This is a genomic window from Gluconobacter japonicus (assembly GCF_015244665.1).
Taxonomy (GTDB): domain Bacteria; phylum Pseudomonadota; class Alphaproteobacteria; order Acetobacterales; family Acetobacteraceae; genus Gluconobacter; species Gluconobacter japonicus.
Genome location: NZ_JABCQN010000003.1, coordinates 151,865 through 208,631 on the forward strand (window position 1 = coordinate 151,865; position 56,767 = coordinate 208,631).

Here is a 56,767-nt window from a genome sequence, read left to right on the forward strand (position 1 = left end):
CCAGGCTGAGGGGCTGGCCCTGCCAGTCCGTGATGCTACCGCCCGCACCCTCGATAACGGGCACCAGAGCGCCCCAGTCCCAAGGGTTCATCGTGCATTCCGCAATGACGTCAATCTGTCCGAGCGCCAGCAATCCGTAGGCGTAGCAGTCCCCGCCCCAAGATGTGCGGCGGACGTGCTTCTGGAGATTGGTAAAGCGCGGCGTATGGGCAGGGGTCATGATTTCCGGAGAGGTGCAGGACAGTTCGGCCTCTTTCAATTCCGGGCAGAGGCGTGTCCCGATTTCTCCAGGAAGGCGATCTGAGACGAAGCGGGTCTCCTGTCCTGCAACACCAATCCAGCGTTCTCCGGTCAGTGGCTGATCAATCAGACCCAGCACCGGACGGCCTTTATGGAAGAGCGAAATCAGGGTGCCGAAGGTGGGCCGCCCCGTCAGGAAGGCGCGGGTTCCGTCAATCGGGTCCAGAACCCAGAGCCAGTCGCCTTTATGCCCACTCATGCCGCTTTCTTCGCCAAGGATGGCATGGTCTGGAAGAGCCTCTTCCAGAATGGTTCGCATGACCTTTTCCGCAGCACGATCGGCCACGGTGACGGGGCTGTCATCGGACTTCGCATCGGCCTGTAAAGATGTCCGGAAATGGGGGATGACAGTCCTGCGGGCAGCATCAGCACAGGCTTCGGCGACGGCGAGCGCAGTGTTCAGAACTGTTTCAGTCATATTTTCCTTCAATTTCTTTCAGTAATACTCACAGAAAACCCAGAGTGAGATTGACGCCCGATCAGGTGGGCGGCATCAGAAGGGCCATGCGTCCGATCATCGTCATTCCCTCCAGACTTGCCTCGACCCGACTTCCACGCAAGCCCCTTGCAGATATTGGCGGTCTTCCCATGATTGTCCGTGTTGCGAAACGGGCTCTTGAAGCAAAAATTGGGAAAGTAGTGGTCGCCGCTGGGAATCAGGAGATTCTCGATGCCGTCAGTGAACTGGAAGGCGTTCAGGGTGTCCTGACCGACTCGTCCCTGGCCAGCGGTTCGGACCGTGTCCACGCCGCGCTTCAGCAGGTGGACCCCGATGGCGAGCATGATGTTGTCATCAATCTTCAGGGCGATTTGCCTCTCATTGAGCCTGCCAGCCTCACGGCTGTTCTTGAGCCTCTCAAACAGGGCGATTTCGATATCGGGACATTGGCCGCGCCTGTACAGAGCGAATGGGAGCGGAATGCCGAGCAGGTGGTGAAAATCGCCTGTGATTTTGGGACCGCTTCTGTCGCACGGGCTCTCTATTTTTCACGTCTGCCGATCCCATGGGGCGCTGGTCTGCACTGGCACCATGTTGGAGTTTACGCGTGGCGACGGCAGGCGCTTGAACGCTTTGTGTCTTTGCCTCCATCGGCGCTTGAGCGCCGGGAAAGCCTTGAGCAGCTTCGGGCGCTGGAAGCCGGGATGACCATTGGATGCGCACGTATTGAACATGCGCCACAGGGCGTTGATACGCCACAAGATCTGGAACGAGTGAAGGAGTTGGTCTGATGCCGGTCATTGCTTTTCAGGGGCAGCCTGGCGCCTATTCAGACCTCGCGTGCCGTCAGGCCTGTCCGGGCTGGATCACGCTCCCATGCGCAAGTTTCGCAGCTGCGATTGAGGCTGTTCATGATGGACGCGCAGACGAAGCTCTGCTGGCTTGTGAGAACTCGCTCGCCGGGCGTGTGCCGGACATTCATTCCCTGCTGCCCGAGGCTGGCCTGCACATTGTAGGAGAGCATTTCCAGCGCGTTGAGCACTGCCTTCTTGCTGTTCCGGGGACTGAAATCTCAGATATCCGCCGCTTGCATACGCATCCCGTGGCACTTGGGCAGGTTCGCAAGCTCATTCGTGAGCTGAATCTGGAAGCCGTCCCGGAGTTTGACACCGCTGGAGCTGCCGAACTGGTGGCCAAATGGGGTCGCAAAGAGGATGCAGCAATTGCGTCCTCCCTTGCCGGTGAACTCAACGGCCTGACCGTTCTAAGGCGGAATGTGGAAGATGCGGCGCATAACACCACGCGATTTTACCGAGTGGCGCCTGTACCGAATTTTCCAGATGTGAGTCGGAACGATACGCTGACCACGCTTCTGATGCGGGTCGGAAATACGGCAGGTGCGCTTTACGCGGCATTGGGTGGATTTTCGCGGCATGGTATAAACATGACCCGAATTGAGAGCTACATGCTGAACGGCTCTTTCACGGCGACGCAGTTCCTGATGGATGTCGAAGGACATCCGGAGCAGCCTGCGCTTGCAGCCGCTTTGAAAGAACTGGAGCAGGCCAGCGACAATTTGAAGATTCTGGGTGCATACCCACGCAGTCTTGCTCGTTCCGGCACATGACGCTGACGGATCGGAAGAGCAGGATGGAACGCATGATGAGCAGAGGCGAGACGATGGTGGAGACGGGCATGTACAAGGGGTCGCTGACGGCTCTGGTTACCCCGATGGATACGGATGGACGTATCGATTTCGGTGTGGCGACAAAGCTCATCGAGCGCCAGATCAAAGCCGGTACCAGTGGTCTTGTTCCCGCAGGGACCACCGGTGAAAGCCCGACTTTGTCTCATGAAGAGCATGGTCAGATCATCGCGCACTGCGTCGAGACATCCAATGGGCGCGTGCCTGTTATGGCGGGTGCGGGTTCAAACAGCACCTCCGAAGCTGTGCAGATGGCAAAGCATGCTCACTCGGTGGGCGCGAATAGCCTGCTGGTTGTCGTGCCCTATTACAATAAGCCGACGCAGGAAGGGCTTTACCGCCATTTCATGACGATTGCGGATGCAACGCCACTGCCGATGTACCTGTATTGCATTCCCGGTCGTTCCGTCGTGGATCTGACGCCAGAAACACTTGGCCGTCTGGGCGAGCATCAGAATATCGTGGGTGTGAAGGACGCTACGGCCAACATGGCACGGCCGATTGCTGTGCGTCGGAACGTGAAGAAGCCGCTTAACCAGTTGTCTGGTGACGACAATACGGTTGTTTCGTTCCTTGCTGCTGGTGGTGATGGCTGCATCGGCGTGACGTCCAATGTTGTGCCGGATCTGTGTGCACAGATGCATGCGGCCTGGAATGAAGGGCGCGTGCAGGACGCGATCGCCCTTCAGGATCGGCTGTCTCCGTTGCATGACGCCATGTTTATGGAAAGCAACCCGGGGCCAGTGAAATACGCTATGTCCAGACTGGGACTGTGCACAGCCACGCTGCGTTTGCCGCTGGTTGAGCCTCAGGATGCAACGCGCAAGGCAATCGACGCAGCCCTGCGTTCTCTCGATCTATTGGACTGATATTTCTAAATGGCCGGAAAAAAAGAGAAGAGCGGCATGATCTCTCATGGGATCGTCGCTCAGAACCGTAAAGGCCGGTTCGATTATACGATTCTTGAAACGACGGAAGCGGGTATCGTTCTGAAAGGTCCTGAGGTGAAAAGCCTCAGATTAGGTCGTTCAACGATCACGGAAGCCTATGCTGCTGAACGTGACGGCGAGATCTGGCTCTTCAATGCCTATATTCCTGAGTATCAGGGCGGTGTTCTGTCTCGTTTCGAGCCAAGAGCGCCTCGTAAGCTTCTGATGCACAAAAAGCAGATTGCCCATTACCTGTCTGCTGTAACGCGGGCGGGCGCTTCTCTCGTGCCTTTGGATATTCACTTCAACGACCGTGGAGTCGCGAAAGTAACGATCGGATTAGGGCAGGGCCGCAAGAAAGAGGACAAGCGTCACGCGATTGCAGAGCGCGACTGGCAGCGTGACAAGGCGCGCCTGATCCGCAGCAAGGGCAGGGATTATTAAATCTTCGGTAGCGCCAGTTTTTTTGAAACACTAACCAAATTACTTTTTTGTCTCGCTAAACAGCATATTAGACAGAAACAAAAAAAACCGCTGTGGACTTGGTCCACAGCGGTTTTTCTATTCGTTCAGCAAAGCGCTGAAGGGAGATCAGTCAGCGCTGATGACAGCAGCTTCCGGACCCTTCTGACCCTGAACAACCTTGACGTTAATCGTCTGGCCTTCGTCGAGGGTTGCAAGCTGGGAACGCTCAAGAGCGGAAGCGTGGACGAAAATGTCCTTGCCACCGGAGTCAGGTGTGATGAAGCCGAAGCCCTTCGTGGAGTTGTACCACTTCACGGTGCCGCGGATGTCCTGTGCGTCGGACAGGTCAGGAGCCGGACGGCCCGGACGAGCGGACGGACCACCAAAGCGCGGCTGCTGCGGAGCGCCGAACTGAGCGCGCGGACGCGGTGCTTCAGCCGTGCTTTCGTCAACGGAAAGAACTTCCGCAACCTGGCGACCCTTCGGGCCCTGACCGATGCGAACAACAACGGTTGCGCCCGGGTTGACGCTGCTTACACCAGCGTTGCCAAGAGCGTTGGCGTGCAGGAACACATCCCCGGAGCCGTCAGCGAGTTCCACGAAGCCGAAGCCCTTCTCCGTGTTGAACCACTTAACGCGTGAGCTGATTTCTGGGCCGGATGCTGTGACGAAGCTGCTGCCAGCGCCGCCACGGCGAGGGGCGCCGAAGCCACCACCACCGCCGCCACCGAAGCCACCACGGTCACCATAGGACGGCTGGGACGAATAGTCCCCGTCAAACCCGCCGCGGCGAGGTGAGTTAAAGCTGCGGTCGGTTCTGTTGTTTCTCAACGGTCTAATCCCGAGACTGGGGCGCCACGAAGGGGGTCAATTCCCTGCCGTGACGTATTTCAAAAAAGGTGAGTTCAGCGCCAGCGCCTTCCTCTAAGAGAATCACTAGCATGGTTTTTTGCCCTCCTGCCACAACGAAAGTGAGAGAAGCGCCCAACTCGCGCGGATTTTAAGATTGTCACGCCTGCTGGAAGGCTTTGCTTCACAGCCCGGAGATGACATACAGACGCATTATAAATGCCCCAGATCCTGATCGTTCGCGAGAACAGAGGTGCCTATGCAGACCCGACTGACTCTTTCCCTCGGGGCCACAGCCCTGCTTGCACTGGCCTCTTCGTCCGCCATGGCGACCCCTCTTCAGGATCCCTACGGGACCTGGACGATCCAAGGTGAAAACGATGCAGTTTCAACGCTCAAGGGAACGTCGGATCAGTATTACACCTCGGGTCTGCGTATCAACTGGACATCGGGCACGGACAATCTGCCGCTTCCGTTTGCGAATCTGAATCACTTCCTGATGGGTAATGGTCAGCAGCGCATCAGTATCGGGCTTCAGCAGTTGATCATGACGCCCCGTGAAACCCAGATGGCTCAGCCACCGCAGGGAGACCGTCCATACGCCGGTCTTCTGTTGGGAACTGTTAATCTCATTAACGATACGGATCTGTCCCGTACGGTTATGGGAATCCAGTTTGGTGTCATGGGCCCGGCAGGTTTGGGACGCCAGGTTCAGAACGGTTTCCACAATCTGATCAGTGATACGCCGAACAAAGGCTGGAGCCACCAGTTGGCCAACCAGCCGATCATGCAGATTCAGGCAGGACGTATCTGGCGTTTGCCGATCGTGAATCTCTATGGCGTCGGGATGGATGTTCTTCCTGCCGTATCTGGCGCAGCAGGTGACTATCGTACGTATGCTGATGCGGCCGCGACTTTCCGTATCGGTCAGGGTCTGAACAGTGATTTTGGAAACTCGACAATTGGCCCAGGAACGGATGGAACGGATGCCTTCCGTGCAACCCGTCCTTTGGCGTGGTATTTCTACGCTGGTGTCGAAGGTCAGGCTGTAGGGTACGACTCCAGCCTTCAGGGCAGCACAGTGCGTGCGAATGCTCCGCATGTCGACAAAGTCTGGGATGTGGGTGAAATTCATGCCGGTGTGGCTGTGATGTGGCACGGCGTTCGACTGTCCTACAGCCAGAACTGGCAGACGGCTCAATTCAAGACTCAGAAGGCAGGACTGTTCAATTACGGATCACTGAAACTGTCCGTGAAATTCTGATCTGATTTGGATCATTTTGAAGCCCCGGTTCTCCGGGGTTTTTTTATGCGGGGCGAGAGAGAGGCTGTGTCTGGTCTAGAACGGGTGAGCCTAGCAGGTATCCCTGTACTTCCTCGCAGCCGTAGGCGTCCAGAAACGCCATCTGATATTCGGTTTCCACGCCTTTTGCGCAGGTTGTGATGTTCAGGGCGCGAGCCAGAGCCAGAACAGAAGACATCACATCATTGGCGCGATCATTTTCACCCAGCCCCTTGATGAAGCCTCTGTCGAGCTTGATCTGATCAAGTGGATAAAATCGTAGGCGCTCCAGAGAAGAATGGCCTGAGCCAAAGTCATCCAGAGCAAGTCTTACACCGAGTGCACGAACACGCGCTAATTCGCGGAATGTAATGTCTTCTGGCCCAAAAAAACGAGATTCAGACATTTCTATCTGAAGACGGTTAGGGGCAAGACCAGTCTCCTGCAGGATTTCTGCAATGAGTTTCGAAAGCCTTTCGCTTGCCAGCCAGACGGGAGAAATATTGACGCAGACCCGGTAAGGCTTTTCCCACTGTGCCGCTGCCTTGCACGCATGTCGAAGACTCCAGGTATCCAAAACCTCTACCATTCCGGCTTCTTCAGCGCATCGAATGAAAAGTTCAGGCGAAACCTCACCATGACTGGGTCTGTTCCATCTGAGTAGAGCCTCATGGGCAATCACTCTCTGGGACGCTGTATCGACGATCGGCATCCATTTCAGGAACAGGGCATTTTTCTCGGCGGCTTGGGCGAGGTCCTGCTCAAGACTGGAGGATTGAAGATGAAGTTCTGTTTTTTCTGTTGAGGCGCGTCTTTCATGTCCGCCACCAGTTCTCTGTGCTTCGACCAATGCTGCCTTGGCACCTGTCAGCAGAGCTTCAACAGATTTTCCATCTTCGGGAAACATGCCCCAGCCGACGGAAAGAGAAAAAGGAAGGGACATTTCTGCAAGACAGATGGGTTTGTTTGATATGTGCAGGATCGATGTCATAAGAGACCGCGTCGTCACTGCTGTGTGACCCGGTGGTGTGAGAACGACGAAATTACCTCCGCCCATGCTGCCGAAAAAACTGCCTTGAGGGAGAAGATTAGCAACGCGGTTGATAATCTCTTCAAGCATGTGATCCGCGGTATCCCAGCCATATCTTTCGTTGATGAAAGACAGGTGATCGAGATTGAACCAGATCAGTCCAAAGTTTGCGCGCTTCGTAAGATCTTTTGTTTGGTCAATATGGGATTGAATGGCTTCGAGGGTTTGTAGTCGATTAGGCATGGCGAAAGGGGAGTTTTCGACAGGGCTACGTATCAGTTCGGCCATGTCCTCGAGTACAGCGTCGCTGGAAGAATGAAATTTGGTTTCATCATTTGCGAATATCAAAAGAGCTATCTGTCGCGGAGACGCAGGATTGCCGATGGCTACGCCGTGGATACTGTGGCCGCCCTCGGTTTTGAATTTCACGACTGAAGAAGAATGAAATAGGTCAGAAAATGGGAAATTTTGAACCTGATCCGAAAAAGATGGACCAATACGGGAAATCTCTACAGGCAAAGCTGTAGTAGTGGAAAAATTGTAGACGGCTGCCGATGATACTCCGGTAATAGCGAGAGCCACTCTGAGAATGGGTTGATAACTGGCAGGCATGTTTCCAGTTGAAAGAGAGGCCGCATGCCGATCTGTACCAGTTAACGTCATACTTTAATGCCCAGTATTCTGAAGCCGTTGTAACCATCTGAAGTAGAAAAAGTTCCTTCTTCAGACGCTTGGATTACACACTTATCTTTAACGATCTTCTAACCAGAGATCAAAAGTCGGTCTGGTTCGTTGCGATCAAAAAGAAACAGAAGGGTCCGAAGCGCCGCTCCTCGAGATCCTTCAAGGTGAGGGTTTCGGCCGAGTTCTCGTTCGGAGTCCTGCTGCATGGCGGTTACCAGAAGAGACAGGCGTGCACCTTGAGCCAGACGAAAGCCGGGAAGGCCAGATTGGCGATTTCCTGCAAGGTCTCCACCGCCGCGAATCCGGTAATCTTCGTCAGCAATCATAAATCCATCGTTTGTGTCGCGTAAAAGGGTGAGGCGTTTGACGGCAGTTGGCGTAGCCATGCCATCATGAAGCAGCAAGCAGAACGATTTTTTTGCCCCCCTTCCGACGCGTCCGCGCAATTGATGAAGCTGAGCCAACCCAAATCGTTCGGCCTGTTCGATCACCATGACGGAGGCATTCGGGATGTCCACACCCACTTCGATTACAGTGGTTGCAACCAGAATGCGGGTTTCTCCCAGGCGGAAAGCTTCAAGAGCGGCCTGGCGGATTGCGATATCCTGTTTGCCATGCGCTAGCCCGACGATACCGGGAAAGCGTTCGCTCAACATGGCCCATCGCTCTTCGGCGGCAGCGGCGGATTGGGTTTCGCTATTCTCAATCAACGGGCAGACCCAGAAAACCTGTACATTATCTGCAATCGCACGGGAGATGGCAGCGAGAATTTCCGGCATTGCTTCCATACTGTGCAGCGTTGTGCGGATTGGCTGACGTCCTGCTGGTTTTGAATCCAGACGACTGACGCTCATTTCGCCCCATTCCATCAACTGGAGTGTTCGGGGAATAGGCGTAGCCGTCATGACCAGAATGTCTGTGGCCTCGCCCTTGGCGCTGAGGTTCATCCGCTGTTCAACGCCAAACCGATGCTGCTCGTCGATGACTGCCAGCCCGAGATCCGCGAAAGTGACGCCGTCCTGAAAAAGGGCATGTGTCCCGATAACGATTTTGGCCGTTCCATCGGCGATTGCGGCCAGCGTTTCCCGGCGTGCTGCACCCTTGATGGTCCCGCTCAGATACACGCATTCGGTCGGACAAAGGCGGGAAAGGGTCTCGAAATGCTGGCGGGCCAAAATTTCCGTTGGAGCCATAAGTGCAGCCTGAGCGCCGGATTCCACAGCTTGAAGCATGGCATTCATGGCGACGAATGTCTTACCCGCTCCCACATCGCCTTGAAGAAGGCGCATCATGGGCGTGGGCGACGCCATGTCTTTCAGGATTTCCGCGATGGCGCGTGATTGTGCCTCCGTGGGGGGGTAACCAAAGCGACGGCTGAGTTCGGCGCGGAGTGTGCCATCTCCCGGCATGCTTCGGCCCGACCGGCTGCGGGCTTTGAGGCGTGCGAGGCCAAAACAGAGCTGGTCAGCTAGAAGTTCGTCGGCTGCAAGGCGGGTCAAAGCTCTCTCACGCAGAGGCGCCCATTCCACATCAGCAGGACTGTTTTCCGGCGCCTGTATGAGCCTGAGGGCTTGTGAAAAGGACAGCCAACGTCGTTTGCGAACAAGAGCCGGATCCTGCCATTCGGGAAAATCTGGCAGGAGGGCCAGAGCAGCCTTCATGGCCTTGCGTACCGTGTAGGGAAACAGGCCAGCCGTCAGGGGCCAGACGGGCTCAAGTCGGGGAAAACTGTCCCGCTTACTCCAGCTTGTAACGTGATCTGGCTGCGGCATGGTCAGTTCGCCCTGAAAGCGGCTGGTTTTGCCGGACACAAGGAGTTCCGCACCTACAGTCGGGGCTGGCATATTCTTCTGCTGGAAGAAAACCAGATCCAGCCGTCCCGTATCGTCTTCCGTGCGGATGACGGAGGGCTGTCCGGGGCGTGCAGCTTTGCGCATCGAAACGACACGGACACGCGTTGTCAGGATTTCTCCGGGCGCGAGATTGTGTCCGGCGGCAACTGTGCGCAGAATGCGCCGATCAACGATCCGCTCGGGAAGAGTGAACAGCAGGTCCAGGACGCGCCGTCCGCCTGCGATCTTTTCCAGCAGACTGGCATGTCGCGGCCCGATACCGGGCAGGGACGTCAGGGGTGCGAAGAGCGGGGCAAGAAGATCTGGAGACGGCTGTTCGGACTGCATTGCAACGGGCGCTCCCCGGCTCCTCTTGATGTGTCAGGCTATGAAACGGCAGGTATAGGGCAAGAGCAGGATGGAACAAAACGAAACCATGACCCGTGAAATGCCACTCGCATCCTTTGGTCCAACCGTCTGGGGTGTGCCTGATGGAAGCGTAGCCCTCCTGCTGCGCCAGCGATTGTCCGAACATGATGGAGCGCTTTTACATGTTGCCCGGGACGACGCCGCCGTGGCCTCCCTTGCGGACATGCTGGCCTATCTGATGCCCGAAGTCGAAGTCCTGCGCCTGCCGGCTTGGGACTGTCTGCCTTATGACCGCGTCTCTCCAAATTCCGTCATCGTGGCCGAACGGGTCGGAACGCTCTGTCGCCTGCTGGAGCCGACCAAGGCGCGCCGGATTGTTCTGACGACAGTTCACAGCCTTCTGCAGCGCGTCCCCCCGCGTTCAGCCTTCAAAGGGCAGTCCATCAGCGTAGCCACCGGCGAAATGCTGGACCAGTCCATGCTGATCGAAGTTCTGGTCGCCAATGGTTACACCCGGACGGATACCGTCATGGAAGCTGGCGAATTCGCAACGCGTGGCGGAATTTTCGATCTGTTTCCGTCTGGTGCGCCGGACCCGATCCGCCTCGATCTGTTTGGCGATGAAGTCGAGAATATCCGTGCGTTTGACGTCGGCACGCAGCGTTCAACTGAAAAGCTGGCCCGGTTCGAACTGCGTCCCGTTTCTGAATTCTCGCTGGGCCCGGACAGCATTAGTCGCTTCCGGACAGGCTGGCGCGATACATTCGGCCCGGGGGCTGCGTCGGATACGATCTACGAGAACGTCTCGGACGGTCGCCGCTATCCGGGCTTGGAGCATTATCTGCCACTGTTCCATGATGGCGATGGCCATCAGATGGAAACGCTTTTGGATTATCTTCCTGATGCAGCCGTCAGTTTTGACAGCCACGCTCCAGATATTTTGAAAGCCCGGCTGGATATGATTGCGGACCATTATGAGGCCCGTCGTGTCCCCGTTCGGGAAGGGGAGATGCCCTATCGCGCGCTTCCCCCGCATCGCCTGTATCTGGATCGGCATGGCTGGGACGCGATGCTCTCCCGTACGCCATCTGTGCTGCTCAACGCTTTTGCAAAACCAGACCTTGGGGACGGCATTGATGCGGGCAATCGTCCAGGCCCGCTTTTCGCACGAGCCAAGGATGGGTCGCGTGATGGCGTGTTCGAGGCGTTCGGCAAGCAGGTAGAAGACTGGGCGCAGTCTGGCCGACGGACCTATGTGACTGCCTGGAGCCGCGGTTCGCGCGAGCGGATTGCCCATCTGCTTCAGGAACATGGCCTGACCACGGAAAGCCATGATGACTGGCCATCTGCTGCGGGCATGTCACGCGGCACGGTTGGACTGCTGGTGCTCGGGCTGGAGCGCGGCTTTGTTTCGGATCGGCTGTGCTTCGTCTCTGAACAGGATCTTCTGGGTGAGCGGGTTTCCCGGCCGCCCCGCCGCAAGAAGCGTGGCGAGCAGTTTATTTCCCAGGTTGGGGAAATCGCGGAAGGCGATCTGGTTGTTCATCAGGACTACGGCATCGGGCGCTATGTGGGCTTGCAGACCATTCGCGAAGGTCGGGTGGCGCATGATTACCTCTCCATTTTCTATGATGGAGAGCAGCGGCTTCTTCTCCCGGTTGAGAATATTGAGCTTCTGAGCCGATTCGGCTCTGAGCAGGCCAGTGTTCAGCTTGATAAATTGGGCGGTACGGCGTGGCAGGCCCGCAAGGCCAAGATGAAGTCGCGCATCCGCGTTATGGCGGGTGAACTGATCCGAACCGCTGCCGCCCGTGCGATGCGCGAAGCACCGACGCTGGCACCTGCTGAAGGTCTGTGGGACGAATTTTGTGCGCGCTTTGCATTTGTGGAGACTGAAGATCAGTCCCGCGCCATTGCGGATGTTCTGGAAGATATGAGTTCCGGACGTCCGATGGATCGTCTGATTTGTGGCGACGTCGGGTTCGGAAAGACGGAAGTGGCACTGCGGGCAGCCTTCGTGGCCGCTTTGTCTGGCATGCAGGTGGCTGTTGTCGTCCCGACGACTTTGCTGGCGCGTCAGCATTATCGGGGGTTCGTCGCCCGCTTTGAAGGCCTGCCCGTCCGGATTGCCCAGTTGTCGCGTATGGTGACGCCCAAGGAAGCAACGAAGGTGCGCGAAGAGATGGCTGATGGCCGTCTTGATATTGTCATTGGAACGCATGCGTTGCTCGCCAAGACAGTGTCCTTCAATCGCCTAGGCCTTCTCATTATCGATGAAGAACAGCATTTCGGTGTGGCTCACAAGGAGAAGCTCAAGGCTCTGCGTGAAGACGTGCACGTACTGACGCTCTCCGCCACGCCATTGCCGCGCACGCTTCAGCTATCCCTGTCCGGCGTGCGTGAAATGAGCCTGATCGCCACGCCCCCGACGGATCGTCTGGCTGTCCGCACGTTCATTACGCCGTTTGATAGCGTGATGATCCGTGAGGCCATTCAGCGCGAGCGTTTTCGGGGTGGTCAGGTCTTCTGCGTCCTGCCGCGTCTGGCGGATCTGGACCGGATGGCGGATCGTCTGGCCGAGATCGTACCGGACGCCAAGGTTGTTCAGGCCCATGGCCGTCTGACGCCTACGGAACTCGAACGGGTCATGACCGAGTTTGCGGATGGGAAGTACGATATCCTGCTCTCCACCAATATCGTGGAAAGCGGGTTGGATATGCCCAGCGTAAACACGATCATCATCCACCGGGCGGATATGTTCGGGCTAGGGCAGCTTTACCAGCTTCGTGGGCGTGTGGGTCGTGGCAAGCAGCGTGGTTATGCGTATCTGACCTGGCCGCAGACGAACCCGCTTTCGGCGGCTTCCGAGAAGCGTCTGGAAATTATGCAGACGCTGGATTCTCTGGGAGCAGGGTTCACGCTGGCCTCTCATGACTTGGATCTGCGTGGTGCTGGCAATCTGCTGGGCGATGAGCAGTCCGGTCACATCAAGGAAGTCGGTATCGAGCTGTATCAGCAGATGCTGGAAGACGCGGTTCTGGATCTCCGCCGCGAGCGGGGTCGCAAGGCAGAAGAGGATGAGAGCTGGACGCCCAATATCATTCTGGGCCTGCCAGTTCTTATTCCTGAAACCTATGTCCCCGATCTGCCCGTTCGTCTGGGGCTTTATCGCCGCATTGCATCTCTGAATGGGGACGCGGAAGTCGAAGCCATGCGCGCTGAACTTGTGGACCGTTTCGGATCCTTGCCGCCAGAAGTCGGCAATCTGCTGGACGTGGTGCTCATCAAGCGGCTGTGCCGTGAAGCGGGTGTGGAGCGTCTGGAAGCCGGGCCGAAGGGCATGGTGCTTCAGTTCCGCAAGAACCGGTTCCGCAATCCCGCCGGGCTGATCGACTGGGCGACACGAAAGAAGGACTCGGGTGTAAAGATTCGCCCGGACCACAAGCTGGCCGTGATCCGGGAAATGACGAACGCCACCCGGATTGGTTTTGCAAAGAAGGTGACGACCGTTCTGTGTAAACTGGTGCGGAAGGTGGAAGACGCGGACTGAGCGCGTCTTCCGGTTCTTTTTAAGGAACGGCGATTGGAAGCGGGATACGATTGACCGTCACAACGCCACCCTGAAGAGCAATGTCCCAACTGGTGGTGTCGCCATTCTGGCGGCCCATCAGGCGGGCGATCGTCAGGGCAGTGACGACCTTGGTTGGTGCCGTCTGGTGAATTTTTTCGATCAGGTCAGCAATGTTTGTGATGCTGACATGCGTGTCGGCAGTTGATGTCGCTGCGGAAGATCCGATCTGGATGGTTCCGGTTCCATCGACCGTGCTGCTGCCGGAGACAGCGTGCAGGGCGTTGATGGTGATCTGCTGTGACGCACCGGAAAGTCCGTGGATGGTTAGATCAGCCGAGAGTGCGGACGGAATAAGCGGCTGTTTCGAATCGTGGATGCCAGTTCCATTGACCTTCATGCGAAGATCAGGATTGGTCTCAACGGCATTGATGGTCGCGTGCTGAATCGTCATCGTATGGCCGGGGCGAGACAGCTTCACGTTACTCCAGGACGCTTCCGGTGTACCCTCATGGATATTATGAACCGTGATGGTTGCGTCCTGACCCTGACACGCCGGGCTTAGGCCGCCGCGGAAGGCGCTGAGGGCTGCATAGGCCGCAGTCGCGTTGAACTGTTCGAGTTTCGATTCTTCAACGGCACTTTTCGGGTCTTTCAGACTGATAGGGCCAATATCCAGTCCAATGCCGGTGCCTGTCAGGGTTGCATGCATTCCTGAGGCAGAGAATCCATGTGATGCAGCTTGGTGGCCGCTAAGCGAATACGTGAAGCAGGACGCGGGAATATTGGGCAGTGTGTCTGCGAAAGCGGAGGATGCGAAGGCTGGAAGAGCCGTCGCGATGGCCGTCAGAAGAAAGGTGCGGAAAGACATCATGCCCTCGGTGCTGGTGGTGTCCGATCTCTTGGACAACGTGTTGCTTCAAGACCGTTAAGACTCTCTTAGGATTATGGAGAGACAATGGTTCCCCAATATCCTTTCTTGCGGGTGAGTGTGCATGTCTTCGTCCATTTCCGCCATGCCAGCGGTGCCGCAGTATCTCTCCATCGTCAAAGATGAGCAGACGGCCGTCACCAAATGGGAGAAGACAAGCACCGACTCCCAACAGGCTTTGACCGCCTTCAAGAGCGAAGCCTCTTCAATCACAACACCGGATCAGCTTCTGAAGAACTACAAGGCGCTGAAGGTCGTTCTTGGCGCCTACAACATGTCGTCCAATATTGATCAGACGGCTGTTCTGAAACAACTCATGACACAGGATCCGACGTCCTCCACTTCTCTGGCTCAGAAAAGTGGCAATGCGTCTTGGAAAGCGTTTGCCACAGCATTTTCGGACTGGTCTACATCCCCTCTGGCTTCCGCCGATACAGTGGCAACCATTACGGAGAAGTACCTGACAAATGGATATGAAAGCAGCGTTCAGGAAGAAACGCCGGGTCTGGGCGATGCACTCTATTTCACCCGGACCGTCACGTCTGACACGAAGCTTACAAATATCATGTCGGATTCAAAGCTGCTGAAGGTTGCAGAGAAAGTCGCTGGGTTTGATTCTACCCAATTCGGTGCGCTCGATTATGATCAGCAGGTGCGATTGCTGGGCGACAAGCTGGATCTAACGCGGCTTAGCACTCCAAAAGGTGTTCAGCGCTTTGCAGAGCAGTATTTGGCGCTTCTGCAGATTAACCCGGACAAGACGACTACTCCCTCCAGTATGTTGACACTCTACGGTAGCAGTGGGTCTTCTGATGGCGTTCTGTCCCTGTTTACGGGCGGCAGCTCTTCAACGTCATCAAACCTTTATTCAGCGCTTTTCTGAGCCTGCTGCGTGACATCGCAGCGGGAGGTCTGTATCGCGGCTAGGGACATCTCGTAGCGAAAAGGATCTCTTCATGGCGGGACTGGACCCTGAAGACTGGAGCGGCATCCGTGCGATGGGGCACCAGATGCTTGACGCCCTGTTTGACCGTATGGAGCAGGTCGGGGAAGGGCCAGTCTGGCAGCCTATGCCACAGGACGCTCGTGACGCTCTGAAAACCGGTTTCCCCGAGCAGGGGCAGTCTCTCGAAGAGCTTCACAGTCGCTTTACGGATCTTGTTGTTCCCTATGGCAATGGAAATACCCATCCGGGTTTCATGGGGTGGGTGCACGGGGCAGGCACGCCCGTAGGGATGCTGGCGGAAATGCTGGCGGGTGGCATGAACGCTAATTGTGGTGGTCGCAGTCATGCTGCCAATGAAGTCGAGCGCGAAGTTATTCGTTGGGCTCTCTCCATGGTGGGTATGCCGGAAGGCGGCTCCGGTTGTCTTGTGACCGGATCCTCCATGGCTAACTTCATCAGTATCATAACAGCCAGTCGCGCGCAGGATATTTCCTTACGCTCCAAAGGCACGGGGGGCCGTAAAATGGTCGGCTATGCTGCCACAACCGCGCATGGTTGCCTTCCGAGGGCGTTCGATCTAGCGGGTTTTGGCAGCAATGCTCTCAGGCGGGTCCCGGTTCTGGCAGATCACAGGATGGATCTGGTCGCATTGAAGCGCATGATCAGGGAAGATCGTGAAGCGGGCTATACCCCGTTCATGGTCGCTGGAACGGCCGGAACCGTGGATTGTGGTGCGATTGATGATCTTGCCGGGATCGAAGCGATTGCCCGTGAGAACGGGCTCTGGTTCCACGTTGATGCAGCGTTTGGGGCTCTGGCCTGTCTGTCGTCCCGGTTTGAGAATGCGCTCTCTGGTATTGAGAAAGCGGATAGTCTGGCTTTTGATTTCCACAAATGGGCACAGGTTCCGTATGACGCGGGATGCGTTCTCGTACGTGATCGAAAAGCGCATGCGGCCGCGTTCGCTCAGTCCCTTGATTATCTGACCCGTGAACCCCGTGGCCTTGCGAGCGGTGCGCCATGGTTTTGTGATTTTGGGCCTGATCTGTCTCGCGGATTTCGTGCGCTCAAGGTCTGGATGACGCTGGGCCATTACGGCTCCCATCGTATGGGGGAAATGGTTGAAGCGTGCTGCGACGTGGCGGCGAACCTGGCACATCGTGTCCAGACGACACCGGGTTTGGTTCTTCTGGCGCCAGTGACGCTGAACATCGTCTGTTTCGGAATTGAGGACCTGTCAGATCAGGACGTGTCCGAACTGGTGCAGGATTTGCATGAAAGCGGTGTGGCAGCTCCGTCTACGACGCGCATTAACGGTCGGCTGGCGGTGAGGGCGGCGATCGTCAATCACCGCACCACGACCGCCGATACCGACCGTATGCTGGATGCTGTTATCGCGCTCGTCGCTGCCCGACGGGCGTGAATAGCTCGCTCAGCTGAGCCATCATGGTTCCGCCCAGGTCTTCGGCGGAGCTGATGGTCACGCTGTGTCGATAGTACCGTGTTACGTCATGGCCGATGCCGATGGCCAGAAGCTCTGTGTTGCGATCGCTCTCGATGCGCTTGATGACCTCACGAAGGTGGTTCTCAAGATAGTTGTGCGGATTGGCAGAGAAGGTGCTGTCATCCACCGGCGCACCATCTGAAATTACCATCAGAATATGACGGTGTTCCGGGCGCCGTTTCAGGCGTTTCCAGGCCCAGAGCAGTGATTCCCCGTCAATGTTTTCCTTGAGCAGACCATCCCGGAGCATCAGACCCAGATTTTTCCTAGCCCGACGCCATGGGGTATCCGCGTCCTTGTAAATGATATGCCGCAGATCATTCAGGCGGCCTGGCTCAGGTGGGCGCCCGTTTTTGACCCATTGTTCCCGGCTTTGACCACCTTTCCATTGACGGGTGGTAAAGCCCAAAACCTCCACTTTGACGCCACAGCGTTCCAGCGTGCGTGCCAGAATGTCGCCGCAGATGGCCGCTGTACCAATCGGGCGACCACGCATGGAGCCCGAATTGTCGATCAGGAGTGTCACGACCGTATCGCGGAACTCCATTTCGGTTTCATACTTGTAGGATAGCGGCATCGTAGGATTGGTCACGACGCGGGAGAGGCGTCCGGCGTCGATGATGCCTTCTTCCTGCTCAAACTCCCAGCGGCGCTGCTGCTGCGCCATGAGGCGGCGTTGCAGACGGTGTGCCAGACGCGACACGAGCCCCTGAAGCTGGACAAGCTGCTGATCGAGCTGCTGCCGAAGGCGATCCAGTTCATCCGGATCGCACAGATCAGCCGCCCCGACTTCCTCATCAAACTTCGTCGTGTAGGCTTTGTAGGACGACGCTATGCCCGTACCCGTGCCATCGCCCGTCTGATCGGAAGGGCCGGCGGCTTCTTCCGAACCTGTTTCAGGGGAATCGAGCGCGTCGGAAGACATTTCCGTCTCACCTGTGACGCCGCTTTCGCCGCTCTCGGGTTGATACCCGTCTTCCTGATCCGGCTCTTCGCCTGCGGGCGTCTGTTCGTCTTCCTGTGGGACGGCTGCATCGTCTTCAGACTGCTGCTCGTCTTCTGAAAAATCATCAGACGGAGCCTGCTGCTCAATCTCTTCCGGCAGTTCGGTCAGTTGGCACGCACCAAGAAGATGCGTGATCGCTTTGGCGAACGCTGTTTGGTCGCCCTGTGTTTCGGCCATTTCAGCCAGAGCATTCCGCGCAGATGGCGAAAGGGAGGAGCGCCATGCGTCCAGAGCCGGGCCTGCCTGTGAGGGCGCATGTTCGCCGGACATGGCTTCGCGGGCCAGAAAGCCAAGTGCCATGGCGGCGGGCATGTCGTCCTTGGTCGCCATACGATTGCAACCGGCCTCGGCGCATTGCTGGATGACGCGTTGATCCAGATTGGCCCGGACACCTGCCATATGCCGGGAGCCGTAGACTTCACAGCGGGCCTGCTCAAGCGCGGTATAGGCTTCCTGAGCCTGTGGCTCGGAGAAGTGTGCGTCCAGTCCATCTTTGTGGTGACGCAGTTTCAGGGCCGCGGCATCGGCTGCCCCACGGACTTTCTGGATCTCGCGGTCGTGCATACTGCGCGACATGTAAGGCAGCTGAATCGAGTCTGGTGCCGGAGGGGCTGGCAGTCGGTTGCCCACGACCACGCCCTGAAAGTCCACGTTCTGGTCGGGCGTACCGCCGAGAGCGCGAAGGGTCGCGATGGTGGCGCGGCGGAAGCCCTCCTGACGGTTCTCGTCAGGAGGGGAGTTCTTGGGCGCGGACAAGGCTTTTTACTCCACCGGGGAGGCGTTGAAGCAGCGCTGATAGTACTCGGCCACAATCCCGCGCTCTGCTTCGTCACACTTGTTCAGGAAAGTGAGGCGGAAGGCGAAAGCCACGTCATTGAATATCTGAACGTTTTCTGCCCACGCGATGACGGAGCGGGGAGACATGACTGTAGAAATGTCTCCAGCCATGAAGCCTGCCCGTGTCAGGTTGGCGAGAGCCACCATCCGCTCGACCATCTTTGTCCGGTCCTTGTCGTCCGCGCCAATTTTCAGCTTGGACGTGACAATGGCGACTTCCTGCTCCAGCGGCAGATAGTTCAAAGTGGCGACGATGTTCCAGCGGTCCATCTGACCCTGATTGATCTGCTGGGTGCCGTGATACAGACCGGTCGTATCCCCAAGACCAACCGTGTTGGCCGTGGAGAACAAACGGAACGCCGGGTTCGGGCGGATCACGCGGTTCTGGTCGAGCAGGGTCAGGTGACCTTCTGCTTCCAGAACACGCTGGATCACGAACATCACGTCCGGACGTCCGGCGTCGTACTCGTCAAAGATCAGTGCACAAGGATGCTGAAGGCACCATGGCAGCAGACCTTCACGGAATTCCGTCACCTGCTTGCCGTCCCGCAGGACGATGGCGTCCTTGCCGATCAGGTCAATACGCGACACATGGCTGTCGAGGTTGATACGGACGCAGGGCCAGTTCAGGCGCGCAGCAATCTGCTCGATGTGGGACGACTTGCCGGTACCATGGAAGCCCTGAACCATAACGCGGCGGTTGTATGCGAAGCCTGCAAGAATGGCGCGGGTCGTGTCTTCATCGAACTTGTAGGACTCGTCGATATCGGGGACGTGCTCGGTCCGCACCGAATAGGCGGGCACCTGAATATCCGTTTTGATACAGAAGACCTCACGCGAGGATACCATGAGGTCAGGCGCACCGAGAACGCTGGTTGGCACTGTTGAACTTTCAGCAGTGGTGACGGTTTCCGGGGCGTCGATCGTCGCGAAATCACTCATGGGTCTGACGGACTTTCATTGAATTCAGGAATGTTCTGAAAAGATGGGCCTTTAGGCCGTATTCTTCCAGAGAGAAAATCAGGAAACGAACTCTGATTCGCGGCTGAAATGCGTTTTCAGAACCGAATAGGCGGCTCCGATGGCTTTGAAACGCTCTTCAGCTTTCTGGTCACCGATATTCGCATCCGGATGATGACGACGTGCCAAGGCGCGATAGCGGGTTTTTACGTCATCCAGCGATACAGGCCAGGAGAGGTCCAGTGTCGCCAGCGGCTGGCGGAGTGGCTCTGGTGGCCCACTGGCTGTGGCGCGCTGTCTGGCACTTTCTTTGGCCCGTTCGGCACGATTCCGACGGCTGGCGCCGAGAATATCCAGCGGGTCGAGAATATCCTCTTCGTTGAACTCAGCCTTGTTGGCCGTGCCGGTACCGAGTTTCCATGAAGGGCGCTGCCAGGACGTATCTGCGCGCAGATGGGCCTCGATCTGGCCGGGTGTCATGCCACGGTAGAAATCCCAGCGGGAATTATATTCGCGCACATGATCAAGGCAGAACCAGAAGTAGGATCGCAGGGCATCCCGCCCACGGGGTGCACGATAGCCGGCACGTTCCGTGCAGCCCGGATGGTCGCAGGTCTGGTCCGGTGCCTCTGGATCGGGGTCAAAGGCCCGATGTCTGGTAGATTTACGCTGCATGGTGTCTGATATGGGCAATGTGAGCCGCCTGATGCAAGCGGACAAACCAAGTCGGATTTAATTGACCATGACACAGCCCCTTACAAGACGGGACAGAATTGCCGAAATTCTCACGCGGGAACTGGCGCCCAGTGCTCTGGAAATTCATGACGACAGTGCCCGTCACGCTCATCATGCCGGGGCAAAAGCTTTGGGAAATCCAGGAGAAACGCATTTCAATATCGCTATCACCAGTGCGAAGTTCGACGGTCTGAACCGGATTGCCCGGCATCGTCTGGTGAACGGATTGCTCGCCGGGGAGTTTGAAACGGGACTACACGCCCTGTCTCTTGTTCTCCACGGAGAAACCACTCCATGAAGCGTGCTCTTCTGACTCTTCTGACTCTTCTGTTTCTGTCTGGCTGCGCCACGAGCGGCTATGGCCATCTTCCTGCTGATCAACAGGCAGATGTACATCGCATTGAAACCTACATGAACGGTGTGACCGGGATGCGGGCGTCATTCAACCAGATTGGTCCGGATGAGGGGCATAGTTCTGGACGATTCGTTTACATGCCTGGGCATCTGCGCCTCGACTATGTAACTCCACACATCATGGAGCTTGTCGCGGGTGACGGTCATCTTGTGCTGGATGACATGGACAGTGGGGCCGTGACGCATCTGTCTCTGAAGCGGAATCCGCTGGGCCTGCTTCTGCATCATCCGATCCGCTTTGATCGGGATATTCAGGTCACGGATGTGAGGCGAGGGCAGGGATCGCTTCAGATTTCCGTGGCTGAGGCAAACAACCCGTCTCAGGGGCTTCTGACGCTTCAGTTCTCTGACATGGACGGTAAGTTGTCCCTGATGGGTCTTCAGGGCGTGGATGCCCGTCAGAACCGTTTCAGCGTGTCATTGAACAGCGTGGAGGAGGGTGTGGCGTTCACACCCACGGTTTTCACTCCTCCTGGGGGATAGATCCGAAATGCGCTGGCCATGCTGCGGCCAGCGCCTCGTCCAGATCCTGCATGGTCAGGGCTGGATTGAAGCGGCGAAGACTCGTGACGCCAAATTCCCGGATGCCGCAGGGAACAATTCCATCGAAATCGTCCAGAGCCGGGTCAAGATTAATCGAGACACCGTGCCAACTGACCCAGCGGCTGACGCGGATGCCAAGCGCAGCAATTTTTGCCTCCTGACCGCTCACAGGATCAACGGTCCAGACGCCTATGCGCCCGTCACGGGTGAAAGCCCTCACGCCGAGACGTGCCAGCGTCTCGATGATCCATTGTTCCAGCCCTTTGACGAACGCTCTTAAGTCACGTGGCGGGATGGTACCGTTTTGCTGGCCAAGATTTAGCATGACATAGGCCAGTCTCTGGCCGGGCCCATGATAGGTCCATTGTCCCCCGCGCCCTGCGCTATAGGTTGGATATCCATGAGGGTTGTAGAGATCTTGCGGCCGGGCAGATGTTCCGGCGGTAAAGATCGGTGGGTGTTCTACGAGCCAGACAAGAGGGCAGGCAGTCTCTTCATGGATCTGACGGGAACGGGTCGCCATGAAATCCAGGGCTTCAGGATAAGGTGTCAGCCCGTCTGATTTTTTCCACAAAATTTCTGCACAAATATCGTTTCTGGTCATTGCTCTCGCTTCAGGCTTCGGCTATATCGCCCCTCACCGGACGGTCTTGCACTACACAAGACGGTTTGTCACGGGGCGGCCGTGGCGGAATGGTAGACGCGCAAGCTTGAGGTGCTTGTGGGGGCAACCCCGTGGAAGTTCGAGTCTTCTCGGCCGCACCATTTCCCTTTTGAGGGGAATGGAAAAATTCTCGAAAAAATCACAAAAACAAAACTCCCCCTGAATGCCAGAGTTAAGGCATCCAGTGTGGTGTTTTGCGTCTGTGCCATTTTATTGCCAGACGGCTAATCCACCGTTATGCCTTTCTATGTTTTCATCAGAGCGTTGTGAGCTTCGGCTCGGCGATCGGATGATTGTTCTGGCTGATGTGTGAGGTTTCGTGATCAAGCCCCTGAAGAAAGCAGTCCTTCCCGTTGCAGGACTTGGAACTCGGTTCCTTCCGGCGACCAAGGCTATGCCAAAGGAAATGCTTCCTGTCGTCGACAAGCCGCTGATCCAGTACGCCATCGACGAAGCGCGTGAAGCTGGCATCGAAGAATTCTGCCTCGTCACCGGGCGCGGTAAGGACAGCCTGATTGATTATTTCGATATCGCTTACGAGCTTGAAGCTACGCTGAAAGAGCGTGGCAAGAAGAGCGCGCTTGAAGCCCTACAGCCCAGCAGTGTGCAGGCTGGCTCACTTGTGGCTGTCCGTCAGCAGGAGCCACTGGGCCTCGGTCATGCCATCTGGTGTGCCCGGTCCTTTATCGGTAACGATCCATTCGCTATCCTTCTCCCGGATGACATCGTAAAGAGCGGCCGCAGCTGTGTTGCCCAGCTTGTCGATGCCTACAATCAGACAGGCGGCAACGTCGTTGCCGTAACGGAAGTGCCGCGCGAGCATACCAACCGTTACGGTATTCTGGATGTTGGTGCGGACGACGGCCGCCTCGTGGAAGTAAAGGGTCTGGTTGAGAAGCCAAATCCTGAAGATGCGCCGTCCAATCTGTCGATCATTGGTCGTTATGTGCTGACGGCTGATGTGATGAAGCACCTTTCCAAGCTGGAGCGTGGCGCTGGTAACGAAGTGCAGCTGACGGATGCCATGGCCAAGATGATCGGGCATGTCCCGTTCCATGGTCTGCGTTATGAAGGCACGCGTTATGACTGTGGTGACAAGGCCGGCTTCCTGGAAGCACAGATTGCCTTCTCGATTGATCGCCCTGATCTGGGTGATGCGGTGAAGGCATTCCTCAAGAAGTATGTCGACGCTGTTTGATGTCTTTCAGACATGATTTTGATCCAACCAGTCTCCGCGAATATGATATTCGCGGGATTGTTGGAAAAACGCTTCACCCTGAAGACGCTTTTGCGATTGGTCGTACTTTTGCGAGCATGGTCATCCGGCAGGGTGGGCGCAGCGTTGTCGTTGGTTTTGACGGAAGGTTGTCTTCTCCTGCTCTTGAAGATGCCCTTGTCAAAGGCGCCGTAGAATCTGGTGCGGACGTTATCCGCATCGGCTGCGGCCCGACGCCCATGCTCTATTTTGCGTCCGTTGCCCTGAAGGCTGACGGCGCAATTATGGTTACGGGAAGCCATAACCCGCCGGATTATAACGGCTTCAAGATGATGAGTGCTGGTAAGCCGTTTTACGGAGACCAGATTCGTGAACTGGGGCATCTGGCTGCAGTAGGAAATGTTGTTCCCGCGACTGAGGGAACGTCGCGCAGTGAAGACATTTCCTGTGCTTATATTGCCCGCCTCCTTCAGGATTACGATGGGTCACGCCCGCTCAAGGTCGTGTGGGATAATGGTAACTCTGCTGCGGGCGACGTGCTGTGTCGGCTGGTTGAAAAATTGCCAGGTGAACATACGGTCTTGTTTCCTGAAATTGACGGCCATTTCCCGAATCATCACCCCGATCCTACCGTTCCCAAAAATCTTCAGGATCTGATTCTTAAGGTTAAGGACACAGGTGCGGATCTTGGCATCGCCTTTGATGGTGACGCAGATCGGATCGGTGTGGTTGACAATCAGGGGCAAATTCTCTGGGGGGACCAGATTTTGGTGCTTCTGGCCCGTGATGTGCTTCGGGAGTATCCCGGCGCGACAATTATTGCGGATGTGAAGGCCAGCAAGGTTTTCTTTGATGAAGTCGAGAAAGCAGGTGGTCAGCCGCTGATGTGGAAGACCGGCCATTCTTTGGTAAAAACCAAAATGGCTGAGACAAAGGCCCCTTTGGCGGGCGAAATGTCGGGGCATATCTTCTTTGCCGATAAATGGTATGGCTTCGATGATGCGCTCTATGCGGCGGTACGGTTTATAGGGATTGTCTCTCGACTGGGGCAGCCGCTTTCACAGGTTAGACGTGCATTGCCAGAAACAGTCAGCACGCCTGAGCTGCGTTTTGATTGTGCCGATACGCGAAAATTTGACGTGATAGCTGAAGTTGCAAAGCGCCTTCGGCGTGAAGGTGCTGACGTCTCTGAAATCGATGGTGTGCGCGTTAATACAGAGGACGGATGGTGGCTCTTGCGCGCGTCCAATACCCAGGCGGTTCTGGTGGCTCGGGCAGAAGCCCTGACCTCAGCAGGACTTGACCGTCTGAAGCAGGCTCTGGCGATTCAGCTTGAAAATTCAGGTCTTATGGCACCAGATTTTTCTGGTGAAAACGCTGGGCACTGAGGGTCTTTTCATGGCATGGACAACGAGATGTCCATGCCATTTCAGTCTTTTCTAGAGCCCGGCCAGATCGTGCAGCACCCTGACTATCCGGAGTGGGGTTGGGGACAGGTTCAGTCTGCAATTGCGGAGCGTGTGACCGTTAATTTTCAGAATGAAGGCAAGGTTCTGATTGACGCTTCACGGGTGACGCTAAAGCTGGTGCAGTCCTGATTGCGAAGCATACTGCCGCCGTTTTTCTCTCGCTGTTGCCGGACACTTCTTGATTTGGCGCTTCCGCCAGTCTGTTCCGGGTGTGGGGCCGATGTCATGACAGATGGAGCATTCTGCTCTGACTGTTTCTCTTCCGCCCGGCGCATTATCTCCCCCTGCTGTGACCGGTGTGGGACACCACTGGTCAATGAGACTTATGGGGGGGCCAGAAAAATCTGCGTTTCCTGTCAACTGAAGCCTCCCGTCTGGCGTCAGGGGCGCGCGGCCTTTGTTTATGATGATTGGTCGCGGCGGATGATCCTTCCTCTGAAATATTCTGACAGAACGGAAAATGCAGCCGTCCTTTCCCGGGAAATGGGAAGGGCCGGAATAGCCTTGCTGGATCAGGCAACAGTATTGGTGCCTGTGCCGATGTACCGGGGGAAATTGTGGAGGCGTCGTTACAATCAGGCCGCGCTTCTTGCTCATGGACTGGCGCGTCGCAGCAAAGTTCCTGCTTTACTGGATGGGCTTGAGCGTAAGCGGGCAACCAGAGCGCTTGCTCGGCTTTCTCCAAAAGAACGTTATGCTGAAATTGCAGATACGATTGTTGTTCGGCCAGGGCGTGAAAAACGAATTGCGGGGCAGGCCGTTCTATTGGTGGATGATGTGCTGACAACCGGAGCGACGGCATCGGTCTGCGCGGATGCACTCTTGAAGGCGGGAGCATTATCGGTGGATATTCTCGTTGCAGCCCGGACCGGCAAGGGCGATGAACGGGATGTTCCGTATCCCGAGGAGTAAAAAACCATATGTCAAAAATCGAAATTTTCACGCAGCCGGGATGCCCATACTGTGTTCATGCTGTCGATCTTCTCAGATCGAAGGGTGTAGCTTTCCAAGAGATTAATGCGCCGCATGGAACGCGGGAGCGGGAGGAGGCTATTGCGCGGTCGGGACGCCGGACTGTTCCGCAGGTCTTCGTGAACGGAACGCCTCTCGGCGGGTGCGATGATATTGTGGCGTTGGATCGAGCAGGGCGGCTTGATTCCCTGCTTGGCGGTGTCTGAGTGCGGTGGGGATTGATCCTGTCGGGTCTGCTGGCGTGTCTGTCTCCTTCAATGGGGCGGGCCGCGGCAACCGCTGATGTCTCTTCGGCTGCCGGTCCTTCTGAACTGGGTCTTTGGTTGTCCGGCGGGAAGGATGGTGTCTTCTCGATCGAACGCTGTGGAAGCAACGGGAATGCCTTGTGTGGCAAGCTGGTCGGCATGGACTATGATGGGGAAATGCCGAAAGACACCTGGGGTCGAGCTGAGTGCGGCTTATGGATGTTGACAGACTTTGTACCAGTTGAAGACCACAAATGGGGTGGTCACATTCTTGATCCACGGAGCGGACGTGTTTATCAGGCCTACATCTGGCTTTCGGAGCCGAATGTCCTGAAGCTGCGGGGCTATGTTCTGGGAATGCCTCTGTTGGGGAAAACCGAGACCTGGACCCGGTATACCGGTGGCGCCTTTGGCGCGCAGTGCAAGATGCCTCCGCAGTCTCACTGAGAAACTATCATGGCAGACCGTATCCTTCTGATATGGTCTTTCAGAAATGCGCAGGTCCGATGTGGCCTTGGCATCTGCCAAACTGAAAGGATCGTGGAACCATTATGTCCCACCCCGTTTCCCGTCGCGATTTTGCGCTTGGACTTGCTGCTGGTGCCGTTGCAACCGGTGTTGCAGGAACGTCTCATGCGGCGGACGAGCCCACAGTCATTCCCGTTCCGCCACCGCCGCCGAAGCCTGTTTCCAAGACAGTCTGTTTCGTCGGCGGATACACCAAGCATGCTCCGCCTGGCGGAGCAGGAAACGGGCAGGGAATTGCCGTCTTCGAAATGGATCGTGAATCCGGCGTTCTGACGCCGATCACGACTTATACCGATATTGCCAGTCCTTCATTCATCACGCTGTCTGCGGATAATCATTTCCTGTACGCTCTTAGCGAGATTGATGATTACAACAAGGATGGGCATGGGTCTGTTACGGCATTTGCCGTGGATCAGAAGACCGGCTCCCTGCGCAAGCTGAACGTGGTCAGTTCCGGCGGAGCCGTTCCAGCGCATCTGAGTGTTCACCACTCAGGGCGTTATGTGCTGGTGGCGAATTATGTGGGTGGTTGTGTGGCCGTTCTGCCGATCCGGAGCGATGGTTCTCTGGGAGAGGCAACGGACGTCGTTCATAACACTGGTCCGCGTCAGCCAGAGCGTGCAGCCGACAACCCGCAGGGCAACTTCGCAGTTTCGGATCATTCGGGCTCCCATCCACATATGATCCGCTCTGATCCGAGTGGGCGATTTGTGATTGCGGATGATGCTGGCCTGGATCGGGTCTATGTCTGGACACTGAACCTGACGACCGGAAAGCTGATTCCGGCCAAGACGCCGTATTACGATATGGAGCCTGGTTCTGCGCCGCGTCACTTCGAGTTCAATCACTCGGGGCGCATCATGTATAATCTGTGTGAGCAGAACTCGAAGATCGTTGTCTCCAGCTTCGATCCGCTGACGGGTGTCATCACCAATATTCAAACTGTCAGCACGGTCACACCGCACTTCCGTGGTTCAACGCTGGCTGCGGAAATTTTGATCTCGGCCAGTGGTAAGTATGTCTATGCGTCAAACCGTCTGGGCGATTCGCTGGCTGTGTTCGCGATTGCTGCGGATGGAACACTGTCCTTGCAGGATGAAGTCTGGATGCACGCTGATTACGGCCGTGCCATGATGTTTGATCCGTCTGGAACATTCCTGTTCTGCGCTAACCAGCGTTCGGATGCGGTGACGTCCTTCAAGGTGGACAAGAACACCGGACAGCTTGCGTTTACTGAGAACTTTACGCCTGTCGGTAGCCCGACGACGTTTGCGTTCATGAACACGCAGGTCTGACCTTCCATAAAAAAGGCGCTCTCCGGAGCGCCTTTTTTGTTTCAGCCCTTCGTGAACATCGCGATGTAGTTCACGCCAGTGTCGCGGGTCGTGCGCCAGCGCGGGGGCAGGTAGCTCATGCCAGCAATATCCGTCATGCGCAGACCGGCGTTACGGGCCATGGCTGCCAGTTCTTCCGGCTTGATGAATTTCTTCCAGTCATGTGTGCCGACGGGCAGCATCCGCAAAATGTATTCCGCGCCCAGCTTTGCCATGGCGAATGAGCGCGGCGTACGGCTCATTGTGGAGACGGCAACCATGCCGCCTGGACGGGTCAGGGCTGCAAGCATGTGCAGAAAGTCCTGCGGATCGTTGACGTGCTCGATGACTTCCAGAGCTGACACGACGTCGAATTGTACGCCTTCCTCGACCAGATCTTCTGCGCTGCCATTGCGATAGGTCAGGGGGGCGGCACTCGGTGGCAGTGGGTAGTTAGCCTGATGCGCGCGAGCGGCTTCGATCCCGTCCGGGCTTGCATCAAGGCCGAGCGTCTCGAACCCCAGTTTTGCAAAGGCTTCGCTGGCGAGGCCTGCACCGCAACCGATATCGAGCAGGGAAAGGCGTTTTCCTTCGGACGGCTTGAGAGAAGTCGTCCGGGAAGAGACCCAGTCTGTACGCAGGGGGTTCATGGCGTGAAGAGGGGCCATCGGGCCGCGCGGATTCCACCAGTCCTTGGCCAGCGCACTGAAATGGGCGATTTCGGAATCGGAAACGGAAGAGCGATGTGAGGTGCTTCCGGAAACGGTTTCTGAGGCCATCAGAACTGTCCTTCTGTGTGCCCGCATGATGCCGTCGGCTGGACGCGGCGTGGCGAGACGAGTATGTGGACCGGCAGAGTCTGTTCAGAAGACCGGCCGGCAAATCTGTTTTGTGCCGTATCCGATGCCAGACCCGAGCGCGCAACGCCAGACACGTACTGGAGCCTTATCCGCGATGTCCATGTCCGATACTCCCGTTCACGACCAGGTTTCGGGTCGTGCCGATACTCTTTCCATGTCTGTGGATAGCGGGAAACGGAAAACGATCGTCATGAAATTCGGCGGTACATCCGTCGGAAATATTGAACGCATCCGGATCGTTGCGCAGCGGGTCAAGGCCGAGCATGCGCTTGGGCGTCGGGTGGCTGTTGTCGTGTCAGCCATGGCGGGTGTGACCAATCAGATGGTTGGATACTGTGCCGAGTTGGATCCGCTGGCGGACCCAAAGGAATATGATGCCGTCGTAGCGTCTGGCGAGCAGGTCACGAGTGGTCTTGTGGCTATTGCGTTACAGGCTATTGGCGTTCCGTCGCGCTCTTTTCAGGGCTGGCAGATCCCGCTTGTGACAGATGACGCGCACGGGAAAGCATCCATTGATGGTGTTGACGGTACTGAACTGCTGAAATGCCTTGATAATGGTGTTGTGCCGGTTATCGCTGGTTTCCAGGGCGTAGGCCCGGATAACCGGATTGCCACACTGGGGCGTGGCGGATCGGACACATCTGCTGTAGCGATTGCCGCTGCTATCCATGCGGATCAATGCGACATCTATACGGATGTTGATGGAATTTATACGACGGACCCGCGTATCGTAAAGCGTGCGCGGAAGCTGGATCGCATCACATATGAAGAGATGCTTGAACTCGCTTCCGTAGGCGCCAAGGTACTTCAGACCCGCAGTGTTGGGCTGGCGATGCGTGAAGGGGTCCGTGTACGTGTGCTGTCGTCATTCTCCGAGACGGATGATGACAGTGGGTCGATTGTGGTGGATGAGGACGAGATCGTGGAGAAGGAACTGGTTGCGGGCATTGCCAGCTCGCATGATGAAGCAAAGCTCTCCGTCCGGCGTATTCCGGACCGTCCGGGCATCGCAGCGGCCATCTTCGGACCTCTGGCTGCGGCAAACATCAATGTGGACATGATCGTGCAGAGCACGGGCGTTGACCGCATGACGAACATGACCTTTACGGTCGGCAAGAGCGACGAGGCGGCTGCCCGCGCTGTTCTGGAAAAGGCTCATGCCGATATTCAGTACGGTGAGCTTGAGACATCTCACAACGTTGTGAAAATCAGTGTTGTCGGTGTTGGTATGCGCTCCAATGCCGGACTTGCTGCGACCATGTTCGGCACTCTGGCGGAGCGCGGGATCAACGTGCAGGTGATTTCCACGAGCGAAATCAAGATCTCCGTCCTGATTGATTCGGAATACAAAGAGCTTGCGATGCGTGCACTGCACACCGCGTACGGGCTGGATAAGAAAGAGGAACCCTCTACGTGAGTGCAATGACGGACGCCCGCGAAACCCTGAACCGCCTCTGGAAGCCGGGATGTGACTTTCTGGGCAGCGAAGTCGCCATTCTTGGCGGCGCGATGTCCTGGGTGAGCGAGCGCAATCTTGTCTCAGCCATTTCCAATGCTGGCGGCTTTGGTGTGATTGCCTGCGGTGCGATGACGCCGGAGCGCCTTGAGGAAGAAATCGTTGCCACGCAGGCTCTGACGAAGCGCCCGTTTGGTGTGAACCTTATCACCATGCATCCTGAACTGGATCGGCTGGTGGACGTATGTCTTGCACATAACGTCTCCCATGTTGTTCTGGCGGGTGGTGTGCCGACCAGTGCCACGATCAAGCGTGTCCGTGATGGTGGAGCGCGCGCGATTGGTTTTGCGCCTGCGCTGGCTCTGGGTAAGCGTCTGGTGAAGCTGGGTATTGAAGCCCTCATCATTGAAGGATCGGAAGCGGGTGGCCATGTTGGTCCGGTTTCCCTGACGGTTCTGGCACAGGAAATCCTGCCGCACATCAAGGACGTTCCCGTCTTTGTGGCAGGTGGTCTGGGTCGTGGCGATGCGATCGTTTCCTATCTTGAGCAGGGCGCTTCCGGCGCACAGCTTGGAACGATCTTTGCGGCGTCCCAGGAGAGCATCGCACACGAGAACTTCAAGAAGGCGTTCCTGCGAGCCAATGCCCGTGATGCCGTGACATCCGTGCAGCTTGATGAGCAGTTCCCGGTCATTCCGGTACGTGGTCTTGCCAATGCGGGTAGCCGTGGCTTCCTGAAGCATCAGGCAGAAACGATCCGGAAGTTCCAGAATGGCGATGTGAGCAAGGAAGATGCTCAGCTTTCCATCGAGCATTTCTGGGCTGGTGCGCTGCGTCGCGCCGTGATGGATGGGGACGTCGATAACGGGTCTGTCATGGCTGGCCAGTCTGTCGGTATGGTCAAGGAGATCCGTCCGGTGTCCGAAATCATCGCTACGCTCGTGGAGCAGGCTGTGGAAGCCATTGCAAAGCGGGAAGACCGCGTTCACGCCCCCGCCTGATCAGGTTATTCAGCCATGTCCCCTCCTTCCGATATTCGCACGATGCCGCTTCGCTCAGACCAGCCGAGTGTTGGAACGATCCTGCGTACGCGTCGGGAGGAGTTGGGGTGGCAGATTGAGGATGTGGCTCAGTGGCTACGGATCCGGAGCCGTCTTCTGGTTGCGCTGGAGGCGGATGATCTGTCGTCCCTGCCGGGTGTTGCCTATGCCGTAGGTTTCCTGCGGACATATGCTCATGCCATGCAACTGGATGCTGATGGTCTGGTTGCACGCTTCCGTCAGGAATATCGCGGTGTTGTTAACCGCAAGACGGATCTTGTTTTTCCTCAACCGGAGGGAGAGCGCGGGCTACCCATTGGGCTTCTGGTTGGGGCAGGGCTTGTTGTTGTCGTTGCCGCCTATGCGGGTTGGTATCGGTTTGCCTCGCATGAAAGTCCGGCTGATCGACGGGTTCCGGCTGTTGCGGAGTTGATGCCAGGCGCTGCAACGCCCGCAACGACCTCGCCGCAGGTTGCATCGGTTATGCCAGGGCGTGCACCTGCGCCTGAGGCGCATGGTGTGTCGTCTGCTGCTCCTGTCACCATACCGTCGTCTGAAACAGCGCCAGTGGCGGGGCAGGTTGCGCCATCGTCTCAACTGGGGACCCCGGCGCCTCAGGTGCAGTCGGCGCCTGCAGCCATGGCGCCGGCAGACACTGCTGCAGGTTCCGAGGATACGGAGCAGAGCGCTTCGGACCAGTTTGAACCATCCACGAATACGCCAGCAGAAACACCTGCGCCGGCTGTGCCTGTCGGATCAGTTGTTGTGCGTCTGCTTGCTCCTGTCTGGATGCAGGTCAAGGACAAGGATGGTCATGTTCTTGTCTCGCGTGTTCTCAAAGCCGGAGAAAGCTGGCAGGGCGATGCAGCGGGTGCTCCTTTCCGAATGTCGTTTGGCAATGCCGGAGGCGTGGTTCTTTCAACGGATGGTACGACCAGTGCGCCTCTTGGGCGTCAGGGTGAGGTTCGCCGGAACGTCGAGGTTACGGCAGAAGCCATCAAGTCTGGGGCATTTGGCAATGGTGTTGCGTTGCCTGCGCAACCTACGCCTGAGCCGTTAAATCCGTCTGCTGTTCCTGAGGCGGTTGATGCATCGCAGGATAGTCCTGCATCTGTTGTGAAACCTGTACCGCATCGGGCAAAAGCGCCTGCAAAGCCTTCCGCAGAACTTTCTGCTGACGATCTGAACGCCCGGCAACTGGATCAATCGTCTCCATCGCATTAAACAGGGGCCAAGCCCCTGACCCACAGGACCCGGTTTGTCCGGGCACGAAGAGGTAAATCATGAGCAGCTACCGCCCCTATCAGCACATCGAGCGTCGCAAGTCGCGCCAGATTCATGTCGGCAAGGTTGCGGTCGGTGGTGATGCGCCGATCTCCGTGCAGACCATGACCAACACCCTGACATCCGACGCGCAGGCGACGATCGACCAGATCCGTCTGGCCGAACTGGCAGGTGTAGATATTGTCCGCGTGTCGTGCCCGGATGAAGCTAGCACGGAAGCCCTGAAGGAGATCGTGCACGAAGTGAACGTGCCGATCGTTGCGGACATTCACTTTCACTACAAGCGCGCTATCGAAGCTGCGAAGGCCGGTGCAGCCTGTCTGCGTATCAATCCGGGCAATATCGGTAGTGCCGAGCGTGTTCGTGAAGTCGTGAACGCCGCCAAGGATTACGGCTGTTCCATCCGTATCGGCGTGAATGCCGGTTCGCTGGAAAAGCACCTTCTGGAAAAGTACGGTGAGCCTAACCCGGAAGCGCTGGTCGAAAGTGCTCTGGAGCACGCCAAGATCCTGCAGGACCATGATTTCCATGAGTTCAAGATCAGCGTGAAGGCGTCTGACGTGTTCATGGCAGTTGCTGCGTATCAGCAGCTTGCAGACTGCTGTGATCATCCGTTGCATATCGGCATTACCGAAGCTGGGTCCAAGCGTGCCGGTACGGTGAAGTCTTCCATCGGTCTGGGCAATCTGCTCTGGGCAGGCGTGGGTGACACGATGCGTGTTTCGCTCTCGGCTCCTCCGGAAGAGGAAGTGCTGGTGGGCTGGGACATCCTCAAGTCCTTGGGGCTGCGTCATCGCGGTGTGAAGATCATTTCCTGCCCGTCCTGTGCGCGTCAGGGTTTCAACGTGGTCGAGACAGTTCAGACGCTTGAAGATCGCCTCCAGCATATCAAGACGCCGCTGACGCTCTCCATCATTGGATGCGTTGTGAATGGTCCGGGTGAAGCCCTCATGACCGATATCGGTGTGACCGGCGGTGGCTCTGGCCGCCACATGGTTTATTCTGCTGGTCGCCAGGATCATACGATGCCAGCCGAAGACATGATCGAGCACATTGTGGATCTGGTGGAAACCAAGGTTGCCGCTATCGAGGCGGACAAGGCTCAGACCGAAGCTGCTGCTGCCGCTGAAGCCGCCAAGCAGATGGATCCGGCGAGCCACTGATGTCAGGACTGCAACCGCCTCGCGGCACACACGACCTCATCGGCGACACCATGCGCCGCCACCACCATGTGGTGGAGACGGCGCGTTCGGTTCTTGAAGCCTATGGGTTTGAGGAATGGAGCACGCCAATCTTCGAAGACACACGGGTTTTCTCCCGTACGCTCGGTGAGACATCCGATGTCGTGTCCAAGGAGATGTATACGTTTGAGGATCGGGGCGGTGAAAGCATCACGCTACGTCCCGAGAACACGGCCTCCATCTGCCGTGCGCTCGTGACAAATGGCCTCACCCAGTCCCTGCCTCAGAAGGCGTTCTATCACGGACCGATGTTCCGTTATGAACGTCCTCAAAAGGGGCGGTATCGCCAGTTCCACCAGATCGGTGCGGAACTGCTGGGTGCTGAAGGGCCGCTTCGGGATGCTGAAGTCATCACGATGGCTTACGATATCCTCAAGGCTCTTGGTCTATCCGAGTATGTTGTTCTGGAATTGAATACGCTCGGTGATATTGCGTCCCGTCAGGCATGGCGGGAGGCTCTGGTGGCCTATTTCCGCCAGCATGCTGATGCTCTTTCGGAAGAGAGCCGGGTACGTCTTGAGGTGAATCCTCTGCGTATTCTGGATAGCAAATCCGAGCAGGATCGGGCGCTTCTGGCGGATGCTCCGGCGTTTGCAGACTATCTGAACGATGAGTCTCGTAAGTTCTGGGATGATCTGCGGTCTTACCTGACGGCCTTTGGCGTGGAATTCGTTGAGAATCCGCGGATCGTACGTGGTCTTGATTACTACAGTCACACGGCGTTCGAGTTCGTGACGACCAAGCTGGGTGCGCAGGGTACTGTTCTGGCTGGCGGGCGTTATGAAGGTCTGGTCGAGCAGATGGGTGGCCCTGCCATTCCGGCGATTGGCTGGGCTGGCGGTATCGAGCGTCTGGCGCTTCTGCTGGAAGAAACGCCTTCCGTTGCGGCTGGTATTGTGATCGTTCCCATGGGCGATGAAGCGGTTCTCAAGGGGGCGGCCATTGCACGTGCTCTTCGTGAAGCCGGTTTACGTGCGGAGATCGAGACGCGGGGCAACATGAAGAAGCGTATGGAGCGCGTCGTAAAGTCTGGTGCGTCCCATGCGGTTGTTCTTGGCGATGAAGAACTTGCGCGCGGTGTCGTACAGCTTCGGGACCTTGGTGCCCGCGAGCAGCAGGAAGTGGCCATATCCGACCTCGTACAGGCTCTGAAAGGCGCCTGAGACGTGGCATTTGATGACAGGCTGGAGCGGATTGTTGCCCGCTCGGAAGAAATTCAGGCTCTGATGTCGTCTGGCGAAATGGGGGGAGAAGAATTCACCCGTCTTTCGCGCGAATATGCGGAGCTTGAACCTGTCGTCGAGTCCATTCAGGCCTGGCAGGCTGCCGAGAGGCAGCGGGAAGGGGCCCAGGCTCTTCTTGCTGATCCTGAAATGAAGGAACTCGCTCAGGTTGAGCTTGAAGAAATAGAAGCGCAAATTCCTGAGTTGGAGCACAATCTACGGATTGCGCTTCTGCCCAAGGATGCTGCTGATGAGCGCAGCGCCATTCTGGAAATCCGTCCGGCGGCAGGTGGTGATGAAGCCGGGCTTTTTGCTGCCCAGCTTTTTGACGCCTATCGCCGGTTTTCCGAGCAGAACGGCTGGCGGTTCGAGGTCATGGAATATGCCGAGAGCGAAGTCGCGGGCCTGAAGGAAGGCATGGCGACGATTTCCGGCCGTTCCGTCTTTGCCCGTCTCAAGTATGAATCAGGCGTCCACCGTGTTCAGCGCGTTCCGGCCACAGAAAGTCAGGGCCGTATCCATACATCGACGGTGACTGTTGCTGTTCTGCCAGAAGCGGAAGAAGTGGACGTGACGATCAATGACGACGATCTGCGGATCGACGTTTATCGCGCGTCTGGTGCGGGCGGACAGCACGTTAACAAGACCGAAAGTGCTGTTCGGATTACGCATATCCCGACTGGCGTTGTCGTGGCGATGCAGGAAGAGAAGAGCCAGCACAAGAACCGTGCCAAGGCCATGAAAATTCTTCGGGCACGTCTTTATGAGCGTCAACGATCCGCAGCGCATGAGTCGCGTGCCGCAGATCGTAAGTCTCAGGTGGGAACGGGCGATCGTTCAGAGCGTATTCGGACTTACAATTTTCCGCAGGGACGTGTGACGGATCATCGGATCAACCTGACCCTCTACAAGATCGAGCGCATCATGGCAGGCGAGTTCGATGAGATTATTGATGCTCTGACACGTGAGGAGCAGACAGAGCTTCTTGCGGCCGAAGGCTTTTAAGAGTCAGGAACTCGGCGTAGCGCAGACAGCAGCGCGTCCATGTCGGTGGGTTGCAACAGAGGGGTCGTTGTAATCCACAAGGAAGAAATCCGTGAAGTTGTTACTTCCGACGGCATCCAGAGTATGGCCTTCCGGATGATGGAGCTGTCCTTCGCTGCTGACCTGATGCGTTTCCTGATGACCGTTATGCATGATGGTGATTTCGCCGCAGAGCGCGTAATCAACGTCATATCGTCCGGCGGGTAGGGGAATAGTGCGGGTTTCGCGGGATTTGGGCAGCCCCAGCCGGAAGGTCGCCACAAGGTTACCGTCAAGGTAAAGACGGGACACTTCGGATATTTCTTCTGAAGCGCGCTCATCTGTCACGGTGAAGGTACCGGGCAGTTCTGACTGGGCCTGAGCCGTATGCAAGGCGCATCCCAGAAGAAGGGCTGAGAATAAGAATGCACGTTTGGACTTCATGATGACAGGTATAGCAGGTTCTCGGGCAAGATGACTGCAAAAGATGTTCTTCTTCGACAGGCAACAGAGGTTCTGCAAAGGGCCGGGTTGGAAGATCCGCGCCGGGAAGCGCGGCTTTTATTGGAGTGGACGACGGGTCGTGATCCAGCGGGACTGTTTTCCCTGACAACTGTTTCGGAATCTGATGCGACTCGGTTTGAGGGCGCTGTTACACGGCGTGCGGCACGGGAGCCATTGGCATTTATTGTCGGGGAAACAGGGTTCTGGACGCTGGATTTCCATACAACACCCGACACGCTGATTCCTCGTGGGGATAGTGAAGCTCTGATTGAGGCGCTTCTGACTGTGCGGCCGGATCGTGCGGCGTCTCTCAGGATGCTTGATCTTGGAACTGGCACAGGCTGTCTGCTTCTTTCTGCGTTGTCGGAATATCCGCAGGCCTGGGGTGTGGGGGTGGATCTCTCCGCAGGAGCGGCAGCACTTGCTCGCAGGAATGCTAGCCGGAACGGATTGCAGGACCGAAGCTGTTTTCTGGCGGGAAACTGGGATTCCGCTTTGGCCGGAAAATTCGATGTGGTGATTTCCAACCCTCCTTATATTGAAACGGCAGATGTGCCCGATCTCATGCCGGAAGTTGCTCGCTATGAACCTTCTCGTGCGCTGGATGGTGGTCAGGACGGGTTAGATGCATATCGCCTGCTCTGTCAGGCGCTTCCGTCACTTCTGGTGCCGGGCGGTCACGCTATTCTGGAAATGGGTCTGGGCCAGATTGATGCTGTCTCAGAAATCGGTCGCGCTAACGGACTACGGGAGGTTGCGCGGCAGAACGATTTGGGTGGAATCGCACGGGCTCTTGTTCTTCAGTGGTCAGAAAACTCAGGAAAGACGTTGGCTTAGAGACTGAGAGTTGATATGAACAGGAAACTGCATTCTGTCGTAGAAGCCGCAATGGCGGTTTTTTCCTTATGCAGTTGCTCCTGTTGACCGTCTTTCAGTAGCCGGCAGCGGATGAGAGGCTGGCCAGTGTCCAGCCACAGCGAGATAGACAGACGTCTTTTCGGCAGCGGCGGACGAATCCTTCTGCACGGGCAGAAGTGGGGCACGCCATCAGGAAAGTGCATCACGGGTCGATGAATATGAAGCGTATAAGAGGCCGGCATCATCGTGCTGGCGGCGGGACACCACGCAGTAGCAATTCCCAGACCCCTCTGAACCGCAACCATGTGTTTGACAGCAATGGCCCGGACCTCAGAATTCGTGGAACTGCCCAGCAGCTCTTCGAAAAGTATCTCCAGCTTGGCCGGGATGCGACAGGAACGGGGGATCGCATCCTTGCGGAAGCCTACTTCCAGCATGCAGAGCATTATTTTCGTATTCTGAATGCCATGAACCAGGCTGCTCAGCAGAGCCAGCAGGAGCGCAATGAGCGTCAGATGCAGCGGCAGCGGGCTTATGAAGAGCGCCGTGAATCGCGTGGTGAACGTGGCGGTGATGAACACGGGCAGGATGAGGGCGATGATCAGCCTTCGATCGAGTCTTCCCGTTCGGAAGAAGCTCCGGCTGAAGCGGAGTAACAGTTCTGAAGCCGGCCCTGTGAAGGGCCGGTTTTTTTATATCCGGCCAATAAACCGTTCTGGCAGACGCCAGAGTTCTGTTCCGTTCAGGTGTAAATCCAGTCTGTAGCGATCATGTGTTCGAGACGTTGCGCTGTTCTCGACAGCGTGCCGCCAGTTATGCAGACGCTGATCGTTCTGATCGAAAGTGGCTTCCACTACGGGAAGAGCCGCCATGCCGCGGAGCATGTTTTCCCAGTCTTGATCGTTAATTCGCTGATGTTGCCCAACTTCGTTGGAGCACCAGGGCTGCGTGCGTGTCCGCTCTAGTCGGCGCAGACCAGAAGACAGATCGGCATAACGAAGATGGAAGAGAAAAAGCGGGGCGCCCATTTCGGGAGCAATTTCTGCACAGCAATGAAAACCAGGCGCCCATGTGATGGCGGCCCGGATCAGGACGGGTTTGCACATGGCGCTTGAAAATCGCACATGCTGGCGCTGGACAGAGACGAGGCGCGTATAATCCAGGGAAGCTTCGCTTTCCGGCAGATGAATGACGTCCAGGCCTGTGGCGGTTACGACTGGCCGCGTATTCGCTTGGGCAAAATGTGTCAGGGACGGAAAGATGTCTGGGTCAGGGAGAAGGAGTTCATCAACATCGACGTAGATGACGCTGTCGTACCACTCGAGCAAACTCTCGCAGAACTTCCCAATGGATCTTGTTCTGCGTTCATCATCCTGCGGAGAGCGGGGAATTCGGACCCGATTGAGCTGCCCGAGAGCGTCTGTCGATCCGTCATCTGAGCCGTGGTCGATAACGTAGCAGGACTGTTCACCAACCTGCGCGCCGTAATGTCTGCGCCAGATCAGAAGATGTTCTGGCTCATTGTAAACCATAGTGACGACGGCAAGAGGTTTCTTGATCATGTCGCCAGAATATAAAAATGCTTTCAGATCAGATACCTGAAAGTTTTTTATAATTTTTTAGGAAAGAAGGATGGTAGCGGTGGACGGATTTGAACCGCCGACCAAGGGATTATGATTCCCCTGCTCTACCGCTGAGCTACACCGCCATCCCACCGGGCTGCCCCGGCGTTGAGGCGGGTTTTTAAGGGGGATCTGATTGAGTGTCAACACGTTATCCAGAGGAAAATGCAGGATTTTGGTCACTGCATTTTTTACACTGGTCATATCTGTTATGGCTGGGCTTGCTTTCCGCTTTTCTCCAGATCTCTTGTTAAGGAGTTTTCCGCCTAGTGACGCAGCATTTCGTCAGCACGCTGTTTGCCGTTCGGTCTTATTTTACCTGGCTTCCGGCGCCTGTCGTCTCCGTTCTGATGCTCGCGGTCGTGGGTATTCTCGCTTTCTATTGCGGAAACCTCGTCACGTCTTTGACGCTGCGTATTCCCGGCTCCCGAAGTGCAGCGCTTATCCGGAAAATTGTTGCGGCTCTTCGTCGTCCAACACGGATCATGGTTGCACTTCTTGCCATGCTGGCCGCACTCCCGGCTGCCACGGGTTTTTCTTATGAGACGGAGCAGGATCTCAAGCTGTTTTTCCTGTTTCTGCTTGTCCTGACCTTTGGCTTTTCGGCCATTATCGTGTTCCGGATCATGACGGAGGCATACCTTAATCGCCTGTCGTCACGAGAACAGACTGACGACATCATGATCCGCACGCACCAGACGCAAATCCGCGTTTTAAGGCGTCTGACGGAAATTATGGTGGGTATCGTGACGGTGGCGTCCGCGCTGATGCTTTTTCCGTCCGTCAAACAATACGGTGTTTCACTTTTTGCCTCTGCCGGTGCCGCGTCCCTGATCGTTGGTCTGTCTGCGCGTGGTCTGCTGACCAATCTGATTGCGGGCGTGCAGATTGCAGTGACACAGCCAATTCGTATGGAAGATCTTGTCATCATCAACGGGGACTGGTGCTGGGTTGAGGAAATCAACGCGACCTATGTTGTCCTTCGGGTGTGGGACTGGCGCCGACACATCGTCCCGATTTCCTACTTTCTGGAAAACCAGTTCGAAAACTGGACCCATAATTCCGCGGCGATCATCGGCGTAGTGTTCCTCTGGCTGGATTATGAAGCGCCGATGGACAAGGTGCGGGAGATGTTGAACGAAATCATCCGCACATGCCCGCTTTGGAATGGTAAGGTTTTTGATGTGCAGGTGGCAGATTGCAATGCTCAGGTCATGTCTATCCGTATCATTGCCAGTGCCCGGAATGCGTTACAAAGCTGGGATCTGCGCTGTGACATCCGGGAGAAAATCATTGCCCGTATTCGGGAAGAATGTCCTGAGGCATTGCCTCGTGCGCGTTTTGCGATGATGCCCCCGAGGCCGGGAGAGGAAGCATGGCCCAGCGAATTGCTATCTCCCAAGATCGATCGCCCTCCGCCAGGCAGTTATATGGGGCCGGGTACGCCCGGCGCGTAAAGGTAAAAGCCACTGGGACCCAGTGGCTTTTTTTGCCCCGCTTGTTGCGTGCAGTCTCTGTATCTGAAATTGTGACAAAACATTTATTTTAAGTAGGAAATTGAAAAGTTCATGTTGGATCATCCGCAGACAATTCAGATTTTTTTACCTTCCGGCGATCCGCAAGGTATTCGAATGGCAGCTATCACGACGAGGATCGTGCAGGTTGTGGAAGTGCCACGTCTTCGTTTGGACGCGTTTCTCCTGATGCCAGAATCGGACTTTGTCGGTGTTTATTTTCTTTTTGGTGAGAACGAAGAAAGCGGGGCTGCGAAAGCTTATATTGGGCAGACCGGAAATCTTGGGATGCGGTTAAGGCAGCACAATGAGAAAAAAGATTTCTGGAATAGGGCTGTCGTCGTCCTGTCACGGACACAGAATCTGACTGTTACTCACGGTCATTATCTGGAATGGCTGGCCATTAGTCGTGCCACGGAAGCGCAGCGTTTCGAACTTGAGAATGGTACGGCTGGCAGTAAGCCTCATACTCCGCCGGCAATGGAGGCGGAATGTCAGGAGGTTTTCAAGACACTGGATATTCTTCTGACGACGCTAGGTTATCCACTCTTTGATCCGTTGGTGAGGCGCCGCATGGCGGTTCCGTCTTTGCCGTCAGATGTGCCTGGGGAGCAGGTTCAGGCTAACCAGGACGGTCAGGAATTATTGTGTGTGTCTTCAGGTGTTGAAGCACATGCCCGTTATACGGAAGAGGGTTTAGTGGTTCTTGCTGGCTCTTATGGACGGGCGGACGTGTCCGAAGCATTTCTGAAGAGCAGTTCTTTTCAGAAACGTCAGGTTCTGATTGATCAGGGTGTGCTGAAACTTGAAGGCCCACGTGTTGTTTTTGCACGGGACACTCTTTTCAAGTCTCCCAGTACGCCCGCCAATTATCTTCTGGGTCGGTCATCCAACGGGTGGTTGGAATGGAAAGATGAAGCAGGCCAGTCTTTCGGGGCACTCATGCAGCGTTATGGTGACACGGATAAAGAAGTCAGTCTGTAACGTCTTTATCCGTCAGGCAGGATTTATGGCGCCATCGTAGAGTTGTGGCGTCCGTAGAGAACATACGTCATGACACCCAGCACTACATAACCTGTCAGAAGGAGCAGAGGGACAGGGTTACCGCTGGCCACTGCATGAATCATGTCTGTGACGAGGGGGATGGTCATAAGTAGACAGAAAATGATGCCTAGCAGGGGCGTTACACCAACCCAGAAACCACGAATACGGAACCCGCCCAAGGGAACGCTGAAGGGTCTTTGAATGTCTGGCCGCGTGTTTCGCTGCCAGATGACTGTGAAGCAGACGATGCCGAAAGCGGCAGCTGTTCCGATGGAGACCAGATCGCTAATGATGTCGATGGGCAGGGTAGCGGTCATGAATGCCACGACCAGACCGAGAACGATGGTGCCAAGCCATGGGGTGCGAAACCGTGTGTGGACCTTGCCAAACAGGGCAGGGATGAGGCCATCACGGCTCATGGTCAACAAGACGCGGGACTGGGCATACATAAGCCCCATCAGAACCGAGCAGAGACCGATTGTTGCGCCGACATTGATGAAGATGGCCAGCCACGGCGTGTTCATGGCTTTCACGGCAATAGCCAGCGGGTCCGGTACGTCCAGTTCGCGATAAGGGACGATGCCAAGCAATACTGCGGCAACGATCATATACACGACGGTGCAGATCAGCAGGCTTCCAATAATCCCGACCGGGACGTCTCGGGTCGGGTTTTTGGCCTCGGCTGATGCTGTGGAGACGGCCTCAAAGCCGACATAGGCGAAAAAGATGACTGAGGCGGCCCGGAAAATACCTTTGACGCCGTAGTGGAAGCCGCCCTGATTGGCTGGGATGAAAGGATGCCAGTTTGCAGGATGAATGGCATGAATGCCAAACGCCACGAACAAAGCAAGAACGCCCACTTTCAGAAAGACGATGATCGTGTTGACCCGGGCGGATTCCTCAATGCCTCGAACGAGCAGACCCGTGACCAGGAAAACGGCAGTTAACCCGATTAGATCCAGCCTCCATCCTCCGCTGATGGAGGAGCCTTCCGATCCTGGAACCGGTTGAAGAGTGGCTTGGATAAGGGACTGAGGTAGGTGAATACCAAAGACGGCCAGCAGGGACGACGCGTAACCGGACAGACCAGCGGCCACGGCAGCGCAGGAAATTCCATATTCCAGAAGCAGGAGCCATCCTACGATCCACGCCACTTTTTCGCCCATTGAAATATAGGCGTAGGAGTAGGCCGAGCCGGAGACAGGCAACGTGGAGGACAGTTCTCCATAAGAGAAAGCCGTAAAGAGGCATGCCAAGGCTGCAACAACGAACGAAATGAGAACGGATGGGCCGGCATATTCAGCAGCAGCAGTCCCCGTCATGACGTAAATGCCAGCGCCGATTGTCGATCCTACGCCCAGAAGGATGAGTTGTGTGGCCGTGAGGCTGCGCTTCAGCCCATGCGATTCATTCTCGGACATGATCTGTTCGAGACTCTTTCGACGGGCGGTTGTGGCGGCGGATGCGCTGGATTGTATCGGAAGTGGCATGATCCCTAATCTGCCGGGAAAAGCGGCGTCTGGAAAGGTTTATAGAACGATGAGAACGCCTGCCAGAAGACCGGCAATAATGCAGTAAATGCCGAAAGGCTTGAGAGCCCATTCGTCATGATTGCGGAAGAAGCGCAACATCAGGAGAGAACAGATCAGCGCGGTGATACCGGCTGCGAAGGCACCTACGACGCATTGGAACATGACGTCATGAGAGATCGTCATGTGCCGCATCTGCCACCCTTCCTTGACCGTCGCGGCCAGAACGACTGGCTGGGCCATAAGAAGGGAGAAGCGGGCAGCTGTGCCATGATCCAGCCCGCGCAGAAGGCCGCCATTCATCGTGGCGCCTGAGCGTGACAGGCCTGGGAACAGGGCAAGGCACTGCCAGAACCCGATCACCAGGGCATCCTTGGGAGACAGGGAAGAGATCGGGCGGTGATCTGCCTGTCCACGCTGTCTGCGGAGCCATTCGGTAACCAGAAGCAGAAGGCCATTCAGGACCAGAAACCCTGCGACGGCCAGAGGGGCTCCGAATATGCCCCGGAGGCGATGTTCGAAAAGGCCGCCGAAGATGACAGCCGGAATTGTCGCAATAACGAGAAGACCAAAGATCCGAATCGACTCAAGCTGGTTGTATCGACCGTGCAGACCAAGCATCCCGCGAAGAATGGCCATCCAGTCGCGCCAGAAAACACCCGCCAGGGCCACGAGGGTTCCGACATGGAGCATCGTCAGGAACGGTAGGAACATGTCTGAATGTTCGTCCACGTTCCAATGGAGGATACCGGGGAGCAGAACGGCGTGACCGAGGCTGCTGACAGGGAAGGGCTCGGTGATACCCTGAACGATGGCGAGGATGATGGCCTGGAAAAGCGTCATGGAGCCTGCACGGATGGGCGTAAAAGGAAGTCACTTGCCTGATGGGGCGAAGGGACGCAACCTTGACCGGGCTCTGGGGGCAGATTAACTCGCCCTTCTATTCGGTTTTCTGAAAGTTGAGGCGCGGCATGAAGTCAGGATACAGCGGGCGCGGCGGTGCCATTCTGGCAAGTGGCCTTGTTCTTGTCGTTGCCGGGGCATTTCTTGTTTACGGTAAAGAGTTGCGCAAGGACCCGGTTCAGAACAGCATTGTCATGCATGCCCAGTTCAATTCGGCCAACGGTCTGAAGCCGGGTGCGGATGTTGATCTGGCGGGAGTGACCGTTGGGCGTGTTCAGTCCATCCGCCTGGATCCGCAGAGCCAGATGGCTGACGTGGCATTCTCGGTTGATGAACGTCTTCACCTGCCTGTTGATACGGCTGTTGGGATCGGTGCGCCCAGCATGACGTCTGATAACGCTCTTCAGATCGAGCCAGGCAAAGACCCGAAGACGCTGACTGCTGGCGGGGTTATCAAGGACACCCGCGATCAGTTGTCTCTGGAACAGCAGGTCAGCAATTATATCTTCGGTGGTGGTAACCTTGGGAACTGATGTTCCCTTAGTCGTTCATCGGATAGGACGCGAGCAGGCGACGCTGCTTGCGCCAGGAATGTAGCATTCCGAACGCGCCAGAGGTCTTCCATCCGCGGGCCTTGTTGGCTGCACCGATCAGGAATGTCTGGCGATAGTGGGAAAACTGGGCGCGATAGGCTTCCCACAGAGTTGTGCGTCGATCCCAGATATGAATAGCTTCAGAGCCGACGCCATTGATCTCGATGATCCGCAGGTCTTCCCCACGCTGAAGAGCTTCGATTGAAGGCACCTTCACATCGACCCGACCAAAATAGAAATCTGGAACGTCTTTCATGATGGCATCCAGCCGGGCCGTTAGTTCCGGTGTTGTGTCTGCGCGGCCATCCCGGAACACGGACCCTTTGCAATGGTTGCCCGCAAAAACCAATGGCAGTTGCTCACCCTCGGCTAGCACTGTTTTCTCCCGGCCTGCAAGGCGCGGCAGATAAAGCTGGGGAACCTGACCCATGCGGGGGTCACGCATGACGAGTTCTTCGATGGTGGAGTGACCGTTACCCGTCAGAACAGGAGCTTCCTTGTAGGTCACTGAGGTAATGCGCCCTTGCGGCTGATCCGGATGGCGGATGTAGAACAGGCCCGCTTCCACAGGGCAATCAATAAGTTCCTGGACCATCAGCGCCACGTTTTCCGGAAACTGCGGAAGAACATCTTCCATCTGTTCGCGGTTACGCACGAGCTTCACGCCTGTTCCATTGCAGCCAATGTCAGGCTTTACCACGACGGGAAATGACAGACCTGACTGCTCCATTGCTGTCAGAGCGCGTTCCATTGATCCAGGACCGCTTTGAAAAAGCGCGTAGGGCGCAATGGCGTCCTTTGCGACGGGACCAGCCATATCGAGGATCGATGATTTGCTCTCACCGCAGAGACCGCCTGTTTCAATGCGTGGATTGGCAGCCGTAGGGATACTGAGATCCCGGTATTTCAGGCCCATGGCAATCCAGTAGAGGACGATAGGCGTGTAGAAGATGGAACCCGGCCAGAACTCAAAAAGAGAAAGGGGATTTTGCTCGGTCTCTGTCTTGGACATTCAATTACTGGCTCACGGTCTGGATACGGGCGATCAGACGCCCGACAACGACAATACATAGAACAAATCCCGCCAGTCCGGCCCAGCGCCAGCCTCCCTGGTGTGCCAGAAGCCAGCCGCCGATCCGCATGGCCAGCAGGAACAACAGTGTTGTCCACACAAGCGTAGCGAGAACGGCCGTCAGGGCAAAGCGCAGGAAAGGCGCGCGGAAGAAGCCACAGGCGGTGTAGAGCGGGAGGCGTGCGCCGGGCACGAAGCGTGAGATGGCCACGATGCGGACGACGTTCTTCGAGAACCAGTCCTGCGTGCGTTCCTGTTTGGGGAGGGTCAGAAAGCGACGTAGGGAAGGCCAGCGTGCTCCGGCAGTTCCAAGGCCGTAGAGCCCCAGATCTCCGACGGCGACCCCGAACCAGAGCGCTCCAAGGGCCAGTGCTATGCTGACATGTCCGGCACGGGCTGCAACGCCTGACAGGACGGTGGCTACATCCTCGAGGATGAATGTCCCCACAATGATGCTGACGGCTTTCAGCCAGGCAGGCTGCGACGCCAGAGCGGGGCCAATGGCTATCATGCCGGGGGATGTTCCATGATCATGGAACGTTGATGTCGCATGTTGGCGTGCTGGCGACAATCTCACGGTTGCGGTTTCACCCTTCTGAATGTGGAAAGAAGGATGGGAGGCTGGCGGGGAGCATCACAGGTTGCTAGCGTGCGCTGCAAATGAACCACCCTGTGGGGGCTGATAGTCCAGTGCTTAAAAGACGTAACCTTCTTGCCGCCTTTTCCTCTGTCGCCGGAGCCGCGGCGATGGGAATACGTTCCGCTGAAGCACAGGATTACGGCGCGTTTCTTGAAGGGGTGAGGACGCAGGCGCTGGCTCAGGGGCTGTCTTCCGCTGTCGTAACGCGCGCGCTGTCGCTGACGAGGGAGCCGAACCCCAAGGTTCTGAAGCTTGATCGTCATCAGCCTGAGTTTACCCTGACCTGGGCGCAGTATCGTGATCGTGTTCTGCCAGAGTCGCGCTTTCAGAAAGGGCGCACTGTTTACGCTGGTGTGGGAAACATCATGGCTCCGATCAGTGCGCGGTTCGGATGTGATGATCGTGCGGTTATGGGGATCTGGGCGCTCGAATCGGGTTTTGGCGCACACACCGGCACGTTCTCGGTTGTTGATGCGTTAGCGACACTGGCCTTTGATGGTCGCCGCTCCACGTTTTTCCGGGGAGAGCTGATGAAGGCGCTCCAGATTTTGAACGACGGGGATATCTCCCCTGAAGCTATGATGGGCAGCTATGCCGGAGCCATGGGGCAGGCCCAGTTTATGCCAAGTGCCTATCTGCGCTATGCGGCAGATGGAGACGGAGACGGAAAGCGCAATATCTGGACGTCCCAGCCAGATGTGTTTGCCTCCATTTCCAACTATATGGGCAAATGTGGTTGGCAGCCCTATGAGCCCTGGGGGCAGGAAGTCACGCTGGCAAATGTGCTGGACAAGAGCCAGATCGGACGGACCAATACGAAGTCTCTGGCGGAATGGATGTCTCTCGGTGTTCGCCGGGCAGATGGTGCCCGCTTCTCGCGGAGTGACGTCAAAGGGGCGATTGTTCAGCCGGATGGTCCGGGCACGCAGGCCTTCATGGTTTACCATAATTTCAACGTGATCCGTCGTTACAATCCGTCTGATTATTACGCGCTAGGCGTAGGTCTTCTGGGAACCGGCATTGTTACTCCGTAATTGCGCGCCACTTCTGGCGTTTCTGCCTCTTTTTGGCGCCTGTCATCAGGATGACGCGCCTGTGCCTGTCGCGCACCCTCATTACGAGTTGGGAAACGCGTGGCAGGGTCCGCAGGGGTGGTTTTATCCCTATGAGCAGTTTGATTACCGCGCGACCGGTCTTGCCACACGCGAAACGCCTCTGAAAGGGCACCTCGCGTCGGACGGAGAGGTCTGGTCCGCGGATGGCATGACGGGATCCCATCAGACTTTGCAGCTTCCTGCTGTTGTGACGGTTCGCAATCTGATCAACGGACGGGTTGTGCGTATCCGGCTGACACGTCGTGGTCCGGAAAGCGCTGGGCGAATTATTGCGCTCTCTCCGAAAGCTGCGGATCTTCTTGGGATGACCGCCGATACACCTGTAGAGGTGACGGAAGAAGAAGCCGCCAGCCGGGCTCTGGTTGAAGGACTGACTGGCGCGCCTCATCTGGATGTTCAATCCGCCCCGGTTGGAGAGGTTCGTGCAGAGTCTCTCGATGGTGGTACGGCGAAGACCTATGGAAGCGACTCGTCGGAGGGGCATCAGGCTGCATCAACGGTTGCCGCGATGCCTGTCACGTGGTCGCAGAGTAATCCGGGACCTACGGGGCTTTATGTCCTGTTAGGCAAGTTTTCCGGTCGCGGGGCTGCTGCCAGTATTGCGGCGCGGTGCTCCGGCGAAGTTCAGCGCGTCCCTGATGGGGGAGGTCTGGACTGGCGTGTAAGGTCCGGACCCTATACCGATACCGCCCAGGCCGATGCGGCACTGGACCGGACCCATGCGTGCGGGGTAGAGGGCGCGCGGATCATTGTGGAATGACGGCCGTGATTAAGGCTGAAAGACTGGGGACGAACGTGCGGACTAGACGCTCTCTTTTCGGTGGTGTGGCAGGTTTTGCTGCCTGTGCTTCTTTTGGGGGGCCGCTGAGTGCACTGGCACGCCCGCATCATCATGCTGGCCACGCGAAGGCCGCAGCAGCTGCGGCCTCTGCTGCTCCCGCAACACCAGTTGGAACACCTGCGAATACGCCGATCGGCCCGTTCGATACCGTGGCGCGCTGGGCCTATATCGTGGACTTCGACACGGGTGCAGTCCTGCTGGACAAGTCTGCTGACGAACGTATGGCACCGTCGTCCCTGACGAAGATGATGACGGCCTATATCGTGTTCGGGATGCTGGCGACCGGACGACTTCGTCTGGAGCAGACGCTTCCTGTCAGCGAGAAAGCCTGGCGGACGCAGGGCTCCAAGATGTTCGTGCCGCTTGGTGAGAGCGTTGCGGTGCAGGATCTCATCCAGGGCATGGTGATCCAGTCCGGCAATGATGCCTGCGTTGTGCTGGCTGAAGGTATTGCGGGGTCTGAAGAACGTTTCGTCGCGATGATGAACGAGGAAGCGCCCAAGATCGGGCTGAACAACTCGCACTTCATGAATGTGACGGGTCTGCCAGCTGAGGGGCATTACATGTCCGCTCATGACGTAGCGACCGTTGCCATGCATCTGATCCGCGACTTTCCGCAGTACTATCATTTCTTCGGTGAAACCGAGTTCCTGTTCAACAAGATCAAGCAGGGCAACCGGAACGTCCTTGTGGACAAGGGCCTCGCTGACGGTCTGAAGACAGGTCATACCGATGCAGGTGGGTTCGGTCTTTGCGCCAGCTCCAACCGCAATGGCAATCGCGTCATTGTTGTGATTAACGGCACGGCGTCCAGCAATGAGCGCGCTCATGAAGGCGAGCGTCTGATGGCGTGGGCTTTCGCAAATTTTGAAAATGCGACTCTGTTCCGTAAGGGGCAGGTTGTCGATCATGCACCTGTCTGGATGGGGGAGCGCAAGGCTGTTCCGCTCGTGGCTGGCGCTGACATCGTGATGACGATGCCGGTGGGCTGGCAGCAGCGCTCTCACATTGCAGTGGATTATGCGTCACCCGTGATTGCGCCGGTTGTTGCTGGGCAGTCCTGTGGGGCGATCGTGATCTCAGCGCCGGGCATGGCGGATATTCGTGTGGCGCTTCAGGCTGGCGCGTCCGTTGCGAAACTCGGACTGGTTGGACGTGCAATGGCGCGCCTTGGTCATGGCCCTGCAAATTAAAAACGGCCTTTTCATCACGCTGGAAGGTGGCGAAGGCGCGGGGAAATCCACGCAGGCGCGCCTTCTGGCGGATGCGCTTCGAGATCGAGGTTACGAGACGATCCTGACCCGTGAGCCGGGCGGGACACCGGGCGCGGAAGCCATCCGTCATCTGCTTCTGTTCGGGGAAGAAGAATTTTCCTGGCGTGCGGAAGTGCTGGCGCATATGGCGGCGCGGTGTGACCATCTGGATAATCTGATTGTGCCTGCTCTTGCGCGTGGTGCGATTGTTGTCTGCGATCGCTTTCATGACTCGACGCTGGCCTATCAGGGCTACGGCGTTGGGAATGCGTCACCGGAACGTCTGGAGTTCATCATGGGCGCCCGGCGTCTCGTGGCGCGCGAGCCGGATCTGACACTGCTGCTGGAACTCCCTCGGGAACAGGCGCTTGAGCGTCTGGAAAGCCGGGGTGGTCGGACGGATCGTTATGAAGGTCAGGCTGAGGCTTTTCATCAGCGTGTGTTGACGGGGTTCGATACGATTGCTCGTGCAGAGCCAGAACGTGTGAAGCGTATCAATGCTGGTCGCACGCCAGAGGCTGTCAGCCGTGCATTGCTTGAAGCCGTACTACAACGTCTGGATCAGACGGCGAGTGTTTCTGGCGCGTGACAGATCCTCGGCACACGTTTGAACCTCGGGGCCATGAAGAGGCTGAAAATGTTTTTCGGACTGCTTTGGCCTCGGGGCGTCTTCATCATGCCTGGCTGATTTCCGGCCCTGCAGGGATCGGGAAAGCGACGCTGGCGTTTCGTCTGGCGCGTCTTCTTCTGAACGGGGAAGATCCCGACTCACCTGCTGGTCGGCGTATTACAGCCGCTACACATGGTGATCTTCTGGAAATTTCCCGTGCGGTTGATGAGAAAAAAGGGCGTCTGCGCGGAGAAATTACGGCTGCGGATGTCCGGCCGGTCCAGTCTTTTCTGCATCACACGGCGACCGAAGGCGGCTGGCGTGTGGTTATTGTGGACGGGGCGGAGTTTCTAAACCGTTTTGCGGCCAACGCGCTTCTGAAAATCCTTGAAGAGCCACCGTCGCGGGCCATCCTGCTGCTGACCACAGCGTCTCCCGGTAAGCTTCTTCCGACGATCCGCAGCCGCTGTCGGGCATTGGCGCTGTCTCCCGTTTCAGATCGGGACATGAGAGCTATTTTGCCAGATGTACCCGAGGATGTGCTGGTAAGGGCACATGGTTCACCGGGACGGGCACTGTTTCTGGCGCAGGACCGGGATGGAGCCATTGCGGGTTTTGTGGCGGAAATTCTGGCCGGGAAGGCTCTGACTGCAGAGATGCTCCCTCTCATTGACCGGATCGCCCGGGAGACGGAAGGTTTCGCATTGCTCTGCGATTTGCTAGGCGAGGGGTTAGCAGAACGCGCACGCTCGGCTGCACGACGTGGCGATCTGCTTCTTGCTGATTCTTCTGCCCGTCAGTGTTCAGAACTTGATACACTGAAGCGGCAGACAGACGGTTTTAATCTGGACAAGGCTCAGGCCATCCGTCAGGCAGTGGAACGCGCTGCCGGGATGTGAATGGCTCAGGCATGACAAGACGAGTGGACATGACGCGGCGCTTCACCATTACAACTCCGATTTTCTACGTGAACGGCGCTCCGCATATCGGACATGCCTATACGTCCATCGCGGCTGACGTTCTGGCCCGTTTCCATCGCCTGAATGGTGAAGACGTCCTGTTCGTCAGCGGGACGGATGAGCACGGCCAGAAGGTAGAGCAGACCGCGACCGCTCAGGGCATGGACACGCAGGCCTATGCCGACAAGATTTCTGCTTCGTTCCGACAGATGCAGCAGGATATGGCGATCTCTACGGATGAATTTATCCGCACGACGGATGAGCGCCATAAGACTGCCGCAACGGCTCTGTGGGAGAAGGTCGCGGCCAACGGCCATATCTATCTTGGCGCGTATGAAGGCTGGTACTCTACGCGCGATGAAGCGTTCATTGGCGAAGACGAACTGGTCAAGAAGCCGGATGGCACGATGGTTGCTCCGTCCGGTGCGCCGGTAGAGCGCGTCAAGGAGCCGTCCTACTTCTTCAAGCTGTCCGAGTTTCAGGACCGTCTGCTGAAGCTGTATGAAGACAATCCCGAATTCATTGGACCGCATGGTCCCCGTCGGGAAATCGAGAGCTTCGTGAAGCAGGGGCTGAAGGATCTTTCCGTCAGCCGGACCAGTTTCAAATGGGGCATTCCGGTTCCGAACGATCCGGATCACGTCATGTATGTCTGGTTCGATGCGCTCGCCAACTATCTGACGGCTGTGGGCTACCCGGACCTGAATGATCCGCGTGCGAAGTTCTGGCCGGCTGACCTGCATATTGTCGGTAAGGAAATCGCCCGGTTCCATTGCGTGTACTGGCCGGCGTTCCTGATGGCTGCGGGTATCGAACTGCCGAAGAGCGTGTTTGCCCATGGTTGGTGGACGGTCGAAGGCGAGAAGATGAGCAAGTCTCTCGGCAATGTTCTGGACCCGAAGGCGCTGGCTGATGAGTTCGGTCTGGATGCGCTGCGATTCTTCCTGATGCGGGAAGTGCCGTTTGGTGGCGATTCAAACTTCAGCCGTCGCTCCATGATTACGCGCACGAATGTCGAACTGGCGAATGATCTTGGCAATCTTTGCCAGCGGACGCTGAGCCTCGTGGCGCGTAATCTTGGGGGAGTCGTTCCGGAGCGCGGCCCGCTGACGGAAGACGATCAGACCATTCTGGCGTCAGTCCAGCTTTTGCCAACGCTCATGAGCGAGCAGATCGAACGCAAGGCGATTACGGATGCGCTTGAGGAAGTGTGGAAGATCATTCGGGCAGCTAACTCGTACATCGACCGTCAGGCTCCCTGGGCGCTGAAGAAGACCGATCCGGAGCGGATGGCGCATGTGCTGCGTGTGCTACTGGATGTAATCCGTGGCATCGCGACGATGCTTCAGCCGTACATGCCCAACACCATGGACAAGATGTTGACGCAGCTTGGTGTGGAAGAGGGCGAGCGCACATTTGCGGCTCTTGAAACGCCGCTGCCGGGTGGCCGCACACTGCCGAAGCCGGAAGGGCTGTTCCCGCGCTTTGTCGTCGAGGAAGCAGAATGACGGGACTGATTGACAGTCACTGCCATCTGGACCGTCTTGACGATGTGCCTGCCGCGCTGGACATCGCGCGGCAGTCTGGTCTGGATGGGATGATTACGATCGGAACGCGGTTTTCTCAGGCTGACACGCAGATTGGCCTGACGCGGTTTGACGCGCCAGATCTGCGCGTCTGGTGCGCGATCGGGACGCATCCTGACCATGTGGGTGAGGAGCGTTTGCCGTCCGTTGAGGAACTGGTTCGCAAAGCTGAGCCGTCCTGCGTGGTGGCGATTGGCGAGTCCGGGCTCGATTATTTTCATAGTGGAGATGAGGCGAAGCCAGCGCAGCACGCAGCATTCAGAACGCATATTGCTGCGGCTCGGGAAACGGGATTACCGGTCGTTATTCATACGCGCCAGGCGGATGACGACACGATTGCGATCCTGCGGGATGAGAGCGGGAAGGGCGCCTTTCCGTTTCTGATCCACTGCTTTGCTTCTGGGCCAAAGCTGGCAGAGGCGGCTCTGGAACTTGGGGGTTACATCAGTTTTTCGGGGCTTCTGACATTCCCGAAATGTGAGGAAATCCGCGAAGTTGCGCGGATTGTGCCGGAAGACCGTTTGCTGGTGGAGACAGATAGCCCGTTTCTGGCGCCTGCACCCAAGCGCGGACGGCCCAATACTCCTGGATATGTGGCACATACGGCAGCCCGTCTGGCGCAGGAGCGGGAAGTTTCGCCTGAGCGGATTGCTGAAATAACGACGGCCAACGTTCGTCGGCTGTTTACAAGGACGCGTCTGTGAAAGTCACGATCCTCGGATGTGGTGGTTCAGCGGGCGTCCCGATGCTCGGGGGGCATGATGACTCACAGACGGGGATCTGGGGGCACTGTAATCCGGACAATCCAAAGAACCGGCGGACACGCTCGTCGATCGTGATCGAAGGTGAGGGCGGCTTTCGACTTCTGGTGGATTCCGGGCCGGATTTCAGATCTCAGATGCTGAACTGCGGTCTGAGTCACATTGATGCTGTGCTTTATACCCACCCCCATAGCGATCATATTGCGGGGCTGGATGATCTGCGCGCCATCAATCGGGTTATCGACAGGCCATTGCCGCTATTGGCTTCGCAAAGCACTCTGGAAGAACTTAGACAGCGTTTTGCCTACGCTTTTGCTCCTTGGAAAGGGCCAGATTTTTATCGTCCGGTCTTTGATGAGCAGGTCGTTGCGGCAGGTCAGTCTGTTACTTTTCCGGGTCTTGAAGGGCGAATTTTCGAGCAGCAGCATGGACGGATCACGTCTCTGGGGCTGCGATTTGGGAAGTTTGCGTATTCGACAGATGTTGAAACGCTGTCTGATGAGGTGTTGGAGCTTCTGGATGGTGTCGGAACGTGGGTTGTTGATTGTTTCCAGTATGAACCGCATCCCGCTCATGCGTGGCTGGAGCGTGTGCTGGAATGGCGCACGAAAATCAGGGCAGGGCGCACAATTCTGACCCATATGGGCACAGATATGGATTACGACATCCTGTGCAAAACGCTGCCGCCAGATGTGCGGCCAGCCTATGACGGAATGGTGCTGGAGTTCTGAAAACCGGGCAGGAGGCTGCCCGGTTTTTTAGGATCAGAACGTAATCATCGCACCGGCAGACATGGTATGATCGCTCTCACGGTTCGGGCCGTGAGCAGCCGATTCCGTATGGGCATATTCACCCACGAGGAACATCCAGTCCGTCAGTGTGTAATACAGTGCGCCGACTTCGGACTCATTACGTCGCACCAGTGATGGATTGTTTTCGTCAGTCGCCTGATAAAGATTACTGACACCATAGCTTCCGACCAGCTTCAGGCGCGGCAGGATCTTATAGGATGCCTGAACATAGTAACCTTCAGAGTTCCGCTTGCGTCCGGTTTGTGAAATGCCGTCAAACAGAAGGCCGGTCGTGCCGAGGCCATTGCCGTAATAGTAGTATGCTACGCCTTCAAATGGTCCGCGGGACAGTTTCACGCCAACGTCGCCCGCGGCAACGGTTGCGCCTTTGCGACTGTCGGTTCCAAGGGTTGAACTGGTCAGGTTCTGAACGTGTTGTGTCAGGAAGCTGGCCCAGAAGCGTGTGGTGAACCCGGCAATGGTGGTGTCGTAAGTGACTTTACCCTGAACCATTGGAGAGCTGTGCTGTGTGGTTGTCGCGGATAAACCACCACCGGCGAAATTGAACTGATCCAGCGGTGTCATGATACCAAGAGAGCCCTGAAGACCATGCCATTTCGGGGAAATGTATGTGATCTGCGGGAGCCAGTCGGTATAGACGTAGCCAACGCCGATGCGGCCGAGGGAGGTATTGGCCGGATTGGCGTTACTCCCGGTGCTGCCAACGCTGAGGAGCGTTGCGTCATTCAGGATGGCATCGGAGGCAAAGAGTGCGATGTCACGGCCGATCTTGATGGTTCCAAGTTTGTCGGTTCCGGCGGTCATATAAACCTGACGGAAATCGACGCCTGCCGTACCAAGACCAACTGGGCTACCACCAGAATTGGCGTTGAATGTACCCACGTCCGCATTGTTCAGCCCCGGGTACATTCCGAAAACTGCACCGAGCTTGATTCCGTCCTGAACGGTGTTCAACTTGAGGATCAGGCCGCCTGGCAGCAGGCCGTTACGAACGGATGAAGAGTCAAAGCCGCTGGACCCTGTAGAGATACCGCCTGCAACAGGGCGGCCACCACCTGGGCTGTTATAGGTGTAGAAGCCGTTGATGAAGCCGGACAGATTGATTTCGATCTGTCCAGCCTGAACGGTCACGCCTTTGCCTGCGACATAGGGTTTGACCCGAACGATGCTGTCTGGATCGTAATGTGCGAGCATGGAGTGCGCATCACGTGCGCTGGCAGCAGCGTTCTGAGCTGCGCGCTGCGCTGCCTGGGACGCTGCAATGGTTGTGACATCCGGTGGTTCAAGAGAACCATCGTACTGATTGGGGCTGTATCGACGATAACGGTTGTGTCTGGCAGGGGGGCTGGACGTGCCGTCCTGATTGGTCGAAGCGCTGGAAGAACGGCCATGCCTCAGGTGGTGTGCCAGGAGACTATTGTATTCGCCGCGCGTTAGGCTGCCTTTGGCGCGAAGAATGTCCAGAAGTTCGGTGTAGTCATCCGCCTGTGCCGTTGCAGGGAGAACCGTAAGCGAGCCCAGAGAGAAAGCGCAGCCCAGAAAGGCAATCTGACGCAGAGAAAGGCGAGCCATGCAATGACCGTTCCATCCAGTGAGCCGGTCACGAAAATGCGTTCGAAGACCGGGAGAAATTGAATTTCGTTTCACGTTAGCGCCAAAACGGCCATTCTTTGCAACAAGTCATCGTGTATCACGACTATGTGAGGAAACGACGTCTTTTTGATATATAAGTTGGCATAATATATCTTATACGACATTCATGTGAGCTGATATTGAGCCTCTTCCGATGCTTGTAAAACTGAATTCCTGAGGCTTTCAAACCAACATTTTGTAGGACTTTCGCGTGGTTGTACGGCTGTTGCATTGGTGATGTTGAGATTTGGCATTTTGCCATATATCCCGATTTTGGCAGTTTTCAGGGATTTTCTGGAAAATGTATCCTTGGAATCAGACAGTTTCTTCTGTGGCAAAAAGCCACAAAGAATTGTGAAGATGAGATCTATGGCATTTTGCCACAGATTGCGCTTGGGACATTTTGCCACAGATTTTCGCATTGGCATTTTGCCAATGCTCTTCTCTTCCCCTTTACCCTACGTCGTGCTGACCGCTACGAAAGGTTTTCCTCTCCCGCCTCCGAGGTCTGCTTTGACTGAAGTGCTTCCTAATGATCCCGTTATCGATGCCTTGGCCGTCCCTCGTCATAAGGAGATCTTCGGTCATCCGAGGGGACTTTGGGTTCTTGTCCTGACGGAAGGATGGGTCGCATTTTCCCTTTACGGATTACAGTCCATTCTCGTTCTGTATCTGGCTGATCATCTTCTTCAGCCCGGACATATTGAGAATGTCTGGGGCATGGGTGCTGTAAAAGCCGTTTTGGACATTCTTTATGCTCCCGTCGGGATTCAGGCGACGGCTGGCGCCATAACAGGGCTTTTCCTGGCTCTGGTTTATGCGACGCCCCTATTGGGAGGCTTTGTGGCAGACCGGTTCCTGGGGAAAACCCGGACCATCCTTCTGGGTGCCATTCTGATGACCGTCGGGCATATTCTGATGTCTTTCGACTGGAGCTTCGTGCTGGCTGTTGTTTTTCTTCTGCTGGGTATTGGAGCTGCCGGAGGACTGCGGGCGCAGGTTGGTGCGCTTTATGAGCTTGATGACCGTCGGCGGTCGGACGCTTATCAGATCTACT

Annotated in this window: 54 protein-coding genes and 2 tRNA genes (2 of these 56 cut by a window edge); 38 read left to right on the forward strand and 18 right to left on the reverse strand. The window is 56.6% G+C overall.

The features are described from left to right. Positions 1–718, reverse strand: the 5' portion of a protein-coding gene (locus HKD32_RS07145) for an inositol monophosphatase family protein (protein ID WP_061933181.1). It extends 77 nt beyond the left edge of the window; 718 of the gene's 795 nt are visible here — the first part of the coding sequence; it begins with the start codon at positions 716–718; its stop codon lies beyond the left edge, outside the window. Between the two features lie 86 nt (positions 719–804). Between HKD32_RS07145 and HKD32_RS07150 the strand changes: the two genes are divergently transcribed. From HKD32_RS07150 to smpB, 4 genes are read left to right on the forward strand one after another with little or no spacing between them, the layout of a single operon-like run. Then, the gene (locus HKD32_RS07150; protein WP_194257899.1) at positions 805–1,530 is read left to right on the forward strand and encodes a 3-deoxy-manno-octulosonate cytidylyltransferase; all 726 of its coding nucleotides are present in this window, start codon (positions 805–807) and stop codon (positions 1,528–1,530) included. Next, positions 1,530–2,366: a prephenate dehydratase gene (locus HKD32_RS07155; RefSeq protein WP_061933177.1), complete on the forward strand. Its 837-nt coding sequence runs from the start codon at positions 1,530–1,532 to the stop codon at positions 2,364–2,366. The genes HKD32_RS07150 and HKD32_RS07155 overlap by 1 nt, the downstream gene beginning before the upstream one ends. A gap of 23 nt (positions 2,367–2,389) precedes the next feature. Then, positions 2,390–3,313: a 4-hydroxy-tetrahydrodipicolinate synthase gene (gene dapA, locus HKD32_RS07160; protein WP_010501466.1), complete on the forward strand. Its 924-nt coding sequence runs from the start codon at positions 2,390–2,392 to the stop codon at positions 3,311–3,313. Between the two features lie 9 nt (positions 3,314–3,322). Continuing rightward, a complete protein-coding gene (gene smpB, locus HKD32_RS07165) occupies positions 3,323–3,817 on the forward strand; it encodes an SsrA-binding protein SmpB (RefSeq protein WP_010501467.1) in 495 nt (164 codons plus the stop codon). Positions 3,818–3,964: 147 nt separating this feature from the next. On the opposite strand, the gene HKD32_RS15430 is transcribed toward smpB, so the two are convergent. Further along, complete coding sequence (locus HKD32_RS15430; RefSeq protein WP_010501469.1) at positions 3,965–4,669, reverse strand: cold-shock protein; 705 nt, start codon at positions 4,667–4,669, stop codon at positions 3,965–3,967. 277 nt (positions 4,670–4,946) lie between these two features. Between HKD32_RS15430 and HKD32_RS07175 the strand changes: the two genes are divergently transcribed. After that, complete coding sequence (locus HKD32_RS07175) at positions 4,947–5,951, forward strand: lipid A deacylase LpxR family protein (protein WP_061933174.1); 1,005 nt, start codon at positions 4,947–4,949, stop codon at positions 5,949–5,951. 43 nt (positions 5,952–5,994) lie between these two features. Here HKD32_RS07175 and HKD32_RS07180 read toward each other — a convergent pair whose 3' ends face one another. Further along, complete coding sequence (locus HKD32_RS07180; RefSeq protein ID WP_228118857.1) at positions 5,995–7,287, reverse strand: putative bifunctional diguanylate cyclase/phosphodiesterase; 1,293 nt, start codon at positions 7,285–7,287, stop codon at positions 5,995–5,997. A gap of 473 nt (positions 7,288–7,760) precedes the next feature. Then, complete coding sequence (recG, locus tag HKD32_RS07185; RefSeq protein ID WP_194257779.1) at positions 7,761–9,863, reverse strand: ATP-dependent DNA helicase RecG; 2,103 nt, start codon at positions 9,861–9,863, stop codon at positions 7,761–7,763. Positions 9,864–9,933: 70 nt separating this feature from the next. On the opposite strand from recG, the gene mfd reads away from it, so the two are divergent. Continuing rightward, complete coding sequence (gene mfd / locus HKD32_RS07190; RefSeq protein ID WP_061933168.1) at positions 9,934–13,434, forward strand: transcription-repair coupling factor; 3,501 nt, start codon at positions 9,934–9,936, stop codon at positions 13,432–13,434. A gap of 19 nt (positions 13,435–13,453) precedes the next feature. Here mfd and HKD32_RS07195 read toward each other — a convergent pair whose 3' ends face one another. Next, on the reverse strand, positions 13,454–14,326 hold the full coding sequence (locus tag HKD32_RS07195) for a DUF2125 domain-containing protein (protein WP_061933166.1): 873 nt from the start codon (positions 14,324–14,326) through the stop codon (positions 13,454–13,456). Between the two features lie 121 nt (positions 14,327–14,447). On the opposite strand from HKD32_RS07195, the gene HKD32_RS07200 reads away from it, so the two are divergent. Both HKD32_RS07200 and HKD32_RS07205 read left to right on the forward strand, forming a co-directional pair. Beyond that, positions 14,448–15,266: a DUF1217 domain-containing protein gene (locus HKD32_RS07200; RefSeq protein ID WP_061933164.1), complete on the forward strand. Its 819-nt coding sequence runs from the start codon at positions 14,448–14,450 to the stop codon at positions 15,264–15,266. Between the two features lie 73 nt (positions 15,267–15,339). Next, positions 15,340–16,752 carry a pyridoxal phosphate-dependent decarboxylase family protein gene (locus HKD32_RS07205; RefSeq protein ID WP_194257780.1) on the forward strand — a complete coding sequence of 471 codons (1,413 nt, stop codon included), beginning with the start codon at positions 15,340–15,342 and terminating at the stop codon, positions 16,750–16,752. Here the strand turns inward: HKD32_RS07205 and HKD32_RS07210 are convergent. The 3 genes from HKD32_RS07210 to HKD32_RS07220 form a co-directional block, all read right to left on the reverse strand. Further along, the gene (locus tag HKD32_RS07210; protein WP_194257781.1) at positions 16,721–18,595 is read right to left on the reverse strand and encodes a cobaltochelatase CobT-related protein; all 1,875 of its coding nucleotides are present in this window, start codon (positions 18,593–18,595) and stop codon (positions 16,721–16,723) included. The two genes, HKD32_RS07205 and HKD32_RS07210, sit on opposite strands and share 32 nt — an antisense overlap. A gap of 6 nt (positions 18,596–18,601) precedes the next feature. Beyond that, the gene (cobS, locus tag HKD32_RS07215) at positions 18,602–19,618 is read right to left on the reverse strand and encodes a cobaltochelatase subunit CobS (protein WP_194257782.1); all 1,017 of its coding nucleotides are present in this window, start codon (positions 19,616–19,618) and stop codon (positions 18,602–18,604) included. 78 nt (positions 19,619–19,696) lie between these two features. Further along, a complete protein-coding gene (locus HKD32_RS07220; RefSeq protein ID WP_061933158.1) occupies positions 19,697–20,311 on the reverse strand; it encodes a J domain-containing protein in 615 nt (204 codons plus the stop codon). Between the two features lie 67 nt (positions 20,312–20,378). Between HKD32_RS07220 and HKD32_RS07225 the strand changes: the two genes are divergently transcribed. Continuing rightward, the gene (locus HKD32_RS07225; protein ID WP_010501492.1) at positions 20,379–20,669 is read left to right on the forward strand and encodes a BolA family protein; all 291 of its coding nucleotides are present in this window, start codon (positions 20,379–20,381) and stop codon (positions 20,667–20,669) included. Then, positions 20,666–21,268: a LolA family protein gene (locus tag HKD32_RS07230; protein WP_061933156.1), complete on the forward strand. Its 603-nt coding sequence runs from the start codon at positions 20,666–20,668 to the stop codon at positions 21,266–21,268. Before HKD32_RS07225 ends, HKD32_RS07230 begins: the two co-directional genes overlap by 4 nt. On the opposite strand, the gene lipB is transcribed toward HKD32_RS07230, so the two are convergent. After that, a complete protein-coding gene (lipB, locus tag HKD32_RS07235; protein ID WP_061933154.1) occupies positions 21,249–21,932 on the reverse strand; it encodes a lipoyl(octanoyl) transferase LipB in 684 nt (227 codons plus the stop codon). The genes HKD32_RS07230 and lipB overlap by 20 nt on opposite strands. 75 nt (positions 21,933–22,007) lie before the next feature. On the opposite strand from lipB, the gene HKD32_RS07240 reads away from it, so the two are divergent. From HKD32_RS07240 to HKD32_RS07275, 8 genes are all read left to right on the forward strand, one after another. Beyond that, positions 22,008–22,093: transfer RNA gene (locus tag HKD32_RS07240), tRNA-Leu, on the forward strand. 218 nt (positions 22,094–22,311) lie between these two features. Beyond that, a complete protein-coding gene (galU, locus tag HKD32_RS07245) occupies positions 22,312–23,190 on the forward strand; it encodes a UTP--glucose-1-phosphate uridylyltransferase GalU (protein WP_010501497.1) in 879 nt (292 codons plus the stop codon). Beyond that, on the forward strand, positions 23,190–24,596 hold the full coding sequence (gene pgmG / locus HKD32_RS07250; protein WP_061933152.1) for a phosphoglucomutase/phosphomannomutase PgmG: 1,407 nt from the start codon (positions 23,190–23,192) through the stop codon (positions 24,594–24,596). The genes galU and pgmG overlap by 1 nt, the downstream gene beginning before the upstream one ends. Positions 24,597–24,623: 27 nt before the next feature. Next, positions 24,624–24,806 carry a DUF3553 domain-containing protein gene (locus tag HKD32_RS07255; RefSeq protein WP_051400821.1) on the forward strand — a complete coding sequence of 61 codons (183 nt, stop codon included), beginning with the start codon at positions 24,624–24,626 and terminating at the stop codon, positions 24,804–24,806. Positions 24,807–24,860: 54 nt separating this feature from the next. Continuing rightward, the gene (locus HKD32_RS07260) at positions 24,861–25,589 is read left to right on the forward strand and encodes a ComF family protein (protein WP_382385040.1); all 729 of its coding nucleotides are present in this window, start codon (positions 24,861–24,863) and stop codon (positions 25,587–25,589) included. 8 nt (positions 25,590–25,597) lie between these two features. Further along, a complete protein-coding gene (gene grxC / locus HKD32_RS07265) occupies positions 25,598–25,855 on the forward strand; it encodes a glutaredoxin 3 (RefSeq protein WP_061933150.1) in 258 nt (85 codons plus the stop codon). Further along, positions 25,856–26,341, forward strand: coding sequence for a DUF2147 domain-containing protein (locus tag HKD32_RS07270; protein WP_061933148.1), 486 nt, complete (start codon positions 25,856–25,858; stop codon positions 26,339–26,341). Positions 26,342–26,445: 104 nt separating this feature from the next. Further along, entirely contained in the window at positions 26,446–27,717 is a 1,272-nt protein-coding gene (locus tag HKD32_RS07275) for a lactonase family protein (RefSeq protein WP_061933147.1), read from the forward strand. A 41-nt stretch (positions 27,718–27,758) separates the two neighbouring features. Here HKD32_RS07275 and ubiG read toward each other — a convergent pair whose 3' ends face one another. Next, positions 27,759–28,514 (reverse strand): bifunctional 2-polyprenyl-6-hydroxyphenol methylase/3-demethylubiquinol 3-O-methyltransferase UbiG, encoded by a 756-nt coding sequence (ubiG, locus tag HKD32_RS07280; protein ID WP_061933145.1) that lies wholly within the window; start codon positions 28,512–28,514, stop codon positions 27,759–27,761. Positions 28,515–28,689: 175 nt separating this feature from the next. On the opposite strand from ubiG, the gene HKD32_RS07285 reads away from it, so the two are divergent. From HKD32_RS07285 to prfA, 6 genes are read left to right on the forward strand one after another with little or no spacing between them, the layout of a single operon-like run. Continuing rightward, positions 28,690–30,012 (forward strand): aspartate kinase, encoded by a 1,323-nt coding sequence (locus HKD32_RS07285; RefSeq protein WP_061933143.1) that lies wholly within the window; start codon positions 28,690–28,692, stop codon positions 30,010–30,012. A gap of 5 nt (positions 30,013–30,017) precedes the next feature. After that, positions 30,018–31,052 (forward strand): NAD(P)H-dependent flavin oxidoreductase, encoded by a 1,035-nt coding sequence (locus tag HKD32_RS07290; RefSeq protein WP_026017415.1) that lies wholly within the window; start codon positions 30,018–30,020, stop codon positions 31,050–31,052. 15 nt (positions 31,053–31,067) lie between these two features. Next, positions 31,068–32,315, forward strand: a complete 1,248-nt coding sequence (locus HKD32_RS07295) for a helix-turn-helix domain-containing protein (protein ID WP_061933140.1) — start codon at positions 31,068–31,070, stop codon at positions 32,313–32,315. A 59-nt stretch (positions 32,316–32,374) separates the two neighbouring features. Continuing rightward, positions 32,375–33,538 carry a flavodoxin-dependent (E)-4-hydroxy-3-methylbut-2-enyl-diphosphate synthase gene (ispG, locus tag HKD32_RS07300; RefSeq protein WP_023942620.1) on the forward strand — a complete coding sequence of 388 codons (1,164 nt, stop codon included), beginning with the start codon at positions 32,375–32,377 and terminating at the stop codon, positions 33,536–33,538. Then, complete coding sequence (hisS, locus tag HKD32_RS07305) at positions 33,538–34,779, forward strand: histidine--tRNA ligase (RefSeq protein ID WP_061933137.1); 1,242 nt, start codon at positions 33,538–33,540, stop codon at positions 34,777–34,779. Before ispG ends, hisS begins: the two co-directional genes overlap by 1 nt. A gap of 3 nt (positions 34,780–34,782) precedes the next feature. Next, the gene (gene prfA / locus HKD32_RS07310) at positions 34,783–35,844 is read left to right on the forward strand and encodes a peptide chain release factor 1 (RefSeq protein ID WP_061933136.1); all 1,062 of its coding nucleotides are present in this window, start codon (positions 34,783–34,785) and stop codon (positions 35,842–35,844) included. A gap of 3 nt (positions 35,845–35,847) precedes the next feature. Here prfA and HKD32_RS07315 read toward each other — a convergent pair whose 3' ends face one another. Further along, positions 35,848–36,306, reverse strand: coding sequence for a hypothetical protein (locus HKD32_RS07315; protein WP_061933134.1), 459 nt, complete (start codon positions 36,304–36,306; stop codon positions 35,848–35,850). Positions 36,307–36,336: 30 nt separating this feature from the next. Between HKD32_RS07315 and prmC the strand changes: the two genes are divergently transcribed. Both prmC and HKD32_RS07325 read left to right on the forward strand, forming a co-directional pair. Continuing rightward, the gene (prmC, locus tag HKD32_RS07320; RefSeq protein WP_061933133.1) at positions 36,337–37,203 is read left to right on the forward strand and encodes a peptide chain release factor N(5)-glutamine methyltransferase; all 867 of its coding nucleotides are present in this window, start codon (positions 36,337–36,339) and stop codon (positions 37,201–37,203) included. A gap of 233 nt (positions 37,204–37,436) precedes the next feature. Beyond that, a complete protein-coding gene (locus HKD32_RS07325; protein ID WP_010501523.1) occupies positions 37,437–37,880 on the forward strand; it encodes a DUF4167 domain-containing protein in 444 nt (147 codons plus the stop codon). A 36-nt stretch (positions 37,881–37,916) separates the two neighbouring features. Here the strand turns inward: HKD32_RS07325 and HKD32_RS07330 are convergent, their stop codons facing one another. Both HKD32_RS07330 and HKD32_RS07335 read right to left on the reverse strand, forming a co-directional pair. After that, positions 37,917–38,786: a glycosyltransferase family 2 protein gene (locus HKD32_RS07330; RefSeq protein WP_061933131.1), complete on the reverse strand. Its 870-nt coding sequence runs from the start codon at positions 38,784–38,786 to the stop codon at positions 37,917–37,919. A 71-nt stretch (positions 38,787–38,857) separates the two neighbouring features. Then, positions 38,858–38,932, reverse strand: a tRNA-Met gene (locus HKD32_RS07335). Positions 38,933–39,115: 183 nt separating this feature from the next. On the opposite strand from HKD32_RS07335, the gene HKD32_RS07340 reads away from it, so the two are divergent. Continuing rightward, complete coding sequence (locus HKD32_RS07340; RefSeq protein ID WP_061933130.1) at positions 39,116–40,303, forward strand: mechanosensitive ion channel family protein; 1,188 nt, start codon at positions 39,116–39,118, stop codon at positions 40,301–40,303. Between the two features lie 111 nt (positions 40,304–40,414). After that, positions 40,415–41,344 (forward strand): GIY-YIG nuclease family protein, encoded by a 930-nt coding sequence (locus tag HKD32_RS07345; protein ID WP_194257783.1) that lies wholly within the window; start codon positions 40,415–40,417, stop codon positions 41,342–41,344. A 23-nt stretch (positions 41,345–41,367) separates the two neighbouring features. Here the strand turns inward: HKD32_RS07345 and HKD32_RS07350 are convergent, their stop codons facing one another. Both HKD32_RS07350 and HKD32_RS07355 read right to left on the reverse strand, forming a co-directional pair. After that, positions 41,368–42,894: an APC family permease gene (locus tag HKD32_RS07350; RefSeq protein ID WP_061933126.1), complete on the reverse strand. Its 1,527-nt coding sequence runs from the start codon at positions 42,892–42,894 to the stop codon at positions 41,368–41,370. Positions 42,895–42,933: 39 nt separating this feature from the next. Next, positions 42,934–43,776, reverse strand: a complete 843-nt coding sequence (locus HKD32_RS07355; RefSeq protein ID WP_061933124.1) for an undecaprenyl-diphosphate phosphatase — start codon at positions 43,774–43,776, stop codon at positions 42,934–42,936. 128 nt (positions 43,777–43,904) lie between these two features. Between HKD32_RS07355 and HKD32_RS07360 the strand changes: the two genes are divergently transcribed. Next, entirely contained in the window at positions 43,905–44,369 is a 465-nt protein-coding gene (locus tag HKD32_RS07360) for an MlaD family protein (RefSeq protein ID WP_023942593.1), read from the forward strand. 7 nt (positions 44,370–44,376) lie between these two features. Here HKD32_RS07360 and HKD32_RS07365 read toward each other — a convergent pair whose 3' ends face one another. Together HKD32_RS07365 and HKD32_RS07370 are read right to left on the reverse strand one after the other, a co-directional pair. Further along, a complete protein-coding gene (locus tag HKD32_RS07365) occupies positions 44,377–45,441 on the reverse strand; it encodes an ATP-grasp domain-containing protein (RefSeq protein WP_194257784.1) in 1,065 nt (354 codons plus the stop codon). Between the two features lie 4 nt (positions 45,442–45,445). Next, on the reverse strand, positions 45,446–46,012 hold the full coding sequence (locus HKD32_RS07370) for a DedA family protein (protein WP_194257785.1): 567 nt from the start codon (positions 46,010–46,012) through the stop codon (positions 45,446–45,448). A 236-nt stretch (positions 46,013–46,248) separates the two neighbouring features. On the opposite strand from HKD32_RS07370, the gene HKD32_RS07375 reads away from it, so the two are divergent. From HKD32_RS07375 to HKD32_RS07410, 8 genes are read left to right on the forward strand one after another with little or no spacing between them, the layout of a single operon-like run. Continuing rightward, entirely contained in the window at positions 46,249–47,175 is a 927-nt protein-coding gene (locus tag HKD32_RS07375) for a lytic murein transglycosylase (RefSeq protein WP_228118858.1), read from the forward strand. After that, complete coding sequence (locus HKD32_RS07380; protein WP_061933116.1) at positions 47,162–48,016, forward strand: septal ring lytic transglycosylase RlpA family protein; 855 nt, start codon at positions 47,162–47,164, stop codon at positions 48,014–48,016. Before HKD32_RS07375 ends, HKD32_RS07380 begins: the two co-directional genes overlap by 14 nt. Next, a complete protein-coding gene (locus tag HKD32_RS07385; protein WP_061933114.1) occupies positions 48,013–49,290 on the forward strand; it encodes a D-alanyl-D-alanine carboxypeptidase family protein in 1,278 nt (425 codons plus the stop codon). Before HKD32_RS07380 ends, HKD32_RS07385 begins: the two co-directional genes overlap by 4 nt. Beyond that, entirely contained in the window at positions 49,274–49,939 is a 666-nt protein-coding gene (tmk, locus tag HKD32_RS07390; RefSeq protein ID WP_061933112.1) for a dTMP kinase, read from the forward strand. The genes HKD32_RS07385 and tmk overlap by 17 nt, the downstream gene beginning before the upstream one ends. After that, positions 49,936–50,859, forward strand: coding sequence for a DNA polymerase III subunit delta' (locus tag HKD32_RS07395; protein ID WP_194257786.1), 924 nt, complete (start codon positions 49,936–49,938; stop codon positions 50,857–50,859). The genes tmk and HKD32_RS07395 overlap by 4 nt, the downstream gene beginning before the upstream one ends. Before the next feature lie 29 nt (positions 50,860–50,888). Then, positions 50,889–52,427 carry a methionine--tRNA ligase gene (gene metG / locus HKD32_RS07400; RefSeq protein WP_194257787.1) on the forward strand — a complete coding sequence of 513 codons (1,539 nt, stop codon included), beginning with the start codon at positions 50,889–50,891 and terminating at the stop codon, positions 52,425–52,427. Continuing rightward, positions 52,424–53,209 carry a TatD family hydrolase gene (locus tag HKD32_RS07405; RefSeq protein WP_194257788.1) on the forward strand — a complete coding sequence of 262 codons (786 nt, stop codon included), beginning with the start codon at positions 52,424–52,426 and terminating at the stop codon, positions 53,207–53,209. Before metG ends, HKD32_RS07405 begins: the two co-directional genes overlap by 4 nt. Continuing rightward, positions 53,206–53,997 (forward strand): MBL fold metallo-hydrolase, encoded by a 792-nt coding sequence (locus tag HKD32_RS07410; RefSeq protein ID WP_061933105.1) that lies wholly within the window; start codon positions 53,206–53,208, stop codon positions 53,995–53,997. The genes HKD32_RS07405 and HKD32_RS07410 overlap by 4 nt, the downstream gene beginning before the upstream one ends. A gap of 33 nt (positions 53,998–54,030) precedes the next feature. Here the strand turns inward: HKD32_RS07410 and HKD32_RS07415 are convergent, their stop codons facing one another. After that, positions 54,031–55,650, reverse strand: coding sequence for a porin family protein (locus HKD32_RS07415; RefSeq protein ID WP_061933102.1), 1,620 nt, complete (start codon positions 55,648–55,650; stop codon positions 54,031–54,033). A 582-nt stretch (positions 55,651–56,232) separates the two neighbouring features. Here HKD32_RS07415 and HKD32_RS07420 point away from each other — a divergent pair. After that, a protein-coding gene (locus tag HKD32_RS07420) for a peptide MFS transporter (protein ID WP_061933099.1) crosses the window boundary here: on the forward strand, positions 56,233–56,767 show its start. 872 nt of this gene lie beyond the right edge of the window; 535 of the gene's 1,407 nt are visible here — the first part of the coding sequence; the start codon lies at positions 56,233–56,235; the stop codon falls past the right edge of the window.

Excerpts from the sequence above, each read along its gene's own strand:
- HKD32_RS07150 (WP_194257899.1), top strand. The coding sequence starts at position 805 with ATGCGTCCGATCATCGTCATTCCCTCCAGACTTGCCTCGACCCGACTT.
- HKD32_RS07155 (WP_061933177.1), top strand. The coding sequence starts at position 1,530 with ATGCCGGTCATTGCTTTTCAGGGGCAGCCTGGCGCCTATTCAGACCTC.
- dapA (WP_010501466.1), top strand. The coding sequence starts at position 2,390 with ATGGAACGCATGATGAGCAGAGGCGAGACGATGGTGGAGACGGGCATG.
- smpB (WP_010501467.1), top strand. The coding sequence starts at position 3,323 with ATGGCCGGAAAAAAAGAGAAGAGCGGCATGATCTCTCATGGGATCGTC.
- HKD32_RS07175 (WP_061933174.1), top strand. The coding sequence starts at position 4,947 with ATGCAGACCCGACTGACTCTTTCCCTCGGGGCCACAGCCCTGCTTGCA.
- HKD32_RS07180 (WP_228118857.1), bottom strand. The coding sequence starts at position 7,287 with ATGGCCGAACTGATACGTAGCCCTGTCGAAAACTCCCCTTTCGCCATG.
- recG (WP_194257779.1), bottom strand. The coding sequence starts at position 9,863 with ATGCAGTCCGAACAGCCGTCTCCAGATCTTCTTGCCCCGCTCTTCGCA.
- mfd (WP_061933168.1), top strand. The coding sequence starts at position 9,934 with ATGGAACAAAACGAAACCATGACCCGTGAAATGCCACTCGCATCCTTT.
- HKD32_RS07195 (WP_061933166.1), bottom strand. The coding sequence starts at position 14,326 with ATGATGTCTTTCCGCACCTTTCTTCTGACGGCCATCGCGACGGCTCTT.
- HKD32_RS07200 (WP_061933164.1), top strand. The coding sequence starts at position 14,448 with ATGTCTTCGTCCATTTCCGCCATGCCAGCGGTGCCGCAGTATCTCTCC.
- HKD32_RS07205 (WP_194257780.1), top strand. The coding sequence starts at position 15,340 with ATGGCGGGACTGGACCCTGAAGACTGGAGCGGCATCCGTGCGATGGGG.
- cobS (WP_194257782.1), bottom strand. The coding sequence starts at position 19,618 with ATGAGTGATTTCGCGACGATCGACGCCCCGGAAACCGTCACCACTGCT.
- HKD32_RS07220 (WP_061933158.1), bottom strand. The coding sequence starts at position 20,311 with ATGCAGCGTAAATCTACCAGACATCGGGCCTTTGACCCCGATCCAGAG.
- HKD32_RS07225 (WP_010501492.1), top strand. The coding sequence starts at position 20,379 with ATGACACAGCCCCTTACAAGACGGGACAGAATTGCCGAAATTCTCACG.
- HKD32_RS07230 (WP_061933156.1), top strand. The coding sequence starts at position 20,666 with ATGAAGCGTGCTCTTCTGACTCTTCTGACTCTTCTGTTTCTGTCTGGC.
- lipB (WP_061933154.1), bottom strand. The coding sequence starts at position 21,932 with ATGACCAGAAACGATATTTGTGCAGAAATTTTGTGGAAAAAATCAGAC.
- pgmG (WP_061933152.1), top strand. The coding sequence starts at position 23,190 with ATGTCTTTCAGACATGATTTTGATCCAACCAGTCTCCGCGAATATGAT.
- HKD32_RS07255 (WP_051400821.1), top strand. The coding sequence starts at position 24,624 with ATGTCCATGCCATTTCAGTCTTTTCTAGAGCCCGGCCAGATCGTGCAG.
- grxC (WP_061933150.1), top strand. The coding sequence starts at position 25,598 with ATGTCAAAAATCGAAATTTTCACGCAGCCGGGATGCCCATACTGTGTT.
- HKD32_RS07275 (WP_061933147.1), top strand. The coding sequence starts at position 26,446 with ATGTCCCACCCCGTTTCCCGTCGCGATTTTGCGCTTGGACTTGCTGCT.
- ubiG (WP_061933145.1), bottom strand. The coding sequence starts at position 28,514 with ATGGCCTCAGAAACCGTTTCCGGAAGCACCTCACATCGCTCTTCCGTT.
- HKD32_RS07285 (WP_061933143.1), top strand. The coding sequence starts at position 28,690 with ATGTCCATGTCCGATACTCCCGTTCACGACCAGGTTTCGGGTCGTGCC.
- HKD32_RS07290 (WP_026017415.1), top strand. The coding sequence starts at position 30,018 with ATGACGGACGCCCGCGAAACCCTGAACCGCCTCTGGAAGCCGGGATGT.
- HKD32_RS07295 (WP_061933140.1), top strand. The coding sequence starts at position 31,068 with ATGTCCCCTCCTTCCGATATTCGCACGATGCCGCTTCGCTCAGACCAG.
- ispG (WP_023942620.1), top strand. The coding sequence starts at position 32,375 with ATGAGCAGCTACCGCCCCTATCAGCACATCGAGCGTCGCAAGTCGCGC.
- hisS (WP_061933137.1), top strand. The coding sequence starts at position 33,538 with ATGTCAGGACTGCAACCGCCTCGCGGCACACACGACCTCATCGGCGAC.
- HKD32_RS07315 (WP_061933134.1), bottom strand. The coding sequence starts at position 36,306 with ATGAAGTCCAAACGTGCATTCTTATTCTCAGCCCTTCTTCTGGGATGC.
- prmC (WP_061933133.1), top strand. The coding sequence starts at position 36,337 with ATGACTGCAAAAGATGTTCTTCTTCGACAGGCAACAGAGGTTCTGCAA.
- HKD32_RS07325 (WP_010501523.1), top strand. The coding sequence starts at position 37,437 with ATGAATATGAAGCGTATAAGAGGCCGGCATCATCGTGCTGGCGGCGGG.
- HKD32_RS07330 (WP_061933131.1), bottom strand. The coding sequence starts at position 38,786 with ATGATCAAGAAACCTCTTGCCGTCGTCACTATGGTTTACAATGAGCCA.
- HKD32_RS07345 (WP_194257783.1), top strand. The coding sequence starts at position 40,415 with ATGTTGGATCATCCGCAGACAATTCAGATTTTTTTACCTTCCGGCGAT.
- HKD32_RS07350 (WP_061933126.1), bottom strand. The coding sequence starts at position 42,894 with ATGCCACTTCCGATACAATCCAGCGCATCCGCCGCCACAACCGCCCGT.
- HKD32_RS07355 (WP_061933124.1), bottom strand. The coding sequence starts at position 43,776 with ATGACGCTTTTCCAGGCCATCATCCTCGCCATCGTTCAGGGTATCACC.
- HKD32_RS07360 (WP_023942593.1), top strand. The coding sequence starts at position 43,905 with ATGAAGTCAGGATACAGCGGGCGCGGCGGTGCCATTCTGGCAAGTGGC.
- HKD32_RS07365 (WP_194257784.1), bottom strand. The coding sequence starts at position 45,441 with ATGTCCAAGACAGAGACCGAGCAAAATCCCCTTTCTCTTTTTGAGTTC.
- HKD32_RS07370 (WP_194257785.1), bottom strand. The coding sequence starts at position 46,012 with ATGATAGCCATTGGCCCCGCTCTGGCGTCGCAGCCTGCCTGGCTGAAA.
- HKD32_RS07375 (WP_228118858.1), top strand. The coding sequence starts at position 46,249 with ATGGGAATACGTTCCGCTGAAGCACAGGATTACGGCGCGTTTCTTGAA.
- HKD32_RS07385 (WP_061933114.1), top strand. The coding sequence starts at position 48,013 with ATGACGGCCGTGATTAAGGCTGAAAGACTGGGGACGAACGTGCGGACT.
- tmk (WP_061933112.1), top strand. The coding sequence starts at position 49,274 with ATGGCCCTGCAAATTAAAAACGGCCTTTTCATCACGCTGGAAGGTGGC.
- metG (WP_194257787.1), top strand. The coding sequence starts at position 50,889 with ATGACGCGGCGCTTCACCATTACAACTCCGATTTTCTACGTGAACGGC.
- HKD32_RS07405 (WP_194257788.1), top strand. The coding sequence starts at position 52,424 with ATGACGGGACTGATTGACAGTCACTGCCATCTGGACCGTCTTGACGAT.
- HKD32_RS07415 (WP_061933102.1), bottom strand. The coding sequence starts at position 55,650 with ATGGCTCGCCTTTCTCTGCGTCAGATTGCCTTTCTGGGCTGCGCTTTC.